The organism is Micromonospora sp. DSM 43699 (genome assembly GCF_055517075.1).
In genome coordinates, this window is the sequence record NZ_JBTMMT010000014.1 from 56340 (window position 1) to 113824 (window position 57485).

Below are 57485 nucleotides of genomic sequence, written 5' to 3' on the forward strand. Positions count from 1 at the left end.
CCGGTCGGGCCGCCCCGGCGGGCGCCGCCGCGCTGCTGGTCGGGGTGCTGGACAAGGTCGGCACCTTCGGCATCCTGCGCTACTGCCTGCCGCTGTTCCCGGAGGCGTCGAAGTGGTTCGCCCCGTGGGCGCTGGCGTTGGGCCTGATCGGCATCCTCTACGCCGCGCTGCTCGCCGTCGGTCAGTCCGACCTGAAGCGGCTGGTGTCGTACACCTCGATCGCGCACTTCGGGTTCATCGGGGTCGGCATCTTCGCCTTCACCACCCAGGCGGGCACCGGCGCGGTGCTCTACATGCTCAACCACGGGCTCGCCACCGGCCTGCTCTTCCTGGTGGTCGGGATGCTCATCGCCCGCCGGGGCTCGTCGCTGATCTCCGACTTCGGCGGGGCGGGCAAACTGGTGCCGCTGCTGGCCGGGGTGCTCTTCTTCGCCGGTCTGGCGTCGCTGGCGCTGCCCGGCACCGCGCCGTTCGTCTCCGAGTTCCTGGTGCTGATCGGCACCTTCACGGTGAACAAGCCGGTCGCGGTGATCGCCACCCTGGGCATCATCCTGGCGGCGGCGTACGTGCTGTGGATGGTGCAGCGCACCACCCAGGGGACGCTCAACCCGGAGCTGACCGAGGTCAAGGCGATGCACCGGGACCTCACCCTGCGCGAGAAGGCGGTGGTCGCCCCGCTGATCGCCCTGATCGTGCTGCTCGGCTTCTATCCCAAGCCGGTCACCGATGTGATCAACCCCGCCGTCCAGGCGACCATGCAGGACGTCGGCAAGACCGATCCCGCCCCTGAGGTCGGCAGCGTCCAGGAGGCTGCACAGTGAGCGCGAGGAGTGGACGAGCGCTGCGAGTGAGCCCCGCAGTCGCGAGCGAAAGGCGGCATCTGCGATGACCGAGCTCAAGTTGCCGTCGATCGACTACCCGGCGATCGCCCCGATCCTGATCATGCTCGGGGTGGCCCTGCTGGGCGTCCTGGTGGAGGCGTTCGTGCCGCGCCGCCGCCGGCACCTCGTGCAGCTGACGCTGTCCCTGCTGGCGGTGCTCGCCGCACTCGTGCTGGTGGTGCTCAACGCCGACGTGCGGCTGGTCACGGCGGGCGGGGCGTTGGCTGTGGACGGTCCCACCCTGTTCCTCCAGGGCACCATCCTGGTGCTCGCCGCGATGGCGCTGCTGCTGATCGGCGAGCGCTCGGTGGAGCGCGGCGGGGCGTTCGTCGCCCAGGCCGCGGTGACCGCCGAGTCGGCCGACGACAGGCAGCAGGCCGAGGGACGCAACGGGGCGACCGAGGTCTACCCGCTGACCAGCTTCGCGATCGGCGGCATGCTGATCTTCGTGGCGGCGAACGACCTGCTGACCATGTTCATCGCGCTGGAGGTCTTCTCCCTGCCGCTCTACCTGCTCTGCGCGCTGGCCCGTCGCCGGCGGCTGCTCAGCCAGGAAGCGGCGATGAAGTACTTCCTGCTCGGCGCGTACGCCTCGGCGTTCTTCCTGTTCGGGGTGGCCCTGGTGTACGGCTTCACCGCCGGCATCCCGGGCCGCTCGGCCGGGGTCGACTTCGCCACCGTGCACGCCGCGGTGAGCGAGTCCCCGGCCAGCGACGTGCTGCTCTACGCCGGAATGGCGCTGATCGCCATCGGCCTGCTGTTCAAGGCCGCCGCCGCCCCGTTCCACGTCTGGACCCCGGACGTCTACCAGGGCGCGCCGACGCCGGTCACCGGCTTCATGGCGGCCTGCACGAAGGTCGCCGCGTTCGGCGCCCTGCTGCGGGTCTTCCACGTGGCGTTCGACCGGGCCGCCTGGGACTTCACCCCGGTCCTCGGGGTGGTGGCGGTGCTCACCATGCTGGTCGGCGCGGTGCTGGCGGTCACCCAGACCGACATCAAGCGCCTGCTGGCGTACTCGTCGATCGCCAACGCCGGATACCTGCTGGTCGGGGTGCTCGCCCCGACCGGTGCGGGCGTCTCCGGCACGATGTTCTACCTGGCCGCGTACGGCTTCTCGGTGCTCGCCGCGTTCGCCGTGGTGACCCTGGTCCGGGACGCCGACGGGGAGGCCACCCACCTGTCCCGGTGGGCCGGGCTGGGCCGCCGCTCGCCGTTCTACGCCGGGGTGTTCACCTTCATCCTGCTGGCCTTCGCCGGCATCCCGTTGACCAGCGGCTTCATGAGCAAGTTCGCGGTCTTCGGCCCGGCGCTGGAGAGCGGGCACGCCTGGCTTGTGGTGGCGGGCGTGCTGACCAGCATGGTGCTTGCCTTCCCGTACCTGCGGGTGGTGGTGATGATGTGGCTCTCCGAGCCAGGTGAGACCACCCCGACCATCGCGGTGCCGGGTGGGCTGACCGCCACCGCGCTGATGATCGGGGTGGCGGCCACGCTGATCCTCGGCGTGCTGCCGGCGCCCCTGCTCGACCTGGCGACGGACGCTGCGACATTCGTCAGGTGATCTTCTCTCCAGGCCGTGGGGCCGGCGCGCCGGGGGCGTGCCGGCCCCACGGCCGTATCCCCCGGCAGGAGCAGGTCGAACGGGTGTGGCATGGTTGATGGTGTGGTGATTTCGGCGGGGGAACGGTCAGGCGGCGTCGGCTCCGGCGGTCGTCGGGGCCGGGCGGGTACGGGTCAGATCGGCGCGCTCGGCGTGCACCTGGCCGATCCGCGGGTCGAGGCGTCCGTGCTGGGCCTGCTCGACGACGTCGAGGTGGAGCTGCGGGCCAGCGTGTCCAGCGCCGATCCGCTCGTCACCGAGGCGGCCCGGCACCTGGTCGAAGCGGGCGGCAAGCGCTTCCGCCCGCTGCTGGTGGCCCTGGGAGCGCAGTTCGGTGACCCGGCGGGCCCGCAGGTGGTGCCGGCCGCGGTGGTGATGGAGCTCACCCACCTGGCCACCCTCTACCACGACGACGTGATGGACGAGGCGGCCGTGCGGCGGGGCGCCCCGAGCGCCAACTCCCGCTGGACCAACTCGGTGGCCATCCTGGTCGGCGACTACCTCTTCGCGCGGGCCGCCGACATCGCCGCCGACCTGGGGCCGGTGGCGGTCCGCCTCCAGGCCCGCACCTTCGCCCGGCTGGTGCACGGTCAGATCGCCGAGACCGTCGGCCCCCGCGCGGAGGACCCGGTCGACCACTACCTGCGGGTGATCGCCGACAAGACGGGTTCGCTGATCGCCACCTCGGCCCGCTTCGGCGGCATGTTCGGCGGGGCGTCCGAGGCGCACACCGAGGCCCTCGCCGGCTACGGGGAGACCATCGGGGTGGCCTTCCAGCTCTCCGACGACCTGCTCGACATCGCTTCCGAGTCGACACAGTCGGGCAAGACACCCGGCACCGACCTGCGGGAGGGGGTGCCGACCCTGCCGGTGCTCTACGCGCTGGCCGGTGACGACTCCGACGCGGCGTCGGTGCGGCTGCGGGAGATCCTGGCCACCGGCCCGCTCGTCGACGACGCGCTGCACGCCGAGGCGCTCGGCCTGCTCCGGGAGTCCCCCGCGCTCAAGCGGGCCCGGGAGACCGTCCGGAGCTATGCCGAGGAGGCCCGCGCGCAGCTGGCCCCGCTCCCGCAGAACCCGGCCCGGCGGGCGCTCGAATCCCTCTGCGACTACATCGCCGACCGCACCAGCTGACCGGTGCGTCGCCGGCCCCCGAGCATGGCGCGTCAGGCGGCGGCGGAACGGGTGAGCAGCCGGCTGCCGGTGAGCATCAGGACGGCGGACAGCACCATGGCGACCGCGGCGGCCAGCCACATCGCCGGGTAACCGTTGGCCCCGGCGAGCGCGCCCAGGCCGAGCGGGCCGACGCAGCCGCCGGCGTACACCCCGGTCTGGGTGATCGAGGTGGCGGCGGCCGGGGCCTGCGGGTGCAGCCGGACCACAGCGAAGTTCAGCAGCCCCGGCCAGGCCCAGCCCAGCCCGAAGCCGAGCACCACCCCGACGGTCAACGGCACCGCCCCCGCCCCCGCCAGCAGCCCCAGCCCGACCGCCCCGACCACGAGCATCGCGGCGATCAGCGCCACGTGACCGGTGTCGCGCCGGTCGGCGAGCCAGCCGACGCCGATCCGGGCGGCCACGCAGACCGCGCCGCCCAGGGTGAGCACCAACCCGGCCGGGCCGGGGGCCAGCCCCTGGTGCACCGACGAGTCGACCACGAACGTGCCCAGCGCGTTGGCGGCCCCCGCCGCGAGGGCGGCGGCCAACCCGACCACCACCAGCGCCGCTGTGGCCCCGCCACCGCGCCCCGCCGCGCGCTGCCGCACCGGTCCGGCCACCCCCGGCGGTACGGCCGGCAGCGCGGCAAGTGCGGCCGCGGCGGCGGCCACGAACGCCCAGCGCCACCCGGCGGTGAGGGCGATCACCGGCACCGCCGCCCCGGCCAGCAGCGTGGAGGCGGGGACGGCGGCCTGCTTCACCCCGAACGACAGGCCCTGCCGCCGGGCGGGCACGTGCCGGGCCAGCGCGGCGTTGCTGGCCAGTTGGCCCAGTGCGTTCGCCGTGGCGCTCAGCGCGAGCAGGCCGACAAGCACCGGGTACGACCGGGCCAGCCCGGCGATGGCGAGCAGGCAACCGGCGGCGAGCCCGATGGCGACCCGGGCCACCACGGCCGGGCCGACCCGTTCCACCAACCGGCCGGACGGCATCGAGGCGAGTGCGCTGACGCCGAAGTAGACCGACACGGCCAGCCCCAACCCGGCGGGGGAGAAGCCCAGGTCGTCCCCCATCTGCACGGCGAGCCCGCCGACCAGGAAGACCGGCAGGACGCTGGCGATGGTGGTGGCGACCGCTCCGCCACCGGCCCGCAGGGGGCGTACGGGCGGTCGGCTCGGCGAGGGGCTGAGCACGGTGTCGGTCATCGTGGGATCAACCTACGCGAGTCGACTTCCGGACATCTCCCGGCGTGTCGCCGAGTGACCCGCCGTATACCGCCTGATCTGGCATCCTCCACCCGATCGGGCGTTCCGTCTCGGGCTGGTTTTTCATATGGTGTAATCCCCGGCTGCGGAGGTGGTTGTGCGTGACCCCCTGGCGGAACCTTCGGACCTGATCCGAAGTGTCTCCCGCGCGCTACGCGTGCTCGAGTCGGTCGGTCGTGCCCCGAAGGGTCTGACCGTCAAGCAGATCGCCCGGCGCTGCGAGCTGACCGTCGCCACCACCTACCACCTGGTCCGCACCCTGGCCTACGAGGGTTACGTGATCCGGCGGGAGGACGGCACCTACATCGTCGGCCTGGAGATCGCCGACCGGTACCGCGAACTGGTCACCGCGTTCCGCGGGCCGGCCGCCGTCGGGGAGTCGCTCCGGCGGGCCGCCGTGGAGACCGGATGGAGTCACTACCTGGGCCGGTTCGTCGGCGGCCAGGTGGCGATCACCGCGACCGCCGAGGGGATCCGCTCGCCCTACCTGGAGGACATGGTCCCCGGTTTCGACGAGGGCGCACACGCCACCGCCCTGGGTAAGGCGCTGCTGGCCACCCTCACCACCGAGCAGCGTTTCCGTTACCTGCGCGACTACGGCATGCGGCCGTTCACCACCGCCACCCTGACCAGCCCCGAGGCGTTCGAGGCTGACCTGGCCGCCGGTGACCGCCGGGGGATGCAGCTGGAGCTGGGCCAGTTCCGGCAGGGGGTGGCCTGTGCCGCCGTCCTGGTCACCCCGGACAAGGACATGGAACGGCGGGTGGTGCTTGCCTGCGCGTTGCCGGCCAGCGAGATGATGACCTCGGCCCGGGTGGTGCGGGCCAAGCTGCTCACCGCCGCCCGTGCCGTCGCCGACGGCATCGCCGCCGACGTCTGACCCGCCCCACCCGGGCGAAGGCCCCCTCCCGGACCGAAGCGGAAGAGGGCCTTCGCGGCCGGTCCGGCGGTGGACCGACCCGGGAGAGGTACGTCAGCTGCCGATCGGGCCGCCGTCGAGCCGCCAGGTGACCACCACGCCCGGCTTGGCGTAGTCGCCGTCCGGCCAGGTCGACGCCGGCTTCTCCACCGACGCACCGGTGATCTCGCCCGGGTGCTGCACGGCCACGAACACCGACCGGTTGTCGCCGGTGATGAACGGCCCGCACGTCTCCGCACCCAGCGGCACGGTGAGGAACTGCTTGAGGTGCCCCCGCTCCGGCCCCTCGACGGCGGTGGCGAAGAGGCCGTCGTTGCTGCCCAGCGCGTTGCCGTCGGTGGAGATCCAGAGGTTGCCGGTAGCGTCGAAGGCGACGTTGTCCGGGCAGGAGATCGGGGAGACCTTGGTCTTGTCGTACCCGGCGAAGTAGGTCGACGGGTCGGTCGGGTCACCGGCGACGATCGGCAGCGACCAGGCGAAGGACTCCGAGGTGTTGTCGCCCCGGTCCTCGACCAGCTCCAGGATCTGCCCGTGCTTGTTGAGGTTGCGCGGGTTGATCTCGTCGGCGGCCGGCTTGCCGGCCTTGCCCCGGTCGGAGTTGTTGGTCAGCGCCACGTACACCTTGCCGGTGAGCAGGCTCGGCTCGACGTCCTCCGGCCGGTCCATCTTGGTCGCGCCGACCTTGTCGCCGGCGAGCCGGGTGAAGGTGAGCACGTCGGCGGCGGTCATCCCGTCGACGTACGAGCGGTTGCCGCTGACCAGCCTGATCCATCGGCCGGAGCCGTTGAACGCGCCGTCGGCGGGCAGCTTTCCCGAGCCGTCGATCTCGGCGGCGCTGGTCTGGGCGAACTGCGCCACGTAGAGGGTGCCCGACTCCAGCAGGGTCAGGTTGTTCTTGCGGGCCACCCAGGAGTCGCCCGGCATGAACTTCTTGTCCGAGACGAACTTGTAGAGGTAGTCGAAGCGCTCGTCGTCACCCATGTACGCGACCACCCGCCCGTCGCGGGCCACGATCACGTTGGCGCCCTCGTGCTTGAACCGGCCCAGCGCGGTGTGCTTGCGCGGGCGGCTCTCCGGGTCGAACGGGTCGATCTCCACGATCCACCCGAACCGGTGCGCCTCGTGGGGGTGCTTCGCCAGGTCGAACCGCTCGTCGGCCCGCTCCCACTTGCGGCTGCCGCTCGGGTAGCGGGCGGTGGTGGTGATGCCGTACCTGTCGAACTTCGGCTTCAGCTCGGCGGGCGCCGCGTCCGCGCCGACGAAGTACTGGTTGAAGTTCTCCTCGCCGGAGAGCACCGTCCCCCAGGGGGTGACCCCGCCGGCGCAGTTGTTGAGCGTCCCGACCACCGTACGGCCCTTCGGGTCGGCTGCGGTACGCAGCCAGGCCGAGCCGGCGGCCGGACCGGTCAGCTCGAACTTCGTGGCCAGCGCGGTGACCCGCCTGTTGTACGGCCGGCGACCCTGGCCCACCGGTCGCCACTGCCCGGTGCCGTCCACCCGCTCCAGCTCCACCACGGACATGCCGTGCGCGGCCATCGCGGTGCGCAACTGCTCGACCGTGAGGTTGTCCAGGCCGGTGAAGCCCGGGAACATCAGGTCCTCGTTGGTGTACTCGTGGTTGACCACGAGCAGCGCCCGCCTGCCCCGCCGGTCCAGCGGCAGCACCCCGACGAAGTCGTTGTTGTAGCCGAACTGCTTGGCCTGGGCGGCGGCGGTCTGCCCGCGCAGGTCGAACCGGGGCGCGCCGGGCAGTACCGGGTCGCCCCAGCGGATGACCACGCTGTGGTCGTACCCGTTGGGGACGACCAGGGTGTCGAGCTGGTTCGGCGGGATCGGCTTGAAGGTGAGCGCCCCGCTGCCGACGCCGCGCTGCGGCGCGGTCGGGTTGCCGACCTCCGGCACCACGGGGGTGGCCGGCGCGGCGGCGGCGGGGACGGCGCCGGCCAGCGCGCCGGCGGCGGCACCGCCGAAGCCGAGCACCAGGGCGCCCACGGCACCCGCCCGGACCACGCCCCGGCGGGAGACCTCGCCCTCGACCAGGTCGCCGAAGTAGGTGTTGTCGGAGGTGTTGGGCACCGGGTGGTCGCAGGCGTTGCCGCAGCGGTACAGACAGGTCATCGCATCGCGGCTGCCGTGCCGGTTGGCACCGAGCAGCGGGAGCAGCCGGGGACGGTCGCTCATGGGAAGGAGCCTCCTGGAAGCAGGTCGGTGGCACGCCGTTCTCACCTGCTCGACGTGCGTACCGGGCGGACGCTGCCAGGACGGGATGAGCGGGCACCGGACTCGGTGTGAACCGGATGTGAACAGCAGTGACCGGTGAACCGATCGGGGTCACGACCCGTAGTAACGGGCGGACACACTCGCCGGACTCGTCGCGCGGGAAGCGAGGGGATCACCATCAGCGACCACGACGCCCAACTGCTGCGCGCCCTGCACGACGAGCATGCCGAGGCGCTCTACACGCACGCGTTGCGGCTGGTCAACGGGGACCGCACCCGGGCCGAGGACCTGGTGCAGGAGACCCTGCTGCGGGCCTGGCGGCACCCCGAGTCGCTGGACCCGCGACGCGGCTCGGTCCGCGCCTGGCTCTTCACGACCGCCCGGAACCTGGCGATCGACGCCTGGCGGCGGCGGTCGACCCGGGTCGGCGAGGTGTTCACCGACGACCTGCCCGAGCCACCGGAGACGGTTGACGAAGCGGAGCGCGCGGTGGAGGCCTGGACCATCGCCGAGGCGCTGAGCCGACTCAGCCCCACCCACCGGGAGGTGCTGGTCGAGTGCTTCTACCAGGGTCGTTCGGTGGCCGAGGCGGCGGCCCGGCTGGGGGTCCCGGCGGGGACGGTCAAGTCCCGCACCCACTACGCGCTGCGTTCACTGCGGTTGGCCCTGGCCGAGATGGGGGTGACCGGATGACCCGCTGCGAGTTCGCACACGACGACGGCGCGTACGTGCTGGGTGCGCTCGCTCCCGCCGACCGGGCCGCGTACGAGCGGCACCTGGCCGGCTGCGCGGCGTGCCGGGAGGCGGTGGCCGAGGTCGCCGTGCTGCCGGGCCTGCTGGGCCGGCTCGACCCGACCACGCTTGAGGAGTTCCTCCCGCCGCCGCCGGAGATCAGCCGGGTGCCCGACCTGATCGCCACCGCACGGGACCGCCGCCGCCGCGAGCGCACCGGCAACCGCCGACGGTACGCCGTGACCGCGCTCGTCGCCGCCGCGTTCGCCCTCGTGCTGGGCTTCGGCGGGGCGACCGCCCTGCGCCCGCCCACCCCGCCCGCGCCGACCGTCCAGGCGGTGCGGATGGTCGCCATGGCACCCGTTGCCGCCAAGACCCCGGCGGTGCACGCGGAGATCGGGTTGCGGGGCACCAAGTGGGGCACCGAGGTCACCATGCACTGCGGGTACGACGCGACGGCCGACTACGGCAAGGCGTACACGTTCCGGCTGCTGGCGCGCGGCCCGGACGACGCGACGGAGCAGATCGCCTCGTGGCTGGCCGCCCCCGGCGACGACGTGAACCTGCGCGGCGCGACCCGGTTCACCGACGCCGAGCTGGTCCGCTTCGAACTGCTGCGCTCCGACGGGACCATGGTCCTCAGCTACGACGTCCGCTGATCCGGGTGCGTGCTGGCCCCGTCGGGGTGCCCGGGCCGTCCGCCCGGCGGACCGGGGCGCTCAGTGGGTGGTGACGGGCAGCCGGGCAGCGGCGCGGGCCACGGCCCGGGTACGCCGGCCGTGCCGCACCGCGTCCAGGGTGAAGATCAGCAGGGCCAGCCAGACCAGGGTGAAGCCGGCCAGCCGGGCCGGGGGCATCGGCTCGTGGAAGATCAGCACGCCGCAGCCGAGCTGGAGGATCGGTGCCACGTACTGCAGCATGCCGAGGGCGGTCAGCGGCAGCCGGTTGGCCGCGCCCGCGAAGAGCAGCAGCGGTACGGCGGTCGCCGCCCCGGCCGCCACCAGCAACGCGGTGTGCCCGGCCGAGACCTGCCCGAACGTCGAGTCGCCCCGGCTCGCCAGCCAGCCCAGGTAGGCCAGGGCGGGCAGCGCCAGCACCGCCGACTCGACGAACAACCCCTCCGCCGCCGGCAACCCGAGCCGCTTCTTGGCCAGCCCGTACCCGGCGAAGCTGACCGCCAGGGTCAACGCCAGGTAGGGCAGCCGGCCGTAGTCGACGGTGAGCACCGCGACCGCCGCCGCACCCACCCCGAGCGCCGTCCACTGCGCCGGGCGCAGCCGCTCCCGCAGCACGAACACGCCGAGCAGCACCGACACCAGCGGGTTGATGAAGTAACCGAGCGCGGTCTCCACCACCCGGTCGGAGTTCACCCCGTAGATGTAGGTGCCCCAGTTCACCGCGATCAGCGCCGCCGCGACGGCGATCCCGGCCAACGTCCGGGGGCGACGGGCCAGTGACCGCAGGAAGCCGACGTTGCGCAGGGCGGCGAGCAGCAGCGCGACGAAGAGCACCGACCAGATGATCCGGTGGGCCAGGATCTCCACCGGCCCCGCCGGGCGGAGCAGCTTCAGGTAGATCGGGAAGAAACCCCAGACAAGGTACGCGCCGACGCCGTAGAGATAGCCGAGCCGCAGCGGAGTCACGCCCCCACCGTAAGGGGTGCAGTCGGCTTCGGTTCCTTTCCGGTGAGCGGGGTCACCGGCCGGTCACCCACTCCATCCACCGCTCCGCCGGCACCGGGGTGAAACCCAGCTTCGCGTACACCCCGTGGGCGTCGTGGGTCGCCAACGCGATCCGTCGTACGCCGAGGGAGGCGAGGTGGTCGCGGACCGCACCGGCCAGCCAGGTGCCCAACCCGCGCCCACGCACCTCGGGCGCGACGTAGACGTCGCAGAGCCAGCCGAAGGTGGCCCGGTCGGTGATCACCCGCGCGACGGCGACCTGCGTGCCGTCCTCCGGACGGTAGACGCCGTACGGGATGGACCCGGCGAAGGACCGGTCCGTCGTCTCCCGACTGCGACCGCGCGCCCAGTAGGCGTCGGTGGAGAGCCAGTGGTGCACCCGGTCCCGGTCGATCCGCTCCGGGTCGGTGCTGAGCTGATAGCCGTCGGGGTGGGTCACGGAGAACACGCCGCCACGCTAGCCCAGCCGGGGCCGGTGGCAACGGCAGTTCCCACCCGGTGGCGGGCCTCCACCCGGTGGGCGTGGGCTTCGCAGCGGGTGGCGTCTGCGGGCGGCCTGACCCGGCGGGTGGCCACCGCCATGCCGCTGTCGGTCGGGGCGGTGGCCGGGAACCGATCAGTCGCGGTCGAGGACGGCCCCGAGAATCCAGGTAACGATGCCGACGAGGAGCGCGCCGAGCACCGCCTCCGGCCAGAACCCGTCCACGTGGAACGGCAGGTCCGCCTGGTCGGCGATCCAGCTGGTGAGCAGGAACAGCAGACCGTTGACGACCAGGGCGATCAACCCGAGGGTGAGCAGGTAGAAACCGCAGCCGACGGTCTTGATGATCGGCTGGAGCACCGCGTTGACCACCCCGAAGATCACCGACACCAGCACCAGCGTGACGATCGCCTCGCCGGCCGAGTCGGTGTCGAGCGTGATACCCGGGATGAGCAGTGTCGCCAGCCAGAAGGCCACCGCCGTGGAGCCCAACCTGATCAGAAGACCCTTCAGGAAATCCATGGCCGGGATCGTGCCACGAGCGGTCCACCCGGGGAACCCATCATGGCCTCCCGATCCGTGCCGCCCACCCGGTCGGCTGCTGCTCCGCCGGCCGGCGCCCGTGGTCGCTCCCCTCAGCGGCGACCGGGGCGGCCGACCAGTTGCGACTCGATCGGGGTGGGCGAGAGTAGCGCCCACCGCAGCGCCCGACGGTTGACCACCGCGACCATGTCGGCCCGGACCCGGGTCAGCCACTCCGCCGAACCGCCCAACCCCAGCGCCGTGCCCGCCAGGGCGGCCTCCGCCGGGTCGAGGGGCTGCAGCACCGCCAGGTCGGCCCGGCCCAGGGTGTCGACGTCCGTCGGGGTCAGTTCGTCCCGGACCACCAGGGTGGACACCCAGCCCACCCCCGGCGCCGGCTCGCCCACCGGGGTACCCGCGTCGCTCACCACCAGCAGTGGCCGCAGCGGCGAGCCCGCGCCCACCGCCCGACCGGTCGGGACCACCGCGACCCCGCCCTGCTGACCGCCGACCCCCCGGACGAACGGTTCCCAGGCGCGGGGCCGACCGGTCTGCACGACGACCCCGGCACCCAGCGCCAGCGCCCGCAGCACCAGCAGTTGCGCCGCCGCCAGCCCGCCGACCAGCACCAGCCGGGTGCCCTCCGCGCGGAACAGCCGGACGGTCACCGCGCCGCCGTGCCGGTTGGCCCCCACCATCAGCCCGGCCCCGTCCAGGGTCAGCTCCGGTGGGTCTGCCTCCGGCGCGGTCACCTCCGCCACCGCGGGTACCGCCAACGGCAACGTGGCAGCCAGGCCGGGCAGGTGCGCGCCGTCGAGCCGGCACAGTTCCCCACCGGCATCGGCGACGAGCCGGCACAACCCCTCGGCGGCGAGTTCCAGCTCGGCCGGCGTCGGGGTGGCCAGCCGTACCGTCAGCTCGGCCGGTGGCGGCGCGGTGCCGCCGCCGGTACGCGGGCCGACGCAGAGCGACACGCTGGTGGCGGTCGCCGGCAGGGCCAGCAACCGGGCCACCAGCCGGCGGCCCGGATCGACCCGGGCGTCCGGCCAACTGACCAACCGGAAGGTCGCCTGGCACAGGTCGCCGGTGCGCAGCATCGACCAGGTCTCCCGGACCGGTCGTCCGCCGTCGTGGTGGGCCAGTTCGCACAGCACCCGCAGCGCGGCATGCTCACCGAGCGGCCTGGCCGGCATCGGTCCGACCCGGCGGACGATCCGCCGCACCGTGCCGGCGAGCGCCCGGCGCAGGTCGGCGTCGGACCAGCCGGGCGCCCGCAGCACGCGGACCGCGAGCAGGGCCCGCTCCTGCCCCGGCAGCCGCCCCTCGGTCAACTGCCGGTACGACGTCCCGGCCGTGCCGGACACCCCCGCCGCCGGCGCGGGCATGGCGTGCAGCAGCAACTGCACCCGCACAGGCGGTTGTTCGGCCCCGGCCGGCGGCAGCAGCGTGCCGGGGGCGGGCAGCGGGTGCGACCGGTCGCCGAGCAGGTCACCCGGGTCGCCGAGGTCGAGCAGGACGGTCAACCCGGCGGCGTCGTCGACCACCCCCGTCGGGCCTGCGGTCAGCTCCACCGAGCCCAGCACGGCGTCGGGGAGCACCAGACCCAGCAGGGCCGCCGGGGTGGCGTCGGTGGGTAGCCCGCGCCGTCGGGTGGCGTAGCCGGTGGCGGCACCCCACCAGTCGAAGAGCCACCGCCCACGCCAGCGCCCCCAACCGAGACCGGCCAGCACGACCGCCCCGACAGCGGCGAGCGCGGCCGCACCGGGCCCGTGACCGTACGCGGCCACCGGCAACGCCATCGCGACCTGCGCGGCGACCACCTGACCCGGGCGTACGGCGGAACCCGGGCGGGCCCGGTGCGGAGCCCCGTGGGCCGGCGGCGGTCGACGCCGGACCGGCCGATCGGTCGTGCTCGCCGTCACCGCACCTCCTCCGTCGCGCCGTTGCGCCCGCCGCGAGCCCCGGTGGCCGACTGCCCGGGGGATACCTGTGTACGGGCCTGTTCGGGCCGTTCCGTCCGGTGGGACGGTGGCGCCTGGACCTGAACGCTACGGCGGCGTGACCCATGGTAGTGGCCTGGTCGGTCCGATGGAGACCGTGGTCGTGACCCCGGTGGCACTGTGGTTGTCCACAGGGGATGTCGCCGGGGTAGCACAACCGCGATCGTGCGACTACCGTCAGCGACGAGTTCGCCGACCATGTCCGCCCAGGCCCGTGCCGGGGGCGGCGACCGTCCGGAATGGACGGTGCGAGGTCGGCTCCGACCGAGGAGACGAGGTGACGTCCGGGTGTCCCAGACCCAGGCAGAGGCTGCGGTGATGCAGCACACCGCCACGAAGTTCGAGCAGGTGGACCAGTCCCTGCAGGCCATGCTGACCGGCCTGATGGCCGAGTTGGAGGTGTTGCAGCAGGCCTGGCGGGGCGCCGGTGGGCGCTCGTTCGAGCAGGTCAAGCAGCAGTGGGGGAAGGACCAAGCCACCCTGCAACGGGCCCTGCGGGAGACCGCGACGGCCATCCGCACCGCAGGCCGGCAGTACGACGCCTCGGACACCGAGGCCGCCGGCCGGGTCGCCGGCACCAACCGCGGCATCCACCTGCCGCTCTGACCAGATCCCGGTAAGGAGTATCCGATGGACCACGGTGTGCTGGTCGTCAACTTCGCCGCGCTGCACCAGGCCGGCGCGGACATCCAGAAGGCCCTGAACACCCTCGACTCACAGCTCGGTCAGCTGGAACGGGACGCCGCGCCACTGGTCGCCGGCTGGGACGGTGAGGCCCGGCAGGCATACGAGCAGCGGCAGGCGCGGTGGCGTTCCGCCTCGCAGGACCTCCAGGCGATGCTGCGCGACATCAAACTCGCGGTGGACGACTCCGCCGCCGACTACCTCAACACCGAGAAACGGAACGTCGGCCTGTTCCAGTGAACCGGCACCGGCACCGTCCGACGGCAGCGCCCGGCGACCCATCGGTCGGGCGTTGCCGTCAGGCGGATCCGGCCGGGTGCCAGCGGCGGCGGGTACCGCGGGGGAGCACGACGGCCAGCAGCACCGCCACCGCCACCGCTCCGCCGGTGACGGCGGCGACCAGCAGCGCCCGGTCCCGGGCCGCCGTCCGTCGGTGCCGTCGGGCCAGGAGCTCCGGGTCGACCCGCTCCGCCGGCAGGCCCATCGTCGGTCGGGCGGCCGGCAGGGGGTCGGCGCCGGTCTCCACCACCGCCCGGTACGGGTTGAGCACCCCGGCCCCGTAGCCGTCCCGTGGCCCGCCCGGCGCCGGATCGGCGGTGCCCACGATCCGGCGGGTCACCTCCCCGGCATCGAGTTCCGGCCGGTACTGCCGAAGCAGCGCCGCGGTGCCCGCCACGAACGGGACGGCGTAACTGGTTCCCTCGGCGCGCTGGTGGCCCCGCCCCGGTGCGGCCATCAGCACGTCGCTGCCAGGGGCGACCAGGTCGACGTAGGGGCCGATCTGCGAGAACGGCGCACGGGCGCCCGTCGGGGTGACCGCCCCGACGCCGAGCACCCCCGGGTACGCCGCCGGGTAGGGCAGCGGGTCGCCGCCGTCGTGCAGGTTGCCGGCGGCGGCCACCACGACCACGTCCCGCCGGACCGCGTAGTCGATCGCGTCCCGCACGGCGGGGACGTCGGCGTACAGCACGACGGAGAGGTTGAGCACGTCGGCCTCGTGGTCCACCGCCCAACGGACGGCTTGGGCGAAACCGGCGGCGCTGACCGTACGCCCCGACTCCCGCCCCTCGACGACCTGCTGCTCGCTCACCCGCACCGGCAGGATGCGGGCCCCGGACGCGAGCCCACGGAAGGCCACCCCGGCGCCCTCCCCGGCGGCGATGATGCTCGCTACTCCGGTGCCGTGGCCGGCGCAGTCCCGGGTGCCGTCGCCACCCGGGTCGAGGAAGTCCGCGCCGTCGAGCACCCGGCCCCGCAGCTGGGGATGCCGTCGGTCGACACCCGAGTCGATCACCGCCACGATGACGCCGGTGCCGGTGGTCAGCGGGGTGAGCCGCTGCGGGGCGTACCGTTGCTGGGGCCAGGGGACGGCGGCGACCGGCCGGGCCGGCGCGGGCGACGTGGCGCAGGCCGGGGCGGCGTGGGCGGGGGTGACCGACGACACGACGGCCGCCGGTGGGGCGGCCAGCAGGGCGGCGGTCAGGATGGTCATTGCCCGTCGACTGCCGGATCGGGACATCTACCGCCTCCGTGTCGTGACGACTCCGCGACGGAATGCTATCCCCCGGGCTGGTCGCCGTGCCTGCCGCCGGTGGCCAGCCCATTGTGATCCTGTTTTCACCTTGTAGGTTGTACGCGACGCCTGTGGCCTGATCCGGGGAGGAGAGGTGGCCGTGACCGACTGGGAGCCGGCTACCGAGGCCGAGACGGCGATGCGCGACGCGCTGCGCGCCGGTGATCAGGAACTCTACTTCCGGATCCTGGCCGGGGCCGACGTCTTCCTCCCGGTTGCCGGCCAGGCCGCCGCCGGTGCGGCACCTACGGGTTGGGGCACCTGGACCACCGGTGGCCGTACCCACGTGTTGGCCTTCACCTCGGCCGCGGCGATGCACGCCTGCCTTGGTGTATCCGCCGGTCCGTGCCGCCGCAGCCGCTACGCCGAACTGGCCGCCGACTGGCCCAACCACGAGTGGTGGCTGGCGGTGAACCCCGGCCTGCCGATCGAGGGTTACCTGCCCGCCTGGTTCGTCTCCCAGCTCTCCCGGGGTGACGTCCGGCTGCCCGGTCGCACCCCGGGTGCGCGGTCCCGGTCGGAACGCGAACAGACGCCGGGCCGGACCTGGGTCGACGGGACGTCCGACGTCGAGCCGACCGCCGACCTCTCCGCCAGCCCCGCCGGCTGGGCCCCGTCCCGGCCGGTCCCGCCGTCCACCGCCGTGCCGCCTACGGGGGGTGTCACCCGGACGGTGGGGGGTACGGCCCTGACCGACGAACGGGGTCGTCCGGTCGTCGCACCCGGTGCCCGTCCGCTCGACGCCCCTGGGGGACCACCCGTCGACGGTCGGTCCGTCGGCACCGGTTCCCCCGACCCCGCCGCAACGCCCGGTCAGGCCACCGCCGGCAGGCCGACGACGGTCCCCCGCCGCCGGTTACTGGGTGAGGAGCCCACCGGTCCGGCCAACGGGCGTGCCTCGTTCTTCGAACCGTCCACCGCCCGGGGCGCCTCCCGGTCACCACGGGAGAATCCCCTGCGGTCGGGTGAGCGGGCCAACCCGCCGGCCCGGCCCGGTCTGGGCGGCCAGCCGTTTCCCCGGCGACGCCCGGCACCCGCGCAGCCGGCCGAGGACGAGGCCACCCGGGCGTTCCGGGTCGCCGGTCCGCCCGTTCCGCCCACCCGGTCCGCCCCCGGCGACGGCAACGGCAACGGCACGGCGACCGCCGGCCGCCGGGTGGACCCGATGGCCGAGGAACCGACCCGGGCCTTCCGGGTCGGCCCGTTGGCCGAGGAGCCGACCCGGGCGTTCGGGGTCGGACCGTCGGCGGCAGAGGCCGCCCAGTCCCTGCCCCGCCGGCCGCGGACCCCGGACGGCCCGTCCGACGTGCGGCAGCCCCGGCCCTCGACCGACTCGTTCGCCGGTGCGGCAGCCTCGACCGGGTCGATGCCGGTCGAGGCGGAGGAACTGTCACTGTCGTCCGCCGAGCCGGTCTCCGGGCCGCCGGCAGCACGCCGGGGGTTCACGCCCATCGTGATAGAGGGGGTGATCCTGGAGTCCCGGGACCTGCCCGTCGTCCCGGCCCCGGCGACCGCGCCGCCGACCGTTCCCGCGCCGGCTCCCGTACCTCCGGTCGTTCCGGGGCCGGCTGTCGTTCCGGGGCCGGCTGTCGTTCCCGGGCCGGCTACGAGCGGTTCGGACGCCGAGGTCACGGTCAACCTGAACGGGGGTGTCGGTCCGCTCGCCGCACGCGGTCGACCGGCCCCGTCCGGGCCGGACTCTCCGGCCCCCGCCCCGCCCCGCTCCGCCTCCGGCGACCTGTGGACCCCGGCTGCCGCGCGGACCGCGCCGGCCGCTCCGCCGGCCCCTCCCACGGTTGCGGCCCCTTCGGCGACTCCCCCGACCGCCACGCCGGATGCGGCTCCCACCGCTCCGGGTACGCCGGTCGCCGTGCCGGCTGCGCCGCCCTCCCCGTCGGTTGCCGCAGTCACCGACAGCGCCGTCCCGCCGACCGCCAGCGGCCCCGCCCCGACGACCGATGCCACGGGTCCGGGCACGGCCGCCAAGACAGGTCCGGGCACGGCCGGCCAGGCGGCTCCTGCTGCCGGGTCGCCTTCGCCGGCCGCTGCGGTGGTACGCGATGCCGGCCCGCCTGCCGACCTGGACGACCTCTGGACGCCCGCTGCCGAGCGGGTCGCGTCGATGTCCCCGGCGTCGGGCCCCGGCCCGGCCACCGTCGCGCCCTCCGGTGCAGGCACGACTCCCGCCGCGCTGTCCACCCCGCCCGTGCCGGCCTCGGCTGCCCCGGCCCCGGACGCTCCGCCCGTGGACGCTCCACCCGTGCTGACCCCGGACGCTCCGCCCGTCGCGGCCCAGGACGTCCCGGCTGCCCCGGCTGCCGCCACCGTCGACGAGTCGTTCCAGCCCGCCAACGAGGTCGAGGAGAACCTGCTGGACGCCGCGGGTGCCGGCAGCACCGACGGTTTCCTCTCCACCCTGTTGCTGGCCCGGGTGCTGCTCCCGGTCAATCCCGACTCGGCGTCCGGCAGTCGGCCCGGCGAGCCCGGTTTCGAGTGGCGTACCGGCACCGTGGACGGCGACACGTGCGTGGTGGTCTACACCTCCCCGGAACGGCTGGCCGAGCACGACGTACTGCCTGTGGAGACGATCGAGGTCCGGTTCGTGCAGCTGATCCGGTGTTGGCCGGACCCGGGTTGGGTGTTCACCGTCAACCCGGGCACTCCGGTCGGGGCCAAGCTGCCCGGCGAACAGATCGTCGCCCTGGCCAGCTGGGCGGCCGAGGTCGGGCTCGGTGACGAGGCGGATCTCGAACCGGTGGCCGCCGCCGAGGTGCCGGCCGAGCGCACCCGGTACGCTCCGCCGGCCACCGACCCGTCCCGTCCGGTGGTGATGCAGAAGGCGATCGCCCCCAGCCAGCTCGCCTACTACCTCGAACGGGGCTACGACCGGGTCTCCGGTTTCGTGCACCGGGCCGGGGAGTTGGCCCACCTGACCACCCCGGCCGAGTTGTACGACGCACTCGGACTCGGCTACCCGGATTCCCCCTTCGCGCGGGACGCCGAGGCGGCGTACGTGCTGCGCTGGCCGGCGTACCGACCGAGCCTCTACCGCATCCCGTACGGCGGGCAGAACGAGGCGGCGATGCGGGCCATGGAGGGCTGGGTCATCGAACGCGCGCCGTTCCGGGGCAACGGGTTCGCCCCGGGGGAGAGCAGCGACGTGGTGGCCGAGTTCAAGGTGGACAGCGCCCGGTTGCCGCACGGCGCACAGCTCTGGCGGATCGGTGCGGAGGGCACCGAACGGGTGATCGCCGTCCTGGACACCGACGCGCTGGTCTGGCGACGGGTGGACCAACCGTGATGCGGGACGGTTACGTGGCCCGCTGGCAGGGGCGGGAGTACCAGGTCAGCCCGGACGGCGACCATGTGCGGATCTACCAGCCGGAGCCCGCCGACGGCTTCGAGGAGGTACGCCCCGGCCGGTACGTGCGGGTCGTCCCGGCCGACGAGGTCGAGGAGTTGGCGTACGTGCGGACCACCTGCACCTGGCAGGGACAACCGTTCATCGTGCTCGGCGAGCACGACGGTTGGTTGCGGGTCGAGTACACGGGTGGCCGCTGGCCGGTGGCGCGGGCGATGGGGCTGGAGGTCTTCGACTTCGGTGTCTACCAGGGCTGGGCCCCGGCCGCCGAGGTCGCCGACCTGCGCGAACAACGAGCCTGACCCCGCCAGCCGCCAGCCGCCAGCCGCCAGCCGCCAGCCGCCAGCCGCCAGCCGCCAGCCGTTGACCCGGTGCGGTCAGGATTTCGTCCAGCGCAGGATCTCGCCGAGGACCACGTCGCCGGCCTCCACGTGGGGGAAGTGGCCCACGCCGTCGAGCAGCCGCCACTCGTAGGGGGCGCTGACATAGCGGCCGGAGCCCTGCGCGGTGCGCGGCAGCGAGGCCACGTCGACGGCGCCGTGCAGTTGCAGGGTGGGTGTGACCAGGGGCTTCTGCATCAACCGGACGAACCGGTAGCCGTGCAACCGCAGCACCGAGCGGAAGGCCCACCGGTAGCCCTCCAGGGCGCAGAAGGCGGCCTGCGGGATCAACATCGCCTCCCGGCAGCGCTGCGCGTAGCCGGCGAATTCGGGGCCCGCCACCCACTGCGGCCCGCCCCAGCGGCGCAGCATCTCCGGCACCTCGGCGGCGTCGTTGCGGGTGAGCACGTGTTCGTACCGGGGGAGCTGGAACTTCAACGCCGGGGTGGCGGCGGCGAACTGACCGCGCGGGTCGGCGAAGATCGCGGCGCGCAGCCGCAGCGGGTGGGGTGCGCCGAGCACTACCAGCCGGCGTACCAGGGTGGGGTGGAACGAGGCGGCCGTCCAGCCGATCAGGCCGCCCGAACCGGCGCCGACCACGGTGGCAGAGCGTTCCCCGAGGGCGCGGATCAGGCCGGCGACGTCGGCGGCGAGGGTGTAACCGTCGTACCCCCGGGGTGGTTTGTCGCTGGCGCCGTAACCACGCAGGTCCACCGCGACGGCCCGGAAGCCGGCGTCGGCGACGGCCGGGAGCATGGCGTGCCAGGCCCACCAGTGCTCGGGGAAGCCGTGCAGGAAGAGCACCATCGGGCCGGTGCCCGCCTCGACGACGTGGAACCGGCTGCCGTTCGCGCCGACGAACCGGTGTGTCCATGGTCCCTCGGTGAGGACGCAGGACTCGTCGACGGGTCCGCCACGCTGCTCGGTCATGGGGCACAGCCTAGGACCTCGGTGCCTGTCGATCGCCCCGCCGACCCGTACGGCACGGCCGGACCGGTGGAGCGGGGCGGCCGGACCGGTGGAGCGGGGGCCACCGGGAGCGCCGACGCCGGGCCGATCGGGGTCAGCGCACCACGCGGATCTCGACGATGCCGACAGGTGTGCCGGGGCCGCAGGTGCCGGTCGGGTCGGCCGGGCCGACGGTGACCAGCACGGTGGTGCCGGTGGTGAAGGTGCCCATGCCGGGGCCGTGCAGCGCGTACTCCCGGCCGTCGTCGGTGACCAGGCCGTAGCACGGGCCGTCGCCACCGTGGGTGATCCGGCCGGCGAGCCGGTCCGGTCGGCGCTGGTCGGTGGGGTGCCGTGGGGGCGAGGCCGGTCGCCGCAGGGTGGGCGGCGGGGTGGCGGAGAGCGCCGCCGGGCGGCCGGCGGGCGGGGTGGTCGGGGTCCGGTCGTCGGTCACGGTGCCTCCGTTCCCGGCGCACCCGGCATGGGTACGCGCAGAGCCAGCGTGCCACGTCGTCGGTGGGTCGGCACCCCTCCTGCGCGGCCGGGGCGGCTGCACCAGCCCTTGAAAAGGGCCGATGCCCGGGCAGGAGACCTGCCCGGGCATCGGGGTGTAGCGGGTGGTGCGCTGATCAGCGGATCAGGAGAAGCGGACCTTCACCGAGGTGCCGTTCTGCTCCACAACCTTGATCTTGGTGCCGGTCGCCGGAACCTTGACGCCGTGGTTCGGCAGCTCCGGGTACCAGTACTGCTTGGTGTCGTCGAACAGCGGCTGCGCGGCCTGGCCGCGGACGTACTGCGGCACGCTGTTGATGTGCAGCGTGAACGAGTCCGCCTTCTTCAGGCTGAACGGCGCGTCGTACACCTGGACCCGGGCCCGCCAGGGGGCGCCGGTCAGGTTGTAGAGCGGCTCCGGGTGCGCGTCGATGATCATGTTCCGACCCTCGCCCGGGTGGTCGAAGGTGTCGTTGTCGGCCCACCGGAGGTTCCAGTAGGAGATCAGCAGACCCTCCTGGTACGCGTAGTGGTCCACGTAGTCCGGGCGGGTGTTCGCGTAACCGAAGTAGTACGGGCCGGTCTTGAGGTACTGGTCGTACGACACGTACGACCGGTTGCCGGCGATGTAGTAGTTGTCGAACTTGCGGGTGTAGGTCTCGGCCACGACGCTGAACCCGTTCAGGGTCCAGCCGGCGGCACCGGCCTCGGCACCGTCGGTGAGCACGGTCTGCCCGTCGGCGGTGACGGTGATCGCGTCACCGTAGAAGCCACCCTCCGAGACGCCACCGTCGGTCTGGTAGCGCAGCCGGAACTGCACCGCCTTGCCGGCCGCCGCGTTCATCGGGATGTTGACGTCGACCCACTGGCCGCCGCTGGAGCCGTCCAGGGCGAAGCGCCCGGGGGAGAGCTCCTTGAGGGCCTTGCCGTTGGCGGTACCCGGCAGGGTGGCCCAGGTCTGGCCACCGTCGGTGCTGGCCTCGAAGAAGAGGTAGTCGTAGTCCTCCTCGATCGAGTAACGACCCTTCATGGTGAGCGCGGCGCTGGTCTTCCCGGTGAGGTCGATCGTCCGCGTCATCGTGGTGTTCAGGTCGTCGTCGTTACCGGAGAAGAACTGCTTGGTCCCCTCGAACGGCTTGCCGTTCTGGAAGCTGTACTCCCGCTGGGGCAGTACCACCACGGCACCCTGCGCCTTGTCGGAGTTGTACTCCTGCGGGCCCAGCTCCAGGGTCTTCTTCTGGCCGGCCACCACGGTCTCGTAGTCGAGCCAGCCGAGCTGGAGCTTGTTCCAGGCACCGAGGTCGCCGCCCCGGTCGCCGATGCCGCCGTCGTTCTTGGCGCCGAGCCGGCTCTGGGCCATCAGGGTCCAGTGCTCGTTGTTGTTGTCACCGCTGTTGATGACGTTGTAGTCGTCCGGCAGACCGAGGTCGTGACCGTACTCGTGGTAGAAGACGCTCCGGCCACCGTTCTCCGGCTGGATGGTGTAGTCGCCGATCCAGACGCCGGTGTTGCCGATCTGGGTGCCGCCGCCCGGGAAGGTCGACGGACCGGTGTTGCCCTGGTCGGAGGCGAAGGCGTACCACCTGTGGCTCCAGATGGCGTCCTCACCCTGGATCGGGTCACCGTCGGCCTGGTCGCCGCCGGAGTGGACGATCTGGAAGTGGTCGATGTAGCCGTCCGGCTCGTTGAAGTTGCCGTCGCCGTCGTAGTCGTACCGGTCCCACTCGTCCATCGACTTGACGTCGGCGGCGATCTGGGCGTCGGTGCGACCGGCGGTCTTCTGGTCGGCGACCCACTGGTTGGCGGCGTCCCGGACCAGGTTCCAGGTGTTGTTGCAGACGTTCGAGGCGCAGGGGTAGCCGTTGGAGCGGCCGTACCGGGCCTCGTTGTACTTGACCTTGACCCAGTCGGTGACCTCGCCGTCGACGCTGTAGCGACCCGAGGACTGGGCCTCGTAGTACTGCTTCAGCGACTCGTCACCCTGGCCGGTACCAAAGTAGATCTTGCGGAAGTGATCCGCGTTGTAGTCGGCCTGCCAGACGGTGGAGTTGTCCACCGCCCGGTTGGGGGCCGGGATCTCGTTGTGCAGCGGCCCGTCGAACCGGGTCGGCCCGGGGGTGTTCGGGTCGGTGTCCCGGTCCGGGTAGCTCGGGTGCCGCTCGTTGCCGAACTCCGCGAGGATGACGAAGATCTTGTCGGTCCGCTCGCGGCCCAACTCGACGTACTGGTCCTGCGTCTGGGCGACGCCCGAGGCCGTCGTCCGGGCGTTGTTCTTGCCCGCAGCCTGGGTCTTGCCGACCTTGACGACCGTGCTGCCGTTGATCTTCTGCGCCTTGGACTTGCCGGAGAGGACCTCGCTGAGGCCCTCCTGGCGCAGCGCCCGCCGCTTGGTTTCCAGCGGGTTGGGCAGATCGTGGTCCGCCTGGGGTTCCGCGACCGACGGGGCCGCCGTCGGGAGCTTCGGTGCCGGCGCGGCGCTGGCGGACGCGCCCGTCACCAGACCTGTCGCCGTCAGCGAGAGCCCGAGCAGACCCACTGCGACTTTGCGCACGTGGTACCTCCGGTGTGAGGGAACCGGCCCAACGGGGGTACGGGCCGGCGTGAGACGTCCCACTAGTGGGACCCATGGTGAACATAGACACTGCTGGGACGGGTGGGAAGATGTCCGCGTCGATTTGTTGCAAGATTTTGATGGGAACGCTTTTCACCGTCACACACCGGGTGTTCACCAACGGTCATGAGCAGTGCGGACGCCCCGGCCGGAATTATAGTGATGTATTTCGATTGGATTGCCGCGATGCGTGAAACAGTGGGCCGGTGGCTTCTCCGCCACCGGCCCACTGTCCACCAATCGGTCAGTTACTGACCTTTACCACCGCATTGCCGGAGGGCCCGGCGCGGGGCTCAGTTCTTCGCCGGGGTGATCTGGACGACCGCGTACGAGTTGTCCGGCGCGGCCGACAGGATCTTGATCGAGACGCCGTGCCGGACCTTGGCGTCGGAGGGGTTGCCCGTGCCGAGCACGATCGCCCCACCGCCCAGCGTCACACCGTAGAACTCGGTGGCCGGCGTGCCGTCCGGGTTCACCACCCGGGTCGTGTAGGGCTTGTTGCCCCGCGACGGGACGACCACCGATGCGTCGTTGTCCCGGGCGTACGCCGCGCCGTCGCGCATCTCGATGCCCGGGTACCAGCCCTTGGCGTCCGTGAACGTGGACACCGGGGCCTGCCGACCGAACTTGGTGCAGTACGCGCTGTACGGCTCGTCCGCCGCTTCCAGGCACTCGGTGAACGGGTACGTCCTGGTCAGCGAGAACGCCGCGTTGGCCGACTGCGGCCGGCTCGGCAGATTGTCGAGCACCGACGGATCCTTGGTCGCCGCCTCACCGGTACGACGGAGCGGGTCGTAGTGCGAGTCCACGATGAGCAACCCGCCCTTGGCCCCGTAGCTGGGCAGCGCGGTCATCTGCCCGGTGACGTGGTTGACGTCGCCCAGCATCGTGTCCCGGTACCACACCAGCATCCCCGGCGCGTTGTACGAGATCCGGTCGACCTTCCACGCCTCGTGCGAGTAGATCGTGTCGTAGGCGTACTTCAGACCCATGTCGAAGCCGTCGAAGTTACGCCACTCGGCCAGGTAGTACTGCGACTTGACCTGGGTGCCCGGGTCGATGTGCCAACCCGCGCCGGTGGTGTCGGTGAACGTGCCGCCGGTCAGCGTCCAGCCGTTCGTGCCGTTCTCCACGTCGTCGCTGAAGGTGGTGGCCCCGCCGCCGGTGACCGAGAGGTCGTCGGCGAACCAGCCGCGCTCCTGGAACGCCTCGTCGGTGGCGTACCGCAGCCGCACCTGCACGGTCGTCCCGGCGTACGCCGACAGGTCGATCCAGTCGTGCCGCCAACCGGCGGTGCTGCCGGTCAGGCCGTACTTCTTGTTGCCGAAGTCGACCATGCGGCCGTTCGGGTCGGCGTAACCGTCGTTCGTGGAGACCAGCGCGCCGGCCGCGTCGTAGACCTTCTGCTCGGCCCAGGTGGCGCCGCCGTCGGTGGAGACCTCGACGAAGCCGTAGTCCCAGTCCTCCTCGATGACGTAGTTGTTCCACATCCAGAACTTCGCGTCGGTGGCGGCCGGAACGGCCACCTGCCGACCGAGCTTCACGTCCGCCCAGGCCTGGTCGGAGCCGCTGTACCACATCCCGGTGCCGCTGTGCGGCTGGGCGAGGGTGACCACCTTGTCCGGCAGGTCGATCTTGATGCCGTCCTGGGTGCCCACCGGGGTACGCGAGGTCTGCCCGAGGGGTGCCGTCCGGGTCCGGGAGCCGGGGGCGAGGGTCAGCGGGTCGGCCCAGCCGAGCACCCACTTGTCCCAGATGCCCATGTGCGTCGGCAGCGCCTGGAAGATCTCGCCGTTGTGCGAGCCGGACGCCATCAGGTCCCAGAAGTCGACGTCCGAGTCGGCGTTGCCGGAGGTGTCGTAGAGGTCCGGCAGGCCCAGGTCGTGCCCGAACTCGTGGGCGAAGACCCCGACCCCGGCGTCCTCCGGCTGGACGATGTAGTTGGACACCTTCAGGGTGGTGCCGGGGATGGCGTAGCCGCCGGCGACCGTGGAGGAGTGCGCCCAGACCGCGTACACGCCCTGGTCGCCGCCGCCCCGGGACTTGCCCTGACCGGCGTGCACCAGCACCAGGTGGTCGATCACCCCGTCCGGCTCGTTGACGTTGCCGTCGCCGTCCCGGTCGCCCTGGTCCTCGATGTCGTAGTCGGCCCACGGGAAGTTCGGGTCGGCCGCGGCCAGCGCGTCGATCGCGTCGGTGGCGAGCCGCCCCGCGCCCTGCGGGTTGTCCGGGTGGCCGTTCATCGCCTGCTCCCGGCCGGCGACCCAGGCGCCGGTCTCGTCCTGGAAGCAGCGCGAGGCCGCGTACCAGCCCTCCGAGTGCGGTACGGTGATCCACGGGCTGGCCTGCCCGTCCACCGTGTACGCGCCCTTGGACATCTCCAGGTACATGTTGTGCATGGTGCGGCCGGACAGGTCGATGCCCTTCCTGCCGTCCGGTCCCTTGAGGTCCTTGCGGACCCGCTCGGTGATGCCCTTCTTGGTGTAGAGCATCTTGTCGAAGTGGGTGGGCGAGAAGTCCGGCACCCACATCGAGTTGTTGTCCTCGTGCGGAAGGGTCGCCGGGTTCGGGATGTTGTTGTGCTTAGGTCCGTTCTGGACGGTGCCGGGCACGCAGGTGCGGTCCTCGAAGACCGTCTTGGGGACCATCACCCCGGTGAAGTCGTCGTTGGCCTGCTCGTTGAACTCGACGAGCAGGGTGAGCAGCTTGGCCGTCTGGGTGCTCTTGGCCTTCTTGAACGTGCGCGGGCTCTGCCCGGTGCGGATCGCCCGCGCCTCGTTGCGGGCCAGTTCCCGGGCGGCCAGCGGGTTGCCGCCGGCGAACTTCCGGTCGTACGCACGGGCCTCGTCGGCCGCCGAGGTGAGGATCCCGTCGGCGCCGCGCACCTCCTTGCCGGCGGTGTCCGGCTGCACCTCCGGTTCGGCGTAGTTGAGGTAGTACTCGTCGGCCCCGATCCGGGTCGGTGTCGCCGGGCCGGCGGGGTGGGCCGCCGCGTTGCCGGTCACGGTCAGCGACGCGGCGACGAGGGCGAGGGTGGGCAGCGCGACGAGGAGGCGTCGGCGTGCTCCGGTGGGTGGGAGATTGTTCATGCCACTCCGTTTCTCGGGCATGTCCGTTTCTCGGGCATGGGAGAGGGATCGCCGGTGAGACGTACGTCGAACCCAGTCGATATCGCTGAACCTAGATGAGGAGGGTTCGCGACCGGAAGGGGGCGTCGACGCGTCTGCCCGTTCAGCCCGAGTCGGCTCGGCCTACCGACCGATTCGTACCCCTGAAAAAGACCGGTGGGTGCCGGTCCGCGCGGACCGGCACCCACCGACGGGGGTACGCCTGGCGTCAGTCCTCGTCGGACTTCCCGCCGCCGAGTCCGGAGGAGATCAGCTCCATCACCGAGGAGTCCTGGAGCGTGGTCACGTCGCCGAGCGACCGGTTCTCCGCCACGTCCCGCAGCAGCCGGCGCATGATCTTGCCGGAACGGGTCTTCGGCAGCTCCGGCACCAGCATGATCTGCCGGGGCTTGGCGATCGGGCCGAGCGTCTTGGCCACGTGGTTGCGCAGCTCGGTGATGAGCTGTTCGCCCGCCTCGCCCGAGATGTCGGCGGTGCCGCGTGGGATGGCGAACGCCACGATCGCCTGCCCGGTCGTCGGGTCGGTCGCACCGACCACCGCCGCCTCGGCCACCGCCGGGTGGGACACCAGCGCCGACTCGACCTCGGTGGTGGAGATGTTGTGCCCGGACACCAGCATCACGTCGTCGACCCGGCCGAGCAGCCAGATGTGCCCGTCGTCGTCCTTCTTGGCCCCGTCACCGGCGAAGTACATCCCCTCGAACCGGGACCAGTACGTCTCGATGAACCGGTTGTCGTCGCCCCAGATGGTGCGCAGCATCGACGGCCACGGCTCGCGCAGCACCAGGTAGCCGCCCCCGCCGTTCGGCACCGACCGGCCCTGGTCGTCCACCACGTCGGCGACGATGCCGGGCAGCGGCGTCATCGCCGAACCCGGCTTGGTCGCGGTGACCCCGGGCAGCGGGGAGATCATGATCGCGCCGGTCTCGGTCTGCCACCAGGTGTCCACGATCGGCAGCTCGCCCCGGCCGACGTGCTGGCGGTACCACATCCACGCCTCCGGGTTGATCGGCTCACCGACGCTGCCCAACAGGCGCAGCGACGACAGGTCGAAGCCCGCCGGGATGTCCTCGCCCCACTTCATCATGGTGCGGATCAGCGTCGGCGCGGTGTAGAGGATGCTGACCTTGTATTTGTCGACGATCTCCCAGAACCGGCCCTTGTGCGGGGTGTCCGGGGTGCCCTCGTACATCACCTGGGTCGCGCCGTTGGCCAGCGGCCCGTACACGATGTAGGAGTGCCCGGTGACCCAGCCGATGTCGGCGGTGCACCAGTAGACGTCGGTCTCCGGCTTCAGGTCGAACACCGCGTGCGCCGTCCAGGCGGCCTGGGTCAGGTAACCGCCCGTGGTGTGCAGGATGCCCTTCGGCCGGGCGGTGGTGCCGCTGGTGTAGAGGATGAACAGCGGGTGCTCGGCGTCGAACGGCTGGGCGGTGTGCTCCGCCGGGGCCGTCTCGACCGTCTCGTGCCACCAGTGGTCCTTCGCCGACCAGGCGACCTCCTCGCCGGTGCGCCTGACCACCAGCACGTGCTCGATCGACGGGCAGTTCGCCACCGCCTCGTCCACCGTCGGCTTCAGCGCCGACGGCTTGCCCCGGCGGTAGCCGCCGTCGGCGGTGATCACCACCTTGGCGCTGGCATCCTGGATCCGGTTGCTCAGCGCGTCGGCAGAGAAGCCGCCGAAGACCACGCTGTGGGTCGCGCCGATCCGGGCGCAGGCCAGCATCGCCACCGCCGCCTCGGGGATCATCGGCAGGTAGATCGCCACCCGGTCACCGGCGACCACCCCCAGGTCGGTGAGCGCGTTCGCCGCCTGGCAGGTCAGCCGGTGCAGGTCGGCGTAGGTGAGGGTGCGGGTGTCGCCCGGCTCGCCCTCCCAGTGGATCGCCACCCGGTCGCCCCGGCCAGCCTCCACGTGCCGGTCCAGGCAGTTGTACGCCACGTTGAGCTGGCCACCGACGAACCACTTCGCGAACGGCGGGTTCGACCAGTCGAGCACCTCGTCCCACGGCTTGGCCCAGGCCAACCGGCCGGCCTGCCGCTCCCAGAAGGCGAGCCGGTCCGCGCCGGCCTCGTCGTACGCGCCGGCGGTGACGTTGGCCTCCGCGGCGAGTGCGGCCGGCGGCGGGAACTGGCGCGTCTCGTTCAGCAGGTTGGCCAAGGCCTCGCTCATGCGGTGACTCCTTCGTCGGGGTGACCTGCGTCTCCTACCCGGCCGAGGTTAGTCCGGGCCGCTGGGGACCGCGACACCCCAGGTGCCGGCCGGCGCGCTCAGCGGCCGTCCCGACGCGCCCGACGGCCCCGCCCACCCCGACCTGCCCGGACCTGATCAGGATCGGACTCGACGGCCCGACGTGCTGATCCTGTCGGCCGCCGGTCGGTCCCTGCGCACCGACCCGTCCGCCGGGCAGGCGGTAGCCCCGGTGGCCCGGGTCGCCCTCCCGGCGGGTGCCGTCCGGTGCGGGCCGCCGGGTCGCTAGCGTGGCGAGGTGACCACCGACCCGCTCGCTCCGCTGCTCGCGCTCGCCGACATCGCCCCTGCCGTCGAGCGGGCCCGCGAGCGGGTCGACCAGGCGATGCGGCACCGCGCGCTGCGCCGCCAGGGTGGCCAGGTCGCGGCCGAGGTCGGTCTGCGCTGCGCGGTGGCCAGTGCCGCCCTGGAGGGGTACGACCACGAGCGCGAGGCGGTCCGGGCCGGCACCGTCACCGAACCGGTGCTCCAGGGGGCGCTGCGGGTGGCCGGGGCGCTGCCCGGGTTGACCGAGCGGTGGTCGACGGCACCCCGGCAGGCGCTGGCCCGGCTGCACGTGCTCGCCGCCCGGGACGTGGTGGCCGAGGCCGAGCTGGGGCGTCCGGTCGCCGACCCGGTGGTGGCCGCCCGGCTCGACGGGTTGGCCGGGCTGGTCGCCGGTGGTACGAAGGTCTCCCCGTTGATCCTGGCCGCCGTGGTGCACGGCGAACTGCTCAACCTGCGGCCCTTCGCCGGCCCGTCCGGGCTGGTGGCCCGCGCCGCCGCCCGGCTGGTGCTGATGTCCCGCGGGTTCGACCCGCGTGGCCTGGTCGCGGTCGACGTCGGCCACCGGGAGCGGGAGCCGGAGTACGTCGGGGCGGCCGGGGCCTTCGCCACCGGTACCCCGGACGGCCTGCGCTCCTGGCTGCGGCACTACCTGAGCGCCGTCGAGGTCGGCGCGGACCAGCTCACCGCCGTCGGCGACGAGATCATCGCCACCGCCTGACCGGTGCCGTCCGCGCGGTCAGGCCCGGCGGGTGGCCCGGTTCACCCGGGCCCGGACCGCCCGGCGGGCGATCGGTCCGAGGTCGTCGACGATCTCGATCAGCACGGCGAGCTGGTCGAGCGCCGACATCGCCTGCTGTGCGGCCGGCCGGTCCACCCCGTCGTAGAGCTCCAACCCGACGAACGCGGCGCAGACGGCTCGGGCCAGACCGGGCACGTCGGCGATCTCGGCGAACGGCGAACCGGCGAGCAGCCGGCGCAGGACCGACTCGATCTCGTCCACCCAGAGCTGGAGCGCGGCGGCGGTGGGCGCGGCGAGCCGCTCCTCGGTCTGCGCTCCGGCCAGCAGCTGGGCCAGGAAGGAGACGTTACCCAGTTCGCGTTCCTGTTCGTGCAGCTCCTGCCCGACGGCGAGCAGTTCCCGCAGTGAGCCCACCTCGGCCAGCCGGGTCGACCAGTGCCCGAGCCGGTCGGCCGTGCTGGCCTGGCAGGCCGCGGTGAGCAGGTCGTCGACCGTGCCGAAGTGGTAGAAGACGAGCGCCTGGTTCACCCCGGCGGCGGCGGCGATGGTACGGGCGGACACGCCGGCGATGCCGTGCGTACGGATGGCGGTGATGGCGCCGTCCAGGAGGCGTTGCTTGGTGCCGGACATCGTCCTCCTCGTGGGCCTGCCGGGTGTGGCGGTGCGATCATCGCATCGGTCACCAGCTGCGCCAGCCAGATGACCCCGGGCAGCCGCAGGGTCCAGCCGACCACGGCCCAGCCGAGATGAAGGTGCACGAGTGCGCGGGCGACGGCGGCCACCCCCCGTTCCGGTCGACCGTCGCCGTCCACGTACTCCGCCCGCCAGAGCACCCGGCCGGCTGCGGTGGCGGGCCGTATCAGCAGGCCCACCGGGCAGCGGCGGGCGAGGAAGCGCCAGGTGGCCGCGCACGGACCGCAGGCGTCGTCGAGCAGGAGGACCGCCGGCGGCCCCGCGTGGTAGGGCCGCCCGCGCGGCCACCAGTCCCGTACCTGCCGCCGGTACGCGCGCCACGCCCCGCCGTACCTGCCGGCCAGGTCGTGCTCCTCGTGCGGTCGGGCCACCGCCACGCTGAAGGCGACAGCCACCACGGCCGCCAGGAACAGCGCCGAGCTGCGGGTGAGTGCGGCGGTGAGCAGCACCAGGGCCACGGCGCCGGTCTGCATCGGGTTGGCCAGATAGGCGTACGGCCCGGTGGTGACCAGCCGCACGGGCGGATCCCAGGGGTACGGCGTGCCGCCACCACGGGTGACGAACTCACGGACCGCGTCGAGGGCCGGGGCGGCCACCACCAGCGCCACCTGGGCGAGGAGCAGCAGGACGGACCGGGGCAGCCCGGTGGCCGCCCGCCACGAGCCGTCACCTACCTCGAAGGCCAGGCTGGGGACGAGCCACAGCAGCAGGGCGGTGAAGACCCCGACCTGGAGCAGCGTGCGCGCCATCAGGTGCCGCCGGTCGGCACACCAGCGGCCGAGCAGTTGCGCAGGCAGGGCCACCACGAGCAGCCCGACCAGCTCCCCGAGCAGCCAGTTGGGGCCGAGCCCGACCAGCGGGTCCAGCGCCGGCATGGCCACCGCGTCGACCCAGAGCAGCAGGCCCAGTGCCACCGGCAGGGGCAGCAGCCGGCGCAGCAGCACGGGCAGCGGACCCCAGAGCGCGGCCCAGCCGATCCAGAGGTCGACAGGCATGCACCGGTAGCTCCCCCGCACCGGGGCGAAGGTGTACCAACCGGTGTGCCGGGCCACCTCGTCGAGGGCGGCGATGCCGATGCCGGTGGCGAGGAAGGCAAGCAGCGCCGCCGCCCGACCGGCGCGGCTCCGGTCGACCCGGGTGGCGGCGAGCACGGCCAGCAACGGCACCGCCAGGCTCAGGTAGCGGGCGGTGATCATCGCAGCGTCATCATGTCCAGCAGGTGCCCCACCCCCGCACCGAGCAGGACCTGCTGCACCGGCCCGAAGTACCAGGAGGGGTCGAGCCCCCGGGTGTAGTCCACCCGGACCCGGACCTCGGTGTGCCGCTCGTCGAGGGTCCGCCAGCTCAGCTCGGCGTGCCGCCACCGGAACCAGCGCGCGGTGATCGAGCTGTCCTCGACGAACCGGAACGCCACCCGCTGCGGCGCGACCGTCTCCACCTCGGCGAGCAGGTGGCCGCCGGGGCCGTGCGCGCTGCCGTGGTAGCCGAACATCCACCTGTCACCCGGGTCGAGCCCGTCCCCGCTCACCTGGCCGGGCGTGGGCACGCCGAGCAGCCGCAGCGGCACCGAGCGGGCCGGCGCGGGACGCGGACCGTCGGCGAGCCGGGCGGCTACCTGGTCGGCCGGGAGCGCCACCACCCGTACCACCTCGACGGACTGGTCGGGTGCCACCCGTGGGGCGATCCCGCTGCCCTCCAGCCCCGGCAGGAGCAGCAGCGGCACCGCGAGGACGGCGTACGAGCGGGAGGTGTCGCGCAGCGCGCGGATCAGGGCGGTGGCCCCGTGGGACACCGCGTAGACCAGGGGAGCGGCGAGGACGACGCAGATCGCCCCCTCGTGCAGCGCCACCGCCGCCAGCAGCAGGGCGATCGTGGTGAGCACGAAGACCCGGCCGTGCGCGGTGCGGCCGGGCAGCAGGGTGAGGGCGGCGGCGAGGGTGGTCGGGAGCGCGACGAAGAGCAGGGCGCTGTCGGCTCGTCCCGCGCGCACCGTGGCGACGAAGACCACCAGTCCGAAGGCGGCGACCAGCCCGGCGAGCACCCAGTTGGCGGCGTTCCGTCGGGGCGGTGGTTCCTGCTCGGTCATGCTGCCTCCTCGTTTTGAGCACTTGCTCAAAACGCAGCATAGGCGTATTTGAGCGAACGCTCAATCACGGGGTTCTGCCGGATTCCTGCCCTGGTCCGTGGGGGTGCCGACCCGTGCGGCTGCCGGGGCTCACCTCGGGCCCCGGCGGCGTCCGGGGGCAGGTGAGGTGCGGGGGAGAGGGCGGCGGTGGGTCGGTCAGGCGACCTGGGTGGCGCGGGTCCGGCGGTGCCTGCCGTACCAGGCGATGCCGATCGCCACCCCGACCCCGACCCCGAGCGCCGCCGCGGCCACCGGGACGGCCGGGCGCTCCCGCAGCCGCCGGCCCAGCGGGATCGGATGCCGGAACTCCAGCACCGGCCACGCGTTCTCCACCGCGAGCCGGCGCAGCGTCCGGTCCGGGTTGACCACGCTCGGGTGGCCCACGCACTCCAACAACGGCCGATCACTGTACGAGTCGGAGTAGGCGTACGAGTCGGCCAGGTCGTAGCCCCGGGCGGCGGCCAGCTCGTTGACCGCCTCGACCTTGCTCGGACCGGCCGCGTAGAACTCCACCTCGCCGCTGTAGCGGCCGTCCTGCACGCTCATCCGGGTGGCGATCACGTCGGTCACCCCGAGCAGCACGCCGATCGGGCGGACCATCTCCTCACCGGAGGCGGAGACCAGCACGACGTCCCGCCCGGCCGCCTGGTGCTCGGCGATCAGCACGGCGGCTTCGGCGTACACGTAGGGGTTGATCAGCTCGTGGAGCGTCTCCGCGACGATCTGACGGACCTGTTCCACCTGCCAGCCCTTGCAGAGGGCGGCGAGATAATCCCTGGTCCTGGCCATGGTCTGCTCGTCGGTGCCGCCCAGCCGGAACATCAGCTGCGCGTACGCCGACTTCACGACATCCCGTCGGGTGATCAGCCCGTCCCGGTAGAACGGCCGACCGAATGCCAAGGCGCTCGACTTGGCGATGACGGTCTTGTCCAGATCGAAAAAAGCGGCACTTCGGCCCACGGCGCGCAAGTCTAGCCCGATGGTCTAGGGTCGGCGGGTGCCCCGGGGTCCACACCCCATGCGACCTGCGGAAGCACGTCCACGACGAATGCTCAACGTGAGCGCAGTCACACGCTGCGGTCATAATTTCGCAGGGAGTGGGGTCGACAACACTCGACGTGAACACTCCGCTCGGGCAGACTTGACCGCACGACGACCATTCACGTCCCGGAAAGCTGACAGACCCTCGGCGGTCGCACCCCCCGTGACCGCCGGGCCGGTTCGGCTCAACCCCCCCGGAGCCGAACCCTCCGACGACCCCCGTCATCCCCCCGACGGGGGTCGTCCCTTTGTGCCTCGGCCGCTCGTGTCGACCGGGTGGGTGCGGTACGCCGGTCGGCTGCTGCCGCGCCGAGCGCCGCCACCAGAGCGAGCGATGCCGGGGCCAGCAACAGGGTCAGCAGCGTCCGGGGTGAGCCGGTCGTGCCCAGGGCGACGCCCGCGACGGAGGAGATCAGCGCGCCGCCTCCGATGGCCGTCGCGGCGGACAGGCCCGTCGCGGTTCCGGCCAGGCGTGGGTGGTCGGACATCACCCCCAGATTGACGACCGGGGTGGTCAGGCCGTTGCCGACTCCCACGAAGACGCAGACGGCGAAGAACGCGACGGGGTGGAGGTCCCGCAGCGTCGCGAAGAGGAGACCGGCCGACAAGCCCACCAAGGTCAGCACACGCGCCGCCACGAGGATGTGGCTCCTGAAGAACCGGGAGGCGACGATCCCCGTCAGGTAGCTGCCCAGCACGAAACCGCCGGGCACCACGGCCATGGCGAGGCCCAGTGTCGCGCTCGACCCACCGAGGCGCTCGGTCATGACGATGGGCGCCCCGCCCAGGAAGACGTAGAGCGTCCCCGTCGCGCAGGCCATGCACAGGGTGTACGCCCAGAACCGGGGCGAACCCGCGACCCGCTGGTACGACGCGAGCAGGCTGCCCGCCGGACTACCGGAGCTGTGGGACGTCTCGCCGAGCTGCCGCATCGCCACGACGAGAACGACTCCACCCAGGGCGGCGAGGATGACGAAGATCGCCTGCCAGCCGAGGAGTTCGTTCACGATCCCGCCGAGGGTGGGGCCGAACATGGGGGCGAGCGCCCATCCCATGCCCGCGAAGCCGATCTTCCTGACCGCCTCGTGTCCGCTCGTCGTCTCCTTGATGACGACCATGGCCACGGAGAAACATGCGGCGATTGCCGCCTGGAACATGCGGCAGACCAGGAAGAACTGCACGGTGGGGGCCAGCGCGCACCCGAGGGACGCGACGACGAAGATCGAGACCGACACCAGCACCACCGGTCGGCGTCCGTAGCGATCGGATACGGCACCGGCGACCACCTCCGTGAGGGCTGTGGCGATGGCGTAACCCGCGACTGAGAGGTTGACCAGGGCGAAACTCGCCCCGAAGGCATGGGCGATGTCGGGCAGGGCCGGCAGGTAGACGTTCACCGGAAGCACCGACATCGCCGTCAGCAGGACGAGGAAGGTCAGGCCCGGTGCCGTGCTGCTACCCGAGTGCGGCAAGGTGGCCGACGCCCGGTCGGCCCTGGAGTCCACGGAACCGGATCCTATCCACGTTCTCGAAGACGCGATCCCGTGCCCCGCGCAGGGATCTGCCGCCAGCGACGGGATTCAACGCCCGTGGGTGCTGCCAAGGGTGTTCGGGTGATCCTCACGGGTGCCGGCGGTGCTGTCCGCGGCAAGCTGGCGGTCAGACGGTGAGTTGCCGGGCCGCGTCGGGTAGTTCGTAGTTCGTGACCACCAGGTCCCAGCTTCCCCGCTTGTCCGACTGGAGGTTGATGTCCCGACGGGTCGCCATCCTGGCGATGTGGAAGTCGTCGGCGAACAGTTGCCGTACGAACGGGGTGTCGCTGTTGCTCAGGGTCACCAGGGCGCCGCGACCGCTCGCCCGTTTCATCGCCGCGCAGAGCCGGACGTGATCGTCCCGGCCGAACTGCCCGGGGGTGTAGCGCTGGAAGTCCGCCCAACCGCCGAGCGGCACATAGGGCGGGTCGAGGTAGACCCAGTCGCCTTCGGAGGCCTCGTCGAGCTGTTCTGCGAAGTCGGCGACCCTGATCTCCGTGCCGTCGAGGAGCTTCGCGGCTTCGAGGAGTGTCCGTCGATTGTAGTAGGGGCGGTCGTATGCGCCGTAGGGCGCGTTGAACTGGCCCTTCCGGTTGACCCGCCACAGCCCCCGGAACGAGGTCTTGTTCAGGTAGATCACCCGGGCGGCCCGCTCGACGTCGGAGAGCTCTGCCGGGTCCTGCCGCCGTATCTCTGCGAAGTGTTCGCGGGTGTTGGGGTGCTCGTCGAGCCGCTTCATCACGGCTTCCGCGTCTTTCGCGACCTGTCGGAAACAGGTGACCAGCTCTTCGTTGGCGTCGCTCAGCACGGCCTTGGCCGGATTCAGTTCGAAGAAGACCGCGCCGCTGCCGAGGAAGGGCTCGCGATAGGTGCCGGTGAATTCGGGCGCGGCGGACACCAGGGTCGAGGCGTACCGCGTTTTCCCGCCGGCCCACTTCAGGAAGGGCTTCCCCGCACCGGGAAGGAGCCTCGTCGGCTGTCGGCCGGTCGGGTGCATGGCGGGGATCGTACCTGCCCGGTGGAACCGGCCCGGACGGAAATCCGTCCGCCGACCACGGGGGCCGGCATCCACCGCTGGGCCGGTTACCGCACCACGGCCCGCATCGTGGTCCGGGCGGGCAGGAAGCAGGCCAGCCCCCGGCCGCGCTCGTCGGTGACCACCCAGGGGTGGCCCAGGTACGTCTGCTGTCGGTAGGACCGGCCGGCGTCGAGCACCTTGTACTGCCGCCGCTGGCCGTGGTAGTCGAGCCAGTAGACGATGACCCGCGAGTTGCGGGCGTTGACGAATTCGACGTACGTCGAGGGTCCGTTCGCGCTGGACCGCAGCGACCGTTCCTGGGACGCCGGCAGCGCCGTCAACTCGCCCGGTCCGGGCTGGTTCGCCGGCGGCTTCGGCGTGGGCCGGGGCGGGGTGGTGGTCGGGGCCGGCCGGGGCGGGGTGGTGGTCGTGGTGGGGCGGGGGGTCGTACCGGCGCCGGGTCGGCTCGGCGGACGGGCCGGTGCCTGCGCTGGCGGCGCGACAGGTGCCGGGGAGACGGCGCGGGTGGCGAGCGAGACAGGCGCGGGCGAGTAGTCGTCGATCGGCGTGGGGCTCTCCGCGGCGGCGAGGTTCGGCCCGCCCACGACCCCCGACGGCGTCACCGGGAGGGCGGCGCCCCGGCGCTCCGGCCCGGACCACAGCGGCGACAGTGCGAAGACGAGACCGGTGACCAGGCCACAGGCCACCCCGGCCAGCAGCAGGGTCCGTCCGATGCCGTCGGATTCGACGGTGTGGACGGGCGACGGCAGGGGGGTGGTCGCTGACCCGGGCGGGGGGACGTCGATCAGGTGCCGGCCCGCCGGGGGAACGAGGTACGGCGGCAGCGCCTGGTGGTGCCGGGCCTCGGGTAGCCAGCCACCGATGCGCAGGGTGGGGGGTGTTTCGTCGGGTGAGTCGGCCATGGCCCCGTTTCCGAGAGCGGCGGATGCCACCTTCGCGGTGGCGTGCGGTCACGATTATCGACGTACGACGCGGTATGTCGTCAATGAGCCGGCTGGAGATAACACGGCTTTTTTTCGCGTTCCCCACCTGCATAGCAGATCACCGGCCGCAACGGAGGTTGTCCACAGCCCGCCGGGTTGTCCACAGGCGAGCGGCTTCGGGCGTCGCGAACCGGGTCACCCGGCGCAGGGTCTGTCCCAGCACCCCCGACCGCTGGAGGCCGTGATGCCACCCCGTACCTCCCTCTCACCGCACCGACGACTTCCGTTGCTCGTCACCGCCGACGGTGACCTCCTCGACGAACTCCTGCGGCTCGCCGCAGCGGGCGGCAGCGAGGTGGAGGTGGCCGCCGACCCGGCTGCCGCCCGGTCCCGTTGGGTTCCCAGCCCGCTGGTCCTGGTCGGCAGCGACCAGGCGCAGGCCTGCCTGCGGGCCCGACTGCCCCGACGGCCACGGACGGTGCTGGTCGGGCGCTCGGGCGAGCTCGACCCGGGCTGGGAGATCGCCGAGCTGATCGGTGCCGAACACGTCGCCGTCCTGCCGGCCGCCGAACCGTGGCTGGTGGACCGGTTCACCGAGTGCGTGCCGGGCGGCGACTCGGCCGGGCCCGCCCGTACGGTCGCGGTGCTCGGGGGTAGGGGTGGTGCCGGTGCGAGCGTCCTCGCCGGTGGCCTGGCGGTCACCGCCGCCCGCGCCCACCTGCGGACCCTGCTGGTCGACGCGGACCCGCTCGGCGGTGGGCTCGACCTGGTGCTCGGCTGGGAGGAGCTGGACGGGCTGCGGTGGCCCTCGCTCACCGACGCCGACGGCCGGGTCGACGCGCCGAGCCTGGTCCGCGCCCTGCCGAACCGGGGCGACCTGGTCGTCCTCTCCTGGGACCGGGGCGAGCCGCTGGCCCTGCCCGCACAGGCCATGGCCGCCACGCTGGACGCCGCGCGGCGTGGCCGGGACTTCGTGGTGGTCGACCTGCCACGCCAACTCGACGATGCCGCCGTGATCGCGTTGCAGGCCGCCGACCAGGCATACGTGGTGGTGCCGGCCGAGCTGCGGGCCACCGCGGCGGCGGCCCGGGTGGTCGCCGCCGCCGCCCCGCACTGTGCCGCCCTGGGGGCGATCGTCCGGGGCCCCGCCCCCGGCCGGTTGAAAGCGACCGAGGTGGCTCGGGCCCTGGGGCTCCCGCTCGCCGGGACGCTGCGCCCCGAACCGGCGCTGTGCCGCGGGCTGGAACGCGGCGAGGCGCCGACCGCCGCCGGCCGTGGACCGCTCGCCGCGCTCTGCCGTCGGCTCGTCACCGAGCTGACCGGGCTCCCCGTGCCGGGTGCGGCATGACCGGCCGGCCCGACGAACTCGCGGCCCGGGTGCGGCAGCGGATGGCCGACGCGGCCACCCCGGTCACCCCGGCGGCGATCGTCTCCGCCGTCCGCGCCGACCCGTCCGCCGCCGTCCTCGGCGACACCGCAGTGCTGCGGATCGCCGACCGGGTGCACGACGACCTGGTGGGTGCCGGGCCACTCGCTCCGCTGATCGGGGATCCACAGGTCACCGACGTGCTCGTGAACGGGGTCCGGGTCTGGGTCGACCGGGGTGCCGGGCTGCACCAGGTGGCGGTGCCGCTCGGCTCGGTCGACGACGTACGCCGGCTGGCCCAACGGCTCACCGCCGCCGCAGGACGTCGACTCGACGACGGCTCCCCCTACGCGGACGCGCGGCTGCCCGACGGCACCCGGTTGCACGCCGTACTGCCACCGGTGGCGACCGACGGCCCGTACCTGTCCCTGCGTACCTTCCGGCACCGCCCGTTCACCCTCGACGAGCTGGTCCAACAGGGCACCGTGCCGCGTGCGGTGGCGTCGGTGCTCGCCGCGGTGGTCGCCGCCCGGCTGGCGTACCTGGTCATCGGTGGCACCGGTTCGGGAAAGACGACCCTGCTCAACACGATGCTGGGCCTGGTGCCGGGGACGGAACGCATCGTGCTGGTCGAGGACGCCGCCGAGCTGCATCCGGTGCATCCGCACGTGGTCGGTCTCCAGGCCCGGACGGCCAACGTGGAGGGCGCGGGCGTGGTCGGGCTGAGCGAACTGGTCCGGCAGGCGTTGCGGATGCGCCCCGACCGGCTGGTCGTCGGAGAGTGCCGGGGCGCGGAGGTGGTCGATCTGCTGGCCGCGCTCAACACCGGCCACGACGGCGGGGCGGGCACCCTGCACGCCAACACCCCGGCCGACGTGCCGGCCCGGCTGGAGGCCCTCGGCATGCTCGGCGGCCTACCCCGGGCGGCGCTGCACGCCCAGGTCGCCGCCGCGCTCCAGGTGCTGGTCCAGGTGCGTCGAGGCCCGCACGGCCGGTTGGTGGAGTCGATCTGTCTGCTGCCGGCGCAGGGGCCCGACCGGCTGGTCACCGCGGTACCGGCCTGGGTGCGGGGGCAGGGGATCGGGCCCGCCGGACACTCGCTGGCCACCCTGTTGCGGGACCGGGGAGTGCCCGTACCGCCCCTGCTCCACGAATCCCCGGCCGGTGCGGCAGGGCCGGCATGACGTCCACGTCGTGGCTGGTCACGCTCCTGCTGACCGGTGCGGCCGTGGTGGTCGCCTGGCCGGCACGCAATAGCCGCCGTCGTCGCCGCAGCGTGTTCGGTCCACCGCCGGGCCGCATCGGTGCCGTCGATGCGCACACGGGCCGGGACGCACAGTCCGCCAGCCGGCCGGCAGCCGGACGGCGGTCGCCGCGGTGGAGGGCATCAGTTCGTCCGCGCCGGGTTCTGCTGCTGGTCGGGCTGGTGGGCACCGGTGCGGGTGGCCTGGTGGGCGGGCCGGTCGCCGCCGCCCTGCTGGCCGGATACGGCATGCTCGGTGCCCGCGCCGTGCATCGACGGCGGGTGGCGGGGCAGGTCGGCCGGGAGCGCCGCCGCCAGTTGGACCGGCTCGGCGCGTTCGCCGCCGACCTGCGCGCCGGTCTACCCGCAACCCCGTCCGGCGACGTGGACCCGAGCACGGGTGACGGTTCAGGTGCCGCGGGTGGCGACCCGGCCGGGACGGACCGGCTCGCCCGACTGGCCCGGTCGGCGGTCCGGCTCGCGGACCGGACGGGAGCGCCGCTTGCCGAACTCCTCGAACGGGTCGAGGCCGACGCTCGGGCGTTCGACCGGGGACTGGCCGGGGCCGCCGCCCAGGCAGCGGGTGCCAACGCCACCGCGCTGCTGTTGGCCGCGCTGCCGCTGGGCGGCATCGCGCTCGGCTACGGCATCGGCGTCGACCCGCTGGCGGTGCTGCTGCACACCCCGATCGGTGCCGGGTGCGCCTTGGCCGCGATGGGGTTACAAGCCGGCGGACTGCTCTGGGCCGAACGGTTGGGCACCATACCGGGCGGGAGCGGCTGATGTCCCCGCCGGTGTGGTCGGCCGGTTGCCTGGTGGTGGCCGCGCTGCTGGTCGCCGTACGCGGCAACCGGGTCGGCCGGCGGTGGGACGTACTCACCGGTAGAGGCTCCGGCCGACGTCGGCCGGGCTGGTGGCCGGACCGGGTGCGACTCGGTGCTGCGCTGGCCGGGCTGGCGGTCCTGATCCTGGTCGGGGGTTGGCCCGGTGTCCTGGGAGGAGTGCTTACCGCGCCGGTGGCGGACCGGTTGCTGCGGCGGATCGAACCACCCGCCGTCCGGGAGAGCCGACTACGGGAGGCGGCCGACCTGCCGCTCGCCGCCGACCTGCTGGCGGCGGCCATGCGAGCGGGCGCCCCGGTCGACCGGGCGGTGCTCGCGGTGGCCGACGCGTTGGACGGTCCGTTGGCGGTCCGGCTCGGCCGGATCGGGCGGACGCTGCTGCTCGGCGGTGAGCCGCAGGAGGCCTGGGCGCACCTCGCCACGGTGCCCGGGGCGGACCGGGTGGTCGGTGCCGCACTGCGCTCCTCCCGCAGCGGCGCGGCACTCGCCGGGGCCCTCGCCCGGGTCGCCGACGACCTGCGGGCCGACCGGTCCACGGCGGCGGAGGCGTCCGCCCGGCGGGCCGGCGTGCTGATAGTGCTGCCGCTGGGCCTGTGCTTCCTGCCGGCCTTCATTCTTGCCGGCCTGGTGCCGGTGATCGTCGCCGTCCTCGGCGACGTGCTGTGAACCATCATCGAGAAGGGGAACGACAGATGCGCAAACTCCTCACGCGGCTACGCGGGGACGCGGGGATGAACACCGCCGAGTACGCCGTGGGCACCCTCGCCGCCGTCGCCTTCGCCGGCATCCTGCTCAAGGTGCTCACCTCGGGCAACGTGCAGTCGGCGCTGACCGCCGTCATCGACCGGGCGTTGAAGTGAGACCGCGCCGGCCGGCCGGTCGGGACCGGGGTTCGTTCACCGCCGAACTGGCAGCCGGCCTGCCGGCGCTGCTCCTGCTCCTGCTCGCCGGGCTCACCGCCGTCGACGCGGTCACCACGAAGGCGGCCTGCCTGGACGCGGCCCGGGAGGCGGCGCTGGCCGCCTCCCGGGGCGGGGACGGCACCGGCGCGGGTGCCGGGATCGCGCCGGAGGCGGCGGTCGTCTCGATCTCGGCGGACGAGAAGCGGGTCACCGTGACGGTCCGCGCCCCCGTCCGGGCACTCGGGGCGCGGTTGCCCCGGCTCACGGTCGAGGCCGGCACGGTCGCCGCCGTCGAGCCCGGTGCACCGGAGCCCGGCCGGTGACCCCCGCCGCGACCCGGTCCGGCAGTGGCGCCGGAACCCCGCCCGGCAACCGCACCGACGGCCGACCCGAGCGCTCCACGGGCGGACCGGGCGGCACCCACAGTGAGGGAAGGAGGCGAGACGGTCCGGTCCGGCCCCGCCGTGATCGCCAGCCGGGCCGCGCGTCGGACCGGGGCGGGGCGACCGTGCTGCTGCTCGCCATCGGCATGGTCTTCGTGCTGGTCGGCGGATTCGGGGCGGCGATCGGCGCAGCTCGGCTGGCCCGGCACCAGGCCCGGGTCGGCGCCGACTTCGGTGCCCTGGCCGGGGCCGGCCAGGTGTGGCGGGGTGCCGAACCGGCCTGCGCGACCGCCGACGAGTTCGTCCGCGCCAACGCCGCCCGGCTGGTCGCCTGCCAGGTGGACGGGTTCGACGTGGTGGTGACGGTCGAGGTGGCGGTCACCCCGCTGCCGGGACTGCGGCGGTTCGCCACCGCCACCGCCCGCGCCGGACCGGTTCGTGGTTGAGCGCGGGTACGGCACCGGTCCGGAGGCGGAGAACGGCGGTGCCGAAGTGGCGGCGCGAACCGGCCGAGGTGAACAAGCAGGCCGAGGTGAACAAGCAGGCCGAGGGGAACAAGGCGGTGCCGGTGGTGCATACCGGGCCGGGCCGGCCGCCGTCCGGGGCGGGTGGCCAGGGGCCACGCACCCCGGGACGGCCGGTGGCTCAGCGGCCCTGGAGCGCGTCCAGGCCGATCGCCATGGCGATCACCAGGCGTCGGTCGATCTGCGGGTGCGGCACCTCGACGACGTAGCGGTCCCGCAGGCCCCACTTCTTGATCACGGAGAAGACCGGCTGGCCTGCGGCGGTGAAGTCGAAGTGGTACGGCAGCCACGACAACGAGTCGACGAACCGGCGCAGCAGCGCCACCGGCATGCTGCGTTCCTGGCCGGTGATCTGCGGCAGACCGGCCTGCTCGACGTGCCAGGTCGAGCGGAGCAGCGACTGGGCGAAGTCCTTGCGGAACAGCCCGATCGGCGTGCCGGCGTGGTCGGTCACGTCGTACGTGGCACCGAGGTCGAGCCGCTGGCGGGCCTTGAACCCGAGCAACGGCTGCTGCTTGGAGTCGTCTGTGTAGATGGTGACCTGCTCCTTGAAAGCGAGCCGCTTCTGCTGCGCGAACGCCAGGAGTTCACCCTCGGTGCCGTCCGCCGCCACGGCCCGGACCTCGTACTGGTTCACCATCATCCGAAGCCGCTGCCGGATGTGGAACTGGCGCTGTGCCTGCAAACTGTCTAGCTGCATGAGAACTCCTCCGAAGGGTGCGCCGGAGTCTCGCACAGCCCGCCGGCCAGCGCCCACCAGCCAGCCAGCGCCCAACCGCCCGCCGGCCAGCGCCCGCCCGCCAGCGCCCAACCGCCCGCCGGTCAGCGCCCACCGACCAGAGCCCGACGGTCAGCGTCTGCCGGCCAGCGTCCGCCCGATAGCCGGTCCGCCCGCCAGCGCCCAACTGTCAGCGCCAGACCGTCAGTGCCCGCCGGTCGATGTCCGGCCGTCAGCGTCCGACGTCGGTGGTCGCCTTGAGCGCCCAGGTGTTGAGCACCTGGTGGATGCCGCGCAGTCGTTCGTTGATCTGCTCCAGGCGTTCCGCCTGGGCCAGGCTGGCCAGTGCGGCACCCAGCGCGATCAGCTGGTCGGGGGTGAGATTGTCCTGGTCGATGGTGTAGAGCAGGTCGACGGTCTCGGCAATGGTGTCGGCCACGGCTTCTCCTCCGGGTCGGGAAGAACGGCAGGGTCGGCGGTAGGGAGCACTTCCGAACATCGATGGAAGCGCTCCCATGCATCAATGCCCACATGTTCCCCGACTCAAGCGCGATCCGGAAGCCGGGACTTGTGAACTGCCTGTCTGGGTGGTGCGGAAACCTCGGCGGGGAGGTTGCCGAGGACCACGTCGAGGACCCGGACGGCAGCCGCCTTGGACAGCGGGTTGTTGCCGTTGCCGCACTTCGGGGACTGCACGCAGGAGGGGCAGCCCGATTCGCAGCCGCACTCGACGACGGCGTCCCGGGTGGCGCCCAGCCAGGCCGCCGCCGTCCGGTAGGCCCGCTCGGCGAAGCCGGCCCCGCCGGGGTGGCCGTCGTAGACGAACACGGTGGGTGCCTCGGTGTCCGGGTGCAGGGCGGTGGACAGCCCGCCGATGTCCCACCGGTCGCAGGTGGCCATCAGCGGCAACAGTCCGATCGCGGCGTGCTCGGCCGCGTGCAGGGCCCCCGGCACGTCCGCCGGGTCGACGCCGGCCGCCGCCAGGGACTGCGGGGAGAGCGTGAACCAGACCGCGACGGTCCGTAGCTCGCGGGCCGGCAGGTCGAGCGGCCGGGTGTCGATCACCTCGCCGGAGGCGATCCGGCGGCGCTGGTACGAGACCACCTGGCTGGTCACGTCCACCTCGCCGAGGAAGAGCCCGACCGGCCCGGCGTCCAGGTAGGAGCGGACCGACACCACGGACAGCGAGGTGACGTCCCGGGCGTGGGTGGACCAGTCCGGCTCCTCGGCGTGCACCAGTGCGCACCCGTCGTCGAGGTCCAGCGCGTCGACCACGTACGAGACGCCCTGGTGCAGGTAGACCGCGCCGGGGTGGACGAGGAAGTGCGCCGAGCCGCCGTCCACGGTGCCGAGCAGCCGCCCGGTGGACGCCTCCACCACGCAGATCGGCGACCCGCCCTCGCCCCGCAGGTCGACCTCGGGCCGCTCCCGGTGCCGCCAGTACCAGCCGGTGGGGCGCTGCCGCAGGTCGCCGGCCTGGACCAGGCGGTCGACGGCCTCCTTCGCCCCGTCGCCGAAGAGCTCCAGGTCGGCCGGGGTGAGCGGGGACTCGGCGGCGGCGCAGGCGAGCTGCGGGGCGAGCACGTACGGGTTGGCCGGGTCGAGCACGGTCGCCTCGACCGGGCGGCCGAACAGCGCCTCCGGGTGGTGCACCAGGTAGGTGTCGAGCGGGTCGTCCCGGGCCACCAGCACCGCGAGCGCCTCGTCGCCGGAGCGTCCGGCCCGGCCGGCCTGCTGCCAGAGCGACGCCCGGGTGCCCGGCCAACCGCAGATCAGCACCGCGTCCAGCCCGACCAGGTCGACGCCGAGCTCCAGCGCGTTGGTGGAGGCCAACCCGAGCAGGTCGCCGTGGAGCACGGCCCGTTCCAGTTCCCGCCGCTCCTCACGCAGGTAGCCGGCCCGGTAGGCGGCCACCCGCTCGCCGAGGCCGGGCACCGCCTCGTCCAGTGCCCGGCGGGCGTTCGCGGCGACCACCTCCGCGCCGCGACGGGACCGGACGAAGGCGAGCGTGCGTACCCCCGCCGCGACGGTGTCGGCGAGCAGGTCGGCGGTCTCCCGCAGCGCCGACCGGCGGACCTGGGTCAGGTCGTCCGCGACGGCCACGGCGTCGGCCGGGGGCGGCAGCAGCGGCGGTTCCCAGAGCGCGAAGGTGACCCCGCCGCGCGGCGAGGTGTCCTCGGTGACGGCGGTGACGGGCAGGCCGGTGAGCCGCCCGGCGGTCACCGCCGGGTCACCCGAGGTCGCCGAGGCCAGCAGGAAGACGGGGGTACGCCCGAACTGCGCGCACCGCCGCCGCAGCCGCCGCAGCACGTGCGCCACGTGCGAGCCGAAGACGCCCCGGTAGGTGTGGCACTCGTCGACGACCACGTACGTCAACCGGCGCAGGAACCCCGACCAGTGCGCGTGCCCGGGGAGGATGCCGTGGTGAAGCATGTCCGGGTTGGTGAGCACGAACCGGGAGTGCCTGCGGATCCACTCCCGTTCGGTGCGCGGGGTGTCCCCGTCGTAGCAGGCGGGGCGTACCCCGTCGAGGGCCAGGCCGGCGACGGCGCGGAGCTGGTCGGCGGCGAGCGCCTTGGTGGGGGCCAGGTAGAGCACCGTGGCCCGGGGGTCGGCGAGCAGGGTGGCAAGCGACGGGAGCTGGTACGCCAGGGACTTGCCGGACGCGGTGCCGGTGGCCACCACGACGTGCTGCCCGGCGTACGCCAGTTCGGCGGCCTCGGCCTGGTGCCGCCAGGGGGCGACCACCCCGCGTCGGGCGAAGGCCGCCCGTAGCTCCTCGGGGGCCCACTGCGGCCAGGGCGTCTGCTGCCCGGCACGGGCCGGCACCCGCTCGACGTGGGTGACCGGGTCGGCCGGGTGCCGGGCACGCAGCCTGCCCAGCAGCTCGGTCGGGCCTCGCCCGGTGCCGGGGCCTGCGGTCGCGGTGGCTGCGGGGTTCACGTCCTGCACTCTCGCACTGGTGTTCGGTGCTGAACAACCGGGCCGGTGGGTATGGGGGAGCCCTCACCGGTGACCTCGTCGGGCCGTCCGGCGGGGATGGTTAGATGCCCAGGAGAGTTTACGGCTCTCGGAGGAGGACTGATGGAGCTGTCGCTGGCGACCCGCACCGTGGGGGAGCACACGGTGCTCGAGGTCGGCGGTGAGGTGGACGTCTACACCGCACCCCGACTGCGCGAACGGCTCCTGGAGTTGATCGACGGCGGCGCCCGGCGGGTGGTCGTCGACCTGGGTCGGGTGGACTTCCTCGATTCCACCGGCCTGGGCGTGCTGGTCGGCGCCCTGAAGCGGCTGCGCTCGGCCGGGGGCTCCTTCGCCCTGGTCTGCGGCAAGGAGCCGCTGCTGAAGATCTTCCGGATCACCGCCCTGGACCAGGTCTTTCCCCTGCACCCGACGGTGGACGCGGCGGTCGCCGCCGACCCCGCCGGCTCCGGCGCGTGATGGCGACGGTCCGGCTCTCCTTCTCACCGGCGCCGGTGCACGTGCGCACCGCCCGTCTGGTCGGTGTCGCGGTGGCCCGCCGGGCCGGGGTCCGGGAGGACCTGCTCGACGAGGTGCGGTTGGCCATCGGTGAGGCGTGCACCCGGGCGGTCGCCCTGCACCACCAGTACGGCCTGGCCGACCCGGTGCTTGTGGAGATGTCGGATTCCGGGGCGTACGCGGTGCGGGTGGTGGACCGGGCGCCGATCGAGGCGGGGCTGGGCCTGGCCGCGTTGAACGCCGACGAGTTGGCCAACGAGACGCTTACCGACGAGGCGCTGACGACCGGCGTGGGCTTCGCGCTGCTCGCCGGTTTCGTGGAGGATCTCCAGGTTCGCCCGGTGGCCGAGGGCATCGGGACCGAGGTCCGGATGGTGTGGCCGGTCGGCCGCTGACCTCACGTTCTGTCGACGAGGCCGTGACCCCTGGTGGGTCGCGGCCTCGTGGTGTCGATGGCCTCCTATATCAGATTTTTCCTCATAACACAGTTACAGAGATCATCCGGACACGGTGTCCCCCGCATGTGACCTCCAACACTGGCCAGGGCTACAGTCTGTGGGTTGTCAGCACGTGATCCTTCCCGCGGCCAGCGAATATGGACGTTGATCATCTTTGTCCCGGGGCGGGTCGGAGCGCGTGCGCCACCGCATCCAGGCGTCGGTCATGCGTCCACTGACCGGCGCGACAGTGTTCGGTACAGGAGGACACAGATGTCCGGGACCTTGGCCGCCGATAGCGGCGCGCTGTCCCTTTCCGGAGAAAACCTGACGTACGTCGTCATCGCCGCGGTCATCGCGCTGGTGGCACTCGTCTTCGCCGCCGCCTTGACCAAGGCCGTGCTGGCAGCCGGTAAGGGCACCATCAAAATGCAGGAGATCTCCGGCGCGGTGCAGGAGGGCGCCTCGGCCTACCTGCTCCGGCAGTTCAGGACGTTGGCGATCTTCGTGGTCGTCGCCGTCGTGCTGCTCTTCCTGCTGCCGGTGCACGACACCGACGGCAGTGAACTGGCGGTGAAGATCGGCCGATCGACGTTCTTCGTGGTCGGCGCCCTGTTCAGCGCGTTCATCGGCGGTGCCGGCATGTGGCTGGCCACCCGGGCCAACCTGCGGGTCGCCGCCGCCGCCCGGGAGGCGGCCGGCGGCCGGGAAGCCGCCATGAAGATCGCCTTCCGGACCGGTGGCGTGGTCGGCTTCCTCACCGTCGGCCTCGGCCTGTTCGGCGCGGCGCTGGTGGTCGCCCTGTTCAAGGGCGACGCCCCGACCGTGCTGGAGGGCTTCGGCTTCGGCGCCGCCCTGCTCGCCATGTTCATGCGGGTCGGCGGCGGCATCTTCACCAAGGCCGCCGACGTCGGCGCCGACCTGGTCGGCAAGGTCGAGCAGGGCATCCCCGAGGACGACCCGCGCAACGCCGCCACCATCGCCGACAACGTGGGCGACAACGTCGGCGACTGCGCCGGCATGGCCGCCGACCTCTTCGAGTCGTACGCGGTGACGCTTGTCGCCGCGCTGATCCTCGGCAGGGCCGCGTTCGGCGAGGACGGCCTGGTCTTCCCGCTGATCATCTCGACCATCGGGGTGCTGATCGCCATCGTCGGGGTCTTCATCACCCGGCTGCGCACCTCCGACCGCAACGGCTTGACCGCCATCAACCGGGCCTTCTACCTCTCCGCGGTGCTCTCCGCGGTGCTCGTCGCGGTCGCCGCCTTCCTCTACCTCCCGGCCACCTTCGGCGAGCTGGAGGGCGGCCTCACCGACGTCGACCAGAACCCCCGGGTGGTGGCCATCGGCGCGGTCGTCATCGGCATCGTGCTGGCCGCCGCCATCCAGGCGCTGACCGGCTACTTCACCGAGACCAACCGCCGCCCGGTGCAGGACATCGGCAAGAGCTCGCAGACCGGGGCGGCCACCGTCATCCTCGCCGGCATCAGCATCGGCCTGGAGTCGGCGGTCTACTCGGCGCTGCTGATCGGCGCCGGTGTCTTCGGCGCGTTCCTGCTCGGCGGCAGCTCCATCACCCTGTCGCTGTTCGCGGTGGCGCTGGCCGGCACCGGCCTGCTCACCACCGTCGGCGTGATCGTCGCGATGGACACCTTCGGCCCGATCTCCGACAACGCGCAGGGCGTGGCCGAGATGTCCGGTGACATCGACGAGAACGGCGCGCGGATCCTCACCGAGCTGGACGCGGTCGGCAACACCACCAAGGCGATCACCAAGGGCATCGCGATCGCCACCGCCGTGCTCGCGGCCACCGCGCTGTTCGGCTCGTACACCGACACGCTGCGCACCGCGTACTCCGACGCGGGCGTGGGGGACGTCGGCACCGAGATCCTCAACGCGCTCAACGTCGCCAACCCGCGCAACCTGGTCGGTCTGATCATCGGCGCGGCGGTGGTCTTCCTCTTCTCCGGGCTGGCCATCAACGCGGTGTCCCGCTCGGCCGGCGCGGTGGTGATGGAGGTCCGTCGGCAGTTCCGCGAGCTGCCCGGGATCATGGACGGCACCCAGCGCCCCGAGTACGGCAAGGTCGTCGACATCTGCACCCGGGACGCGCAGCGCGAGCTGATGACCCCCGGCCTGCTGGCCATCCTCGCTCCGATCGCGGTCGGCTTCGGCCTCGGGCCGGGCGCGCTGGCCTCGTACCTGGCCGGGGCGATCGGGGCGGGCACCCTGATGGCGGTCTTCCTGTCCAACTCCGGTGGCGCCTGGGACAACGCCAAGAAGCTGGTCGAGGACGGCGCCTACGGCGGCAAGGGCTCCGAGTCGCACGCGGCGACTGTCATCGGCGACACCGTCGGTGACCCGTTCAAGGACACCGCAGGCCCGGCGATCAACCCGCTGATCAAGGTGATGAACCTGGTCTCGCTGCTGATCGCGCCGGCCGTGGTGGCCTGGAGCGTCGGCGACGACCGGAACACCCCGCTGCGCCTGACGATCGCGCTGGTCGCCACCCTGATCGTGGTGGCGGCGGTGGTGTTCAGCAAGCGCAAGGGCGTGGCGATGGACTCCACCCCGGACGGTGGCGGCACCGCTGGGGGCAACGACCCGAAACGGGTCGAAACGGCCAAGGTTTGAGTGACGGCGCAGCGGGTCCCCGGCCGCCCCGGGGGCCCGCTGCGCCGGCCGGCCGGCGGGAAACCTGACCGCTGGCGCAATCACCCGGAGGCCGTACGCTGCATCGCATGCGTACGTGTCGGGCGAGTGCCGCCGGAAAGCTCACGGTGGTCCTCGCCACGTTCGTACTCGTCGTCGCCGGCTGCGGTGGGGGGCCCACCCCCCGGGCCTGGGCGGCCTCGGTCTGCGAGGCGCTCACCCCGTGGCGGGCCGAGATCAGCAAGCTCACCAGCAGCACCCACCAGCAGATGACCGCGCAGACCACCCCGGCGCAGGCGAAGGAGAACCTGGTGCGGCTCTTCGCCGGTGCCGAGCAGGCGAGCGAGACGGCCCGCCGCCGGATCGCCGACGCGGGCATCCCGGAGACCGACCACGGCGACGAGGTGTCGAAGGGTTTCCGCGCCTCCCTGGAGAAGATCAGGGACGCCTACGGGCGCGCCGGGGACACCATCGACGCCCTGGACACCGGGCAGGCCACCGCGTTCTACGACGGGGTCCAGGCCGCGGTGGACAAGCTCAACAAGGAGTACGACGCGAGCGCGCTGGACACCGGGCGGCTCAACTCGGAAGAGCTCAAACAGGCCTTCGACGAGGTCCCGGAGTGTCGCTGAGTCGTGCCGACCCGCCCGGAGAGCCGGTGCGCCAACTGTCGCTGTTCGGCACCGAGGCCGCCGATCCGTCCGTCGCCGACCTGGCCGGGCTGCTGGCCGGCCCGGCGGAGGTGCACCGGATGGGGCGTACCGCCAGGCTGTCCGTCGAGGTGGACGCGGCCTGGCGGGTGCACGTGCTCGTCGCCGAGCTGGCCCGCCGGGGGCTCGCGGCGGGCTGGGAGGCGACCGGCGAGCAGCGTTACGTCGTGCGTACCTCGTACCTGACCACCCTGGCCCCGCTGGCGACTGCCTGGCTGGCCGGCGGGGTCAAGCGCCCACCCGCCCACTTCCATCTCCACGGTCGGCGGCTGCGCCTCTGGCTGGCCGCTGCCGGCGCCGCCGACGACGCCGGCCTGCTGCTGCGCCTGGATCCCCGCGACGAGCCGTGGTGGCCGGTGGTGCGGGCGGCGCTCGCGGTGGTGGGCCTGCCGGCGGCGCTGCTGGAGGAGGCGGAGGCGGGCGGACCGGCGTACCGGATCGGCGTCCGGCGGCTGGCCCGGCTGGCCGAGCTGGTCGGCGACCGCCCACCGGCCGCCCCCGCCGACCTCTGGCCGTGACCCGGCCGGACCGTGACCGTGCGCGGGTCTACTGTCCGATCAAGGACAGTATCGCGGACGGTAGGGCTACCGTCTCACTCTGTGAACAGCGGGGTTCGCCCAGGTCGGGGGGCTGTCATCGTCACCGTGGCCCACTTCGGGCCCTACCCACGGTGTACGGTGGCGCCGTCCGGCCGCTGAGGCCCGTGCGGCGTCGGTGGTGCCGCCGCGCGAACGCTGTTTGCCGCCCCCGGGACCCGGAACCCGGACGGCGCGTTACGTTGGACATCCGGACCGACGATGGTCCGGCGGGCGCAACACGGCCCGAATCGGGCCCGGAGCAGGAGTGAGGTCGGGGAGAGACGTGCCGAGCAGAGCTGGAACCACCCGTCTGGTCATCGTCGAGTCACCGGCGAAGGCCAAGACGATCTCGGGCTACCTCGGCCCGGGGTACGTCGTGGAGGCCAGCTTCGGCCACGTCCGGGACCTCCCCCGCAACGCCGCCGACGTGCCGGCCAAGTACAAGGGCGAGCCGTGGGCCCGGCTCGGGGTGGACGTCGACAACGGCTTCCACGCCCTCTACGTGGTCTCTGCCGACCGCAGGCAACAGATCAACAAGCTGGTGAAGCTGGCCAAGGAGGTCGACGAGATCTTCCTGGCCACCGACGAGGACCGCGAGGGCGAGGCAATCGCCTGGCACCTGGTGGAGACCCTCAAGCCCAAGGTGCCGGTCAAGCGGATGGTCTTCCACGAGATCACCAAGCCGGCCATCCAGGCCGCGGTGGCCAACCCCCGGGAGATCGACAGGGATCTGGTCGACGCCCAGGAGGCCCGCCGCATCCTCGACCGGTTGTACGGCTACGAGGTCTCCCCGGTGCTGTGGAAGAAAGTCATGCCGAGGCTCTCGGCGGGCCGGGTGCAGTCCGTGGCGACCCGGATCGTGGTCGAGCGGGAACGCCAGCGGATGGCGTTCCGCACCGCGGAGTACTGGGACATCCTCGCCACCCTGGCGGTGGCGAAGCCGGGCGAGGGCCCACGCCACTTCAACGCCACCCTGGTCGCCCTGAACGGCGACCGGATCGCCACCGGCAAGGACTTCGAGCCGACCACCGGCAAGGTACGGCCCGGCGCGGGCGTGGTGCACCTCGACGAGAGCGGGGCCCGTGGGCTGGCGGCCCGGCTCGACGGGCGGCCGTTCACCGTCACCCGGGTCGAGGAGAAGCCCTACCGTCGTCGCCCGTACGCGCCGTTCATCACCTCCACCCTGCAGCAGGAGGCGGCCCGCAAGATGCGGTTCTCGTCGCAGCAGACGATGCGCACCGCGCAGCGGCTCTACGAGAACGGCTACATCACCTACATGCGTACCGACTCGGTGAACCTGTCGGAGACCGCCATCGCGGCGGCCCGCCGGCAGATCGTCGAGCTGTACGGCGAGCGCAGCGTGCCGCCGGAGCCGCGCCGCTACACCGGCAAGGTGAAGAACGCCCAGGAGGCGCACGAGGCGATCCGCCCGGCGGGGGACAACTTCCGCACCCCGGGCGACGTGGCCAAGGAGCTGTCCGGCGAGGAGTTCAAGCTCTACGAGCTGATCTGGCGGCGCACCATCGCCTCGCAGATGACCGACGCGGTCGGCTCCAGCGTCTCGGTGCGCATCCGGGCGGTCTCCGCCGCCCAGGAGGAGGCGGACTTCGGCGCCACCGGCAAGACCATCACCGACCCCGGCTTCCTGCGCGCGTACGTCGAGTCGTCCGACGACGAGAACGCCGAGGCGGAGGACGCCGAGCGGCGGCTGCCCACCCTGGTCAAGGACCAGCCGCTGACCGCCGACGAGCTGGCCGCGCAGGGCCACCACACCCAGCCGCCGTCCCGGTTCACCGAGGCGTCACTCGTCAAGTCGCTGGAGGAGCTGGGCATCGGCCGCCCGTCGACGTACGCGTCGATCATGCAGACGATCCAGGACCGCGGCTACGTGACCAAGCGCGGCCAGGCGATGATCCCGACGTTCCTGGCGTTCGCGGTGATCGGGCTGATGGAACGGCACTACCCGCGCCTGATCGACTACGACTTCACCGCCAGCATGGAAAACGAGCTGGACGAGATCGCCGGGGGCGACCACGCCGCCGTCGACTTCCTCACCGCGTTCTACTTCGGCAGCAGCAACGGCACCGGTGACCAGGCCATCGCCCACGCGGGCGGGCTGAAGAAGCTGGTCACCGAGGACATCAGCGAGATCGACGCGCGCAGCGTCAACTCGATCCCGCTGCACACCGACGACGAGGGGCGTGAGGTCGTCGTCCGGGTCGGCCGGTTCGGGCCGTACCTGCAGCGGTCGGTCCCCGGCGAGCAGCCGGCACCGAAGGTCGACGGCGAGGAGGGCGGCAGCCAGGGCGACCGGGCACCTATCCCGGAGGGGCTGGCCCCCGACGAGCTGACCCCGGAGAAGGTGCACGAGCTGTTCCTCGGCGGTGGCGGCGAGCGCAAGCTCGGCGACGACCCGGCCACCGGGGAACCGATCCTGCTCAAGTCCGGCCGGTTCGGCCCGTACGTCGCCAGCGGCGAGCGGAAGTCGTCCCTGCTGCGGACGCAGACGCCCGACTCGCTCACCCTCGACGAGGCGTTGAAGCTGCTCAGCCTGCCCCGGGTGCTCGGTGTTGCCCCGGACGGCGGCGAAGTGGTCGCCAACAACGGCCGCTACGGCCCGTACGTCAAGCGTGGTGACGAGTTCCGCTCGCTGGACTCGGAAGACAAGATGTTCACCGTCACCCTCGACGAGGCGCTGGCCCTGCTGGCCGCCCCGAAGACCCGCCAGCGTCGGGCCGCCGCGCCCCCGCTGCGCGAGATGGGCGTCGACCCGCTGACCGAGAAGCCACTGGTGATCAAGGACGGGCGGTTCGGGCCGTACGTCACCGACGGGGAGTTCAACGCGTCGCTGCGGCGCGGGCAGACCCCGGAGGAGCTGACCATCGCGCAGGCGTCCGAGATGCTGGCCGAGAAGCGGGCCAAGGGTCCCGCGCCGAAGAAGGCGGCGGCGAAGAAGACCGCAGCCAAGAAGGCCCCCGCCAAGAAGACGACGGCGACCAAGGCGACGGCGGCGAAGAAGACCGCCGCCGCGAAGTCCACGGTCGCCAAGAAGACCGCCACCGCCAAGGCCACCACGGCCAAGAAGGCCCCCGCCAAGAAGGCCACCCCCCGCAAGGCCACCACCGCCGCCGAGTAACCCACCCCCCCACCCACCCGGCAGGTCCGTCGGGATCTTGGTAGGAAACGGCCCCAGGAGGGCCACTTCCTGCCAAGCTCGCGGTGGTTGGGGGTGAGTTAGGGGCCGAGGATGTGGTCCAGGTGCGGGTTGGTGAGGACCCGGCCGGGGTCGAGGCGGGCGCGGAGGTCCTGGAAGTCGGCGAACCTCGGGTACGCGGTCGCCAGGGAGGCCGCGTCCCGGTAGTGCAGCTTTCCCCAGTGGGGGCGGCCACCGAGCCCGGCGGCGACCTCCTCGAAGGCCCGGAAGTACGGTTCGTGTGGCATGCCGACGTACTGGTGCACGGCGAGGTAGGCCGAGTCGCGTCCGTAGCCGTGGGACAGCCAGATGTCGTCGGCGGCGGTGAACCGCACCTCGACCGGGAAGAGCACCTTGAACGGCAGCCGGTCGACGATGCGCCGCAGCTCCGCCAGCGCCTGCGGCAGGGCGGCGCGCGGGATGCCGTACTCCATCTCCACGAAGCGGACCCGGCGCGGGGTGCAGAAGACGGTGTCGGAGCGCCCGGTGTAGGTGCGCTCGGTGAGCGCCCGGGCGGACACCGCGCTGATGGCGGGGGCCAGCGCCGGCACGGCGCGGCCCAGCCGGCAGGCCCCGGCGAAGACCGTGTTGGCGAGGAAGTCGTCGTCCAGCCAGCCCCGCCAGCGGGGCAGCGGCCGGTCGTCGGCCGGCACCCGGTCGTTGGTCTTGACCTGAACCCGGTCGGTGTACGGGAACCAGTAGAACTCGACGTGGTCGTGTCGGCCGACGAGTCCGGGCAGGTCGCCCAGCACCTCGTCCAGCGGGGCGGGCCGTTCGTGCGCGCGCAGGGTGAAGGCGTCCACGCAGCGCAGCGTGACGTCCACCAGCACCCCGAGCGCCCCCAGCCCGACCCGGGCGGCGGCGAAGATCTCCGGGTGCTCCCGGGCCGAGCAGTGCAGCACCTCACCGGTGCCGGTGACCATGGTGAGCGCCTCGACGAAGGTGGACAGGCAGCCGTACGCGGCGCCGGTGCCGTGGGTGCCTGTGGAGATCGCCCCGGCGATGGTCTGCGCGTCGATGTCGCCCAGGTTGGGCATGGCCAGGCCGTGCCCGGCGAGCAGCGCGTTGAGCGCCCGCAGGGTCGTCCCGGCGGGCACGGTGACCAGCCGGGCGTCGCGGTCCACCCGGACCTCGGTCCGCAGCGCGGACAACTCCATCCGCCGCCCGTCCGACAGGGCGATGGGGGTGAACGAGTGGCCGCTGCCGACCACCCGGATCCGCTCACCCGCGCCCGCCACGTCCAGGACCGCCTCGGCTATGTCCTCGACGGTGGTAGGGCGCAGGATGGCGGTGGCGACGCTGTGCTGGTTGCCGGCCCAGTTGGACCAAGCGGTGGCGGTACCGGCCATCGGCGCTCCTCGACATGAATGTGAACTGCCTTCATATCAGGAACGTTGTGCCTGGTAAATACCGCAATCGAGGTCCGCTCGTTGTACCGGTAGTCACGGCCTCGTGACATGTGGATATGTTCTTTCGTCGAAGGGGGGTGGCGCCGAGTGTCCACACCAGCCGCCACGACCGGACCGCTGCGCCGCGTTCCGGTGCAGGGTCGAAGTGTCGCGCGCGTCCAACGGATGTTGGACGCCTGTGCCGAGCTCGTCGACGAGGTGGGCTACGAGGGGTTGACCACCACGCTGCTCGCCGAGCGGGCCGAGGTGGCGATCGGGTCGGTCTACCAGTTCTTCCCGGACAAACGGGCGATCGTGCAGGCGTTGACCCTGCGCACCATGGAGTCCTACCTCCAGCGCCTCGACGAGCGGTTCGCCTCGGACGACCTGACCCACTGGTGGGACGGTGTCGACGCCGGGATCGACGAGTACATCTCCATGCACCGCACCGTCCCGGGCTTCCGGACCCTGCACTTCGGCGACGTGGTCGACCTGCACCTGCTCGACGAGCAGCGGGACAACAACGGCGTGATCGCCGACCAGTTGGCCCGGGTGCTCACCGAACGGTTCGGCATGATCGACGAGCCGCGCCTACGGTTCTGCCTGGAGATCGCCGTCGAGGCCGCCGACGCCCTGATCAAGCTGGCGTTCCGCCGCAAGCCGGAGGGCGACGAGCGGGTCCTCGCCGAGGCCAAGGCGCTCATCCGCGAATACCTGCACCGGCACGTCGAGGCCCCGGCCGGGCCCGTCGCCCAGCCTTAGGCCGCGCCCAGCCCTGAGCCGCGCCCGGCCCTGGGCGTGGGACGCCGTCAGAGGAAGGCGCGGCCCTCGCCCCGGTAGGTGGGCACCGTGGCGACGACCGTGTCGCCGTCGACCAGGTGCAGTTCGTTGACCCGTTCGCAGAGTTCGCCGGCCTTGGCGTGCCGGAACCACACCCGGTCGCCGATCCGCAGGTCCGCTGCGGCGGCACCGGTGAGCGGGGTCTGCACCTCGCCCGCGCCCTCGCTGCCGACCAGTGCCAACCCGGCCGGCAGCCAGGGTCGGGGCAGCCGGCTCTTCGCCGCCGGGCCGGAGGCGATCCAGCCGCCGCCGAGCACCGTCGCGATCTGCGGGGTCGGCCGGCGGACCACCGCGCAGGCGAAGAACGCCGCCGGGGCCGGCCGCCAGGCCCGGTACGCGTCGAACAGCGTCGGCCCGTACAGGCCCGAGCCGGCGGTGACCTCGGTGACTGAGGGGTCGGCGCTGGTGGCGGCCACGCTGCCGGTGCCGCCGCCGTTGACGAACTCCAGGTCGGCGTGTTCGCGGACGGCGGTGACCGCCGCCCCCCGGCGGGCCAGCAGTTCCCGGTACGACCCGCGCTGGGCGATCCGGATCGCGGCGCTGAGCACGGCCTGTCCGGGCGGGGCGTCCCCGAGACCGGCGATCTGTGCCTCGTACGACATCAGACCGACCAGCCGGAAGCCGGCCCGACGGCCGACGGCGGCGGCCAGCGCGCCGGCGGCCCGGGCACTGTGCACCGGCGAGCGGCGCACCCCGACGTGCACCCGCCCGCGCAGGGGTCGCCAGGAGGCGTCCAGGTCGAGGCAGACCCGCAGCTCGGGGCGGCGGCCCGGGGGGCACACCGTGTCGATCAGGTCCAGTTGCCCGGTGCTGTCGATCATGAGGGTGACCGCCGCGGCGAGCTGCGGGTCGGCGGCCAGCTCGGCGAGCGCTCCCCGATCGGCGGTCGGGTACGCCACCAGCGCGTCGTCGGTCGCGCCGGAGCGGACCAGCCAGTTCGCCTCGGCCAGGGTGAAGGCCATCACACCGGCCCAGCCGGGCTGCCCGAGTG

General features: G+C 72.8%; 48 protein-coding genes and 1 pseudogene (2 of these 49 cut by a window edge). 25 read left to right on the forward strand and 24 right to left on the reverse strand.

Going from position 1 to position 57485, the window contains the following annotated elements; genetic code table 11:
• The 3 genes from AC0AIB_RS10245 to AC0AIB_RS10255 form a co-directional block, all read left to right on the forward strand.
• Positions 1-821, forward strand: partial view of an NADH-quinone oxidoreductase subunit M gene (locus AC0AIB_RS10245; protein ID WP_204925776.1) — the 3' portion only. 712 nt of this gene lie to the left of the window's left edge; the window shows 821 of its 1533 coding nt (coding positions 713-1533); its start codon lies beyond the left edge, outside the window; its stop codon occupies positions 819-821.
• A gap of 64 nt (positions 822-885) precedes the next feature.
• Complete coding sequence (gene nuoN, locus AC0AIB_RS10250; protein ID WP_465096485.1) at positions 886-2439, forward strand: NADH-quinone oxidoreductase subunit NuoN; 1554 nt, start codon at positions 886-888, stop codon at positions 2437-2439.
• Between the two features lie 90 nt (positions 2440-2529).
• Positions 2530-3612, forward strand: coding sequence for a polyprenyl synthetase family protein (locus tag AC0AIB_RS10255; RefSeq protein WP_328340855.1), 1083 nt, complete (start codon positions 2530-2532; stop codon positions 3610-3612).
• 32 nt (positions 3613-3644) lie between these two features.
• Here the strand turns inward: AC0AIB_RS10255 and AC0AIB_RS10260 are convergent, their stop codons facing one another.
• The gene (locus AC0AIB_RS10260) at positions 3645-4835 is read right to left on the reverse strand and encodes an MFS transporter (RefSeq protein ID WP_328340853.1); all 1191 of its coding nucleotides are present in this window, start codon (positions 4833-4835) and stop codon (positions 3645-3647) included.
• 157 nt (positions 4836-4992) lie between these two features.
• Between AC0AIB_RS10260 and AC0AIB_RS10265 the strand changes: the two genes are divergently transcribed.
• Positions 4993-5775 carry an IclR family transcriptional regulator gene (locus AC0AIB_RS10265; RefSeq protein ID WP_328340851.1) on the forward strand — a complete coding sequence of 261 codons (783 nt, stop codon included), beginning with the start codon at positions 4993-4995 and terminating at the stop codon, positions 5773-5775.
• A 93-nt stretch (positions 5776-5868) separates the two neighbouring features.
• Here the strand turns inward: AC0AIB_RS10265 and AC0AIB_RS10270 are convergent, their stop codons facing one another.
• On the reverse strand, positions 5869-7995 hold the full coding sequence (locus AC0AIB_RS10270) for a PhoX family protein (protein ID WP_328340849.1): 2127 nt from the start codon (positions 7993-7995) through the stop codon (positions 5869-5871).
• A gap of 237 nt (positions 7996-8232) precedes the next feature.
• Here AC0AIB_RS10270 and AC0AIB_RS10275 point away from each other — a divergent pair, with 237 nt between their 5' ends.
• Positions 8233-8727, forward strand: a complete 495-nt coding sequence (locus tag AC0AIB_RS10275; protein ID WP_328348956.1) for a sigma-70 family RNA polymerase sigma factor — start codon at positions 8233-8235, stop codon at positions 8725-8727.
• Complete coding sequence (locus AC0AIB_RS10280; RefSeq protein WP_328340848.1) at positions 8724-9425, forward strand: anti-sigma factor family protein; 702 nt, start codon at positions 8724-8726, stop codon at positions 9423-9425. Before AC0AIB_RS10275 ends, AC0AIB_RS10280 begins: the two co-directional genes overlap by 4 nt.
• Positions 9426-9485: 60 nt before the next feature.
• Here the strand turns inward: AC0AIB_RS10280 and rarD are convergent, their stop codons facing one another.
• From rarD to eccE, 4 genes and pseudogenes are all read right to left on the reverse strand, one after another.
• A complete protein-coding gene (rarD, locus tag AC0AIB_RS10285) occupies positions 9486-10409 on the reverse strand; it encodes an EamA family transporter RarD (RefSeq protein WP_328340846.1) in 924 nt (307 codons plus the stop codon).
• Positions 10406-10896: pseudogene (locus AC0AIB_RS10290) on the reverse strand (GNAT family N-acetyltransferase). The gene rarD and the pseudogene AC0AIB_RS10290 overlap by 4 nt, the downstream one beginning before the upstream one ends.
• Positions 10897-11064: 168 nt before the next feature.
• Positions 11065-11451, reverse strand: a complete 387-nt coding sequence (locus AC0AIB_RS10295; protein ID WP_328340842.1) for a phage holin family protein — start codon at positions 11449-11451, stop codon at positions 11065-11067.
• 113 nt (positions 11452-11564) lie between these two features.
• Positions 11565-13373, reverse strand: a complete 1809-nt coding sequence (eccE, locus tag AC0AIB_RS10300) for a type VII secretion protein EccE (protein WP_465096486.1) — start codon at positions 13371-13373, stop codon at positions 11565-11567.
• A gap of 366 nt (positions 13374-13739) precedes the next feature.
• On the opposite strand from eccE, the gene AC0AIB_RS10305 reads away from it, so the two are divergent.
• Together AC0AIB_RS10305 and AC0AIB_RS10310 are read left to right on the forward strand one after the other, a co-directional pair.
• Positions 13740-14057 carry a WXG100 family type VII secretion target gene (locus tag AC0AIB_RS10305; protein WP_328340838.1) on the forward strand — a complete coding sequence of 106 codons (318 nt, stop codon included), beginning with the start codon at positions 13740-13742 and terminating at the stop codon, positions 14055-14057.
• Between the two features lie 24 nt (positions 14058-14081).
• A complete protein-coding gene (locus AC0AIB_RS10310) occupies positions 14082-14375 on the forward strand; it encodes a WXG100 family type VII secretion target (protein ID WP_328340836.1) in 294 nt (97 codons plus the stop codon).
• A 58-nt stretch (positions 14376-14433) separates the two neighbouring features.
• On the opposite strand, the gene mycP is transcribed toward AC0AIB_RS10310, so the two are convergent.
• Complete coding sequence (gene mycP, locus AC0AIB_RS10315) at positions 14434-15654, reverse strand: type VII secretion-associated serine protease mycosin (RefSeq protein ID WP_328340834.1); 1221 nt, start codon at positions 15652-15654, stop codon at positions 14434-14436.
• Between the two features lie 154 nt (positions 15655-15808).
• Between mycP and AC0AIB_RS10320 the strand changes: the two genes are divergently transcribed.
• Positions 15809-19009, forward strand: coding sequence for an SseB family protein (locus tag AC0AIB_RS10320; RefSeq protein ID WP_465096487.1), 3201 nt, complete (start codon positions 15809-15811; stop codon positions 19007-19009).
• On the forward strand, positions 19006-19371 hold the full coding sequence (locus tag AC0AIB_RS10325) for a hypothetical protein (protein ID WP_328340830.1): 366 nt from the start codon (positions 19006-19008) through the stop codon (positions 19369-19371). Before AC0AIB_RS10320 ends, AC0AIB_RS10325 begins: the two co-directional genes overlap by 4 nt.
• Before the next feature lie 75 nt (positions 19372-19446).
• Here AC0AIB_RS10325 and AC0AIB_RS10330 read toward each other — a convergent pair whose 3' ends face one another.
• The 5 genes from AC0AIB_RS10330 to acs form a co-directional block, all read right to left on the reverse strand.
• Complete coding sequence (locus AC0AIB_RS10330; RefSeq protein WP_328340828.1) at positions 19447-20379, reverse strand: alpha/beta fold hydrolase; 933 nt, start codon at positions 20377-20379, stop codon at positions 19447-19449.
• Positions 20380-20512: 133 nt separating this feature from the next.
• The gene (locus AC0AIB_RS10335) at positions 20513-20851 is read right to left on the reverse strand and encodes a hypothetical protein (protein WP_328340827.1); all 339 of its coding nucleotides are present in this window, start codon (positions 20849-20851) and stop codon (positions 20513-20515) included.
• A gap of 183 nt (positions 20852-21034) precedes the next feature.
• On the reverse strand, positions 21035-23425 hold the full coding sequence (locus tag AC0AIB_RS10340) for an immune inhibitor A domain-containing protein (RefSeq protein WP_465096498.1): 2391 nt from the start codon (positions 23423-23425) through the stop codon (positions 21035-21037).
• Positions 23426-23793: 368 nt separating this feature from the next.
• Positions 23794-26589 (reverse strand): immune inhibitor A domain-containing protein, encoded by a 2796-nt coding sequence (locus tag AC0AIB_RS10345; protein ID WP_465096488.1) that lies wholly within the window; start codon positions 26587-26589, stop codon positions 23794-23796.
• 247 nt (positions 26590-26836) lie between these two features.
• A complete protein-coding gene (gene acs, locus AC0AIB_RS10350) occupies positions 26837-28801 on the reverse strand; it encodes an acetate--CoA ligase (protein ID WP_465096489.1) in 1965 nt (654 codons plus the stop codon).
• Positions 28802-29117: 316 nt separating this feature from the next.
• Here acs and AC0AIB_RS10355 point away from each other — a divergent pair, with 316 nt between their 5' ends.
• Positions 29118-29864 (forward strand): Fic family protein, encoded by a 747-nt coding sequence (locus AC0AIB_RS10355; RefSeq protein WP_328340822.1) that lies wholly within the window; start codon positions 29118-29120, stop codon positions 29862-29864.
• A gap of 18 nt (positions 29865-29882) precedes the next feature.
• Here the strand turns inward: AC0AIB_RS10355 and AC0AIB_RS10360 are convergent, their stop codons facing one another.
• The 7 genes from AC0AIB_RS10360 to AC0AIB_RS10390 all read right to left on the reverse strand — a co-directional run bounded on the left by AC0AIB_RS10360 (position 29883) and on the right by AC0AIB_RS10390 (position 37217).
• The gene (locus AC0AIB_RS10360; RefSeq protein ID WP_465096490.1) at positions 29883-30515 is read right to left on the reverse strand and encodes a TetR/AcrR family transcriptional regulator; all 633 of its coding nucleotides are present in this window, start codon (positions 30513-30515) and stop codon (positions 29883-29885) included.
• The gene (locus AC0AIB_RS10365; RefSeq protein ID WP_328340820.1) at positions 30410-31774 is read right to left on the reverse strand and encodes a methyltransferase; all 1365 of its coding nucleotides are present in this window, start codon (positions 31772-31774) and stop codon (positions 30410-30412) included. Before AC0AIB_RS10365 ends, AC0AIB_RS10360 begins: the two co-directional genes overlap by 106 nt.
• Positions 31771-32664, reverse strand: coding sequence for a hypothetical protein (locus AC0AIB_RS10370; protein WP_465096491.1), 894 nt, complete (start codon positions 32662-32664; stop codon positions 31771-31773). Before AC0AIB_RS10370 ends, AC0AIB_RS10365 begins: the two co-directional genes overlap by 4 nt.
• 195 nt (positions 32665-32859) lie before the next feature.
• A complete protein-coding gene (locus tag AC0AIB_RS10375) occupies positions 32860-33672 on the reverse strand; it encodes an HAD family hydrolase (RefSeq protein ID WP_328340818.1) in 813 nt (270 codons plus the stop codon).
• A 257-nt stretch (positions 33673-33929) separates the two neighbouring features.
• Positions 33930-35249 carry a multidrug effflux MFS transporter gene (locus AC0AIB_RS10380; protein WP_328340816.1) on the reverse strand — a complete coding sequence of 440 codons (1320 nt, stop codon included), beginning with the start codon at positions 35247-35249 and terminating at the stop codon, positions 33930-33932.
• 154 nt (positions 35250-35403) lie between these two features.
• Positions 35404-36273 (reverse strand): DNA adenine methylase, encoded by an 870-nt coding sequence (locus AC0AIB_RS10385; RefSeq protein ID WP_328340814.1) that lies wholly within the window; start codon positions 36271-36273, stop codon positions 35404-35406.
• Between the two features lie 86 nt (positions 36274-36359).
• The gene (locus AC0AIB_RS10390) at positions 36360-37217 is read right to left on the reverse strand and encodes a VHL beta domain-containing protein (protein ID WP_465096492.1); all 858 of its coding nucleotides are present in this window, start codon (positions 37215-37217) and stop codon (positions 36360-36362) included.
• A 265-nt stretch (positions 37218-37482) separates the two neighbouring features.
• Here AC0AIB_RS10390 and ssd point away from each other — a divergent pair, with 265 nt between their 5' ends.
• From ssd to AC0AIB_RS10425, 7 genes are read left to right on the forward strand one after another with little or no spacing between them, the layout of a single operon-like run.
• Entirely contained in the window at positions 37483-38586 is a 1104-nt protein-coding gene (gene ssd / locus AC0AIB_RS10395) for a septum site-determining protein Ssd (protein ID WP_328340812.1), read from the forward strand.
• A complete protein-coding gene (locus AC0AIB_RS10400; protein WP_328340810.1) occupies positions 38583-39788 on the forward strand; it encodes a TadA family conjugal transfer-associated ATPase in 1206 nt (401 codons plus the stop codon). The genes ssd and AC0AIB_RS10400 overlap by 4 nt, the downstream gene beginning before the upstream one ends.
• On the forward strand, positions 39785-40630 hold the full coding sequence (locus AC0AIB_RS10405; RefSeq protein WP_328340808.1) for a hypothetical protein: 846 nt from the start codon (positions 39785-39787) through the stop codon (positions 40628-40630). The genes AC0AIB_RS10400 and AC0AIB_RS10405 overlap by 4 nt, the downstream gene beginning before the upstream one ends.
• A complete protein-coding gene (locus tag AC0AIB_RS10410; protein WP_328340806.1) occupies positions 40630-41355 on the forward strand; it encodes a type II secretion system F family protein in 726 nt (241 codons plus the stop codon). The genes AC0AIB_RS10405 and AC0AIB_RS10410 overlap by 1 nt, the downstream gene beginning before the upstream one ends.
• Before the next feature lie 26 nt (positions 41356-41381).
• Positions 41382-41549 (forward strand): DUF4244 domain-containing protein, encoded by a 168-nt coding sequence (locus AC0AIB_RS10415; RefSeq protein ID WP_013283643.1) that lies wholly within the window; start codon positions 41382-41384, stop codon positions 41547-41549.
• Positions 41546-41914: a TadE family type IV pilus minor pilin gene (locus AC0AIB_RS10420; protein ID WP_328340804.1), complete on the forward strand. Its 369-nt coding sequence runs from the start codon at positions 41546-41548 to the stop codon at positions 41912-41914. The genes AC0AIB_RS10415 and AC0AIB_RS10420 overlap by 4 nt, the downstream gene beginning before the upstream one ends.
• Entirely contained in the window at positions 41911-42420 is a 510-nt protein-coding gene (locus AC0AIB_RS10425; RefSeq protein WP_328340803.1) for an Rv3654c family TadE-like protein, read from the forward strand. The genes AC0AIB_RS10420 and AC0AIB_RS10425 overlap by 4 nt, the downstream gene beginning before the upstream one ends.
• Before the next feature lie 199 nt (positions 42421-42619).
• Here AC0AIB_RS10425 and AC0AIB_RS10430 read toward each other — a convergent pair whose 3' ends face one another.
• The 3 genes from AC0AIB_RS10430 to AC0AIB_RS10440 form a co-directional block, all read right to left on the reverse strand.
• Positions 42620-43198, reverse strand: a complete 579-nt coding sequence (locus tag AC0AIB_RS10430; RefSeq protein WP_328340801.1) for an LURP-one-related family protein — start codon at positions 43196-43198, stop codon at positions 42620-42622.
• A gap of 250 nt (positions 43199-43448) precedes the next feature.
• The gene (locus AC0AIB_RS10435) at positions 43449-43655 is read right to left on the reverse strand and encodes a hypothetical protein (RefSeq protein WP_328340799.1); all 207 of its coding nucleotides are present in this window, start codon (positions 43653-43655) and stop codon (positions 43449-43451) included.
• A 104-nt stretch (positions 43656-43759) separates the two neighbouring features.
• Positions 43760-46168 (reverse strand): DEAD/DEAH box helicase, encoded by a 2409-nt coding sequence (locus AC0AIB_RS10440; RefSeq protein ID WP_465096493.1) that lies wholly within the window; start codon positions 46166-46168, stop codon positions 43760-43762.
• 132 nt (positions 46169-46300) lie between these two features.
• On the opposite strand from AC0AIB_RS10440, the gene AC0AIB_RS10445 reads away from it, so the two are divergent.
• The 6 genes from AC0AIB_RS10445 (at position 46301) to topA (ending at position 54209) form a co-directional block, all read left to right on the forward strand.
• On the forward strand, positions 46301-46657 hold the full coding sequence (locus tag AC0AIB_RS10445; protein ID WP_067300370.1) for an STAS domain-containing protein: 357 nt from the start codon (positions 46301-46303) through the stop codon (positions 46655-46657).
• Entirely contained in the window at positions 46657-47091 is a 435-nt protein-coding gene (locus AC0AIB_RS10450; RefSeq protein WP_328348954.1) for an ATP-binding protein, read from the forward strand. The genes AC0AIB_RS10445 and AC0AIB_RS10450 overlap by 1 nt, the downstream gene beginning before the upstream one ends.
• A 315-nt stretch (positions 47092-47406) precedes the next feature.
• Complete coding sequence (locus tag AC0AIB_RS10455; RefSeq protein ID WP_328340790.1) at positions 47407-49767, forward strand: sodium-translocating pyrophosphatase; 2361 nt, start codon at positions 47407-47409, stop codon at positions 49765-49767.
• A 107-nt stretch (positions 49768-49874) separates the two neighbouring features.
• On the forward strand, positions 49875-50417 hold the full coding sequence (locus AC0AIB_RS10460) for a hypothetical protein (RefSeq protein ID WP_328340788.1): 543 nt from the start codon (positions 49875-49877) through the stop codon (positions 50415-50417).
• Positions 50408-51013, forward strand: a complete 606-nt coding sequence (locus AC0AIB_RS10465; protein ID WP_465096494.1) for a hypothetical protein — start codon at positions 50408-50410, stop codon at positions 51011-51013. Before AC0AIB_RS10460 ends, AC0AIB_RS10465 begins: the two co-directional genes overlap by 10 nt.
• 343 nt (positions 51014-51356) lie before the next feature.
• The gene (gene topA, locus AC0AIB_RS10470) at positions 51357-54209 is read left to right on the forward strand and encodes a type I DNA topoisomerase (RefSeq protein WP_465096495.1); all 2853 of its coding nucleotides are present in this window, start codon (positions 51357-51359) and stop codon (positions 54207-54209) included.
• A gap of 98 nt (positions 54210-54307) precedes the next feature.
• On the opposite strand, the gene AC0AIB_RS10475 is transcribed toward topA, so the two are convergent.
• A complete protein-coding gene (locus AC0AIB_RS10475) occupies positions 54308-55615 on the reverse strand; it encodes a D-arabinono-1,4-lactone oxidase (protein WP_328340782.1) in 1308 nt (435 codons plus the stop codon).
• 225 nt (positions 55616-55840) lie between these two features.
• Between AC0AIB_RS10475 and AC0AIB_RS10480 the strand changes: the two genes are divergently transcribed.
• Positions 55841-56416, forward strand: a complete 576-nt coding sequence (locus AC0AIB_RS10480; RefSeq protein WP_328340780.1) for a TetR/AcrR family transcriptional regulator — start codon at positions 55841-55843, stop codon at positions 56414-56416.
• A gap of 47 nt (positions 56417-56463) precedes the next feature.
• Here the strand turns inward: AC0AIB_RS10480 and AC0AIB_RS10485 are convergent, their stop codons facing one another.
• A protein-coding gene (locus AC0AIB_RS10485; RefSeq protein WP_328340778.1) for an amino acid deaminase/aldolase crosses the window boundary here: on the reverse strand, positions 56464-57485 show its 3' portion. It continues 187 nt past the right edge of the window; 1022 of the gene's 1209 nt are visible here — the last part of the coding sequence; its start codon lies beyond the right edge, outside the window; its stop codon occupies positions 56464-56466.

Coding starts and splice junctions, on each gene's coding strand:
- AC0AIB_RS10270 (WP_328340849.1), bottom strand. CDS start 7,995: ATGAGCGACCGTCCCCGGCTGCTCCCGCTGCTCGGTGCCAACCGGCAC.
- AC0AIB_RS10405 (WP_328340808.1), top strand. CDS start 39,785: ATGACGTCCACGTCGTGGCTGGTCACGCTCCTGCTGACCGGTGCGGCC.
- acs (WP_465096489.1), bottom strand. CDS start 28,801: ATGAGCGAGGCCTTGGCCAACCTGCTGAACGAGACGCGCCAGTTCCCG.
- AC0AIB_RS10365 (WP_328340820.1), bottom strand. CDS start 31,774: ATGATCACCGCCCGCTACCTGAGCCTGGCGGTGCCGTTGCTGGCCGTG.
- AC0AIB_RS10450 (WP_328348954.1), top strand. CDS start 46,657: ATGGCGACGGTCCGGCTCTCCTTCTCACCGGCGCCGGTGCACGTGCGC.
- AC0AIB_RS10260 (WP_328340853.1), bottom strand. CDS start 4,835: ATGACCGACACCGTGCTCAGCCCCTCGCCGAGCCGACCGCCCGTACGC.
- AC0AIB_RS10410 (WP_328340806.1), top strand. CDS start 40,630: ATGTCCCCGCCGGTGTGGTCGGCCGGTTGCCTGGTGGTGGCCGCGCTG.
- AC0AIB_RS10330 (WP_328340828.1), bottom strand. CDS start 20,379: ATGACCGAGCAGCGTGGCGGACCCGTCGACGAGTCCTGCGTCCTCACC.
- AC0AIB_RS10455 (WP_328340790.1), top strand. CDS start 47,407: ATGTCCGGGACCTTGGCCGCCGATAGCGGCGCGCTGTCCCTTTCCGGA.
- AC0AIB_RS10345 (WP_465096488.1), bottom strand. CDS start 26,589: ATGAACAATCTCCCACCCACCGGAGCACGCCGACGCCTCCTCGTCGCG.
- AC0AIB_RS10475 (WP_328340782.1), bottom strand. CDS start 55,615: ATGGCCGGTACCGCCACCGCTTGGTCCAACTGGGCCGGCAACCAGCAC.
- AC0AIB_RS10360 (WP_465096490.1), bottom strand. CDS start 30,515: ATGTCCGGCACCAAGCAACGCCTCCTGGACGGCGCCATCACCGCCATC.
- nuoN (WP_465096485.1), top strand. CDS start 886: ATGACCGAGCTCAAGTTGCCGTCGATCGACTACCCGGCGATCGCCCCG.
- ssd (WP_328340812.1), top strand. CDS start 37,483: ATGCCACCCCGTACCTCCCTCTCACCGCACCGACGACTTCCGTTGCTC.
- AC0AIB_RS10430 (WP_328340801.1), bottom strand. CDS start 43,198: ATGCAGCTAGACAGTTTGCAGGCACAGCGCCAGTTCCACATCCGGCAG.
- AC0AIB_RS10255 (WP_328340855.1), top strand. CDS start 2,530: ATGGTTGATGGTGTGGTGATTTCGGCGGGGGAACGGTCAGGCGGCGTC.
- AC0AIB_RS10415 (WP_013283643.1), top strand. CDS start 41,382: ATGCGCAAACTCCTCACGCGGCTACGCGGGGACGCGGGGATGAACACC.
- AC0AIB_RS10310 (WP_328340836.1), top strand. CDS start 14,082: ATGGACCACGGTGTGCTGGTCGTCAACTTCGCCGCGCTGCACCAGGCC.
- AC0AIB_RS10480 (WP_328340780.1), top strand. CDS start 55,841: ATGTTGGACGCCTGTGCCGAGCTCGTCGACGAGGTGGGCTACGAGGGG.
- AC0AIB_RS10390 (WP_465096492.1), bottom strand. CDS start 37,217: ATGGCCGACTCACCCGACGAAACACCCCCCACCCTGCGCATCGGTGGC.
- AC0AIB_RS10460 (WP_328340788.1), top strand. CDS start 49,875: ATGCGTACGTGTCGGGCGAGTGCCGCCGGAAAGCTCACGGTGGTCCTC.
- mycP (WP_328340834.1), bottom strand. CDS start 15,654: ATGTCCCGATCCGGCAGTCGACGGGCAATGACCATCCTGACCGCCGCC.
- AC0AIB_RS10445 (WP_067300370.1), top strand. CDS start 46,301: ATGGAGCTGTCGCTGGCGACCCGCACCGTGGGGGAGCACACGGTGCTC.
- AC0AIB_RS10280 (WP_328340848.1), top strand. CDS start 8,724: ATGACCCGCTGCGAGTTCGCACACGACGACGGCGCGTACGTGCTGGGT.
- AC0AIB_RS10295 (WP_328340842.1), bottom strand. CDS start 11,451: ATGGATTTCCTGAAGGGTCTTCTGATCAGGTTGGGCTCCACGGCGGTG.
- AC0AIB_RS10370 (WP_465096491.1), bottom strand. CDS start 32,664: ATGACCGAGCAGGAACCACCGCCCCGACGGAACGCCGCCAACTGGGTG.
- AC0AIB_RS10400 (WP_328340810.1), top strand. CDS start 38,583: ATGACCGGCCGGCCCGACGAACTCGCGGCCCGGGTGCGGCAGCGGATG.
- AC0AIB_RS10385 (WP_328340814.1), bottom strand. CDS start 36,273: ATGCACCCGACCGGCCGACAGCCGACGAGGCTCCTTCCCGGTGCGGGG.